Annotated in this window: 49 protein-coding genes and 1 CRISPR repeat array (1 of these 50 cut by a window edge); of the genes, 29 read left to right on the top strand and 20 right to left on the bottom strand. The window is 31.4% G+C overall.

What is annotated here, in order from left to right; genetic code table 11:
- The coding region (locus IEW41_RS11945) for a type II secretion system F family protein (RefSeq protein ID WP_188606598.1) at positions 1-469 on the top strand (469 nt) is incomplete at its 5' end.
- Here IEW41_RS11945 and IEW41_RS11940 read toward each other — a convergent pair.
- Positions 459-1,349 (bottom strand): hypothetical protein, encoded by an 891-nt coding sequence (locus IEW41_RS11940; protein ID WP_188606597.1) that lies wholly within the window; start codon positions 1,347-1,349, stop codon positions 459-461. The genes IEW41_RS11945 and IEW41_RS11940 overlap by 11 nt on opposite strands.
- Positions 1,350-1,691: 342 nt before the next feature.
- Here IEW41_RS11940 and IEW41_RS11935 point away from each other — a divergent pair, with 342 nt between their 5' ends.
- The 17 genes from IEW41_RS11935 to cas2 all read left to right on the top strand — a co-directional run bounded on the left by IEW41_RS11935 (position 1,692) and on the right by cas2 (position 16,248).
- Complete coding sequence (locus tag IEW41_RS11935) at positions 1,692-1,865, top strand: hypothetical protein (protein ID WP_188606596.1); 174 nt, start codon at positions 1,692-1,694, stop codon at positions 1,863-1,865.
- A gap of 39 nt (positions 1,866-1,904) precedes the next feature.
- Entirely contained in the window at positions 1,905-3,569 is a 1,665-nt protein-coding gene (locus IEW41_RS11930; protein ID WP_188606595.1) for an ATP-binding protein, read from the top strand.
- Entirely contained in the window at positions 3,569-4,237 is a 669-nt protein-coding gene (locus tag IEW41_RS11925; RefSeq protein WP_308419854.1) for a DNA-binding response regulator, read from the top strand. Before IEW41_RS11930 ends, IEW41_RS11925 begins: the two co-directional genes overlap by 1 nt.
- A gap of 197 nt (positions 4,238-4,434) precedes the next feature.
- Entirely contained in the window at positions 4,435-4,617 is a 183-nt protein-coding gene (locus IEW41_RS11920; protein ID WP_188606594.1) for a YegP family protein, read from the top strand.
- Positions 4,618-4,726: 109 nt separating this feature from the next.
- Positions 4,727-4,879 (top strand): hypothetical protein, encoded by a 153-nt coding sequence (locus IEW41_RS11915; protein WP_188606593.1) that lies wholly within the window; start codon positions 4,727-4,729, stop codon positions 4,877-4,879.
- Between the two features lie 2 nt (positions 4,880-4,881).
- Entirely contained in the window at positions 4,882-5,019 is a 138-nt protein-coding gene (locus IEW41_RS11910) for a hypothetical protein (RefSeq protein WP_188606592.1), read from the top strand.
- Positions 5,020-5,244: 225 nt separating this feature from the next.
- Complete coding sequence (locus IEW41_RS11905; RefSeq protein ID WP_188606591.1) at positions 5,245-5,619, top strand: DUF6804 family protein; 375 nt, start codon at positions 5,245-5,247, stop codon at positions 5,617-5,619.
- Positions 5,620-5,642: 23 nt separating this feature from the next.
- Positions 5,643-6,047, top strand: coding sequence for a hypothetical protein (locus tag IEW41_RS11900; RefSeq protein ID WP_188606590.1), 405 nt, complete (start codon positions 5,643-5,645; stop codon positions 6,045-6,047).
- A gap of 5 nt (positions 6,048-6,052) precedes the next feature.
- Positions 6,053-7,321 (top strand): MFS transporter, encoded by a 1,269-nt coding sequence (locus IEW41_RS11895; RefSeq protein WP_188606589.1) that lies wholly within the window; start codon positions 6,053-6,055, stop codon positions 7,319-7,321.
- 2 nt (positions 7,322-7,323) lie between these two features.
- Positions 7,324-8,262: a hypothetical protein gene (locus IEW41_RS11890; protein ID WP_188606588.1), complete on the top strand. Its 939-nt coding sequence runs from the start codon at positions 7,324-7,326 to the stop codon at positions 8,260-8,262.
- Positions 8,263-8,267: 5 nt separating this feature from the next.
- Entirely contained in the window at positions 8,268-8,678 is a 411-nt protein-coding gene (locus IEW41_RS11885; protein ID WP_188606587.1) for a DUF4236 domain-containing protein, read from the top strand.
- Positions 8,679-8,683: 5 nt separating this feature from the next.
- Positions 8,684-9,061: a PH domain-containing protein gene (locus IEW41_RS11880; RefSeq protein ID WP_188606586.1), complete on the top strand. Its 378-nt coding sequence runs from the start codon at positions 8,684-8,686 to the stop codon at positions 9,059-9,061.
- A gap of 2 nt (positions 9,062-9,063) precedes the next feature.
- Positions 9,064-9,552, top strand: coding sequence for a thermonuclease family protein (locus tag IEW41_RS11875; protein ID WP_188606585.1), 489 nt, complete (start codon positions 9,064-9,066; stop codon positions 9,550-9,552).
- Positions 9,553-9,559: 7 nt separating this feature from the next.
- On the top strand, positions 9,560-9,916 hold the full coding sequence (locus IEW41_RS11870; protein WP_188606584.1) for a hypothetical protein: 357 nt from the start codon (positions 9,560-9,562) through the stop codon (positions 9,914-9,916).
- Positions 9,917-10,391: 475 nt separating this feature from the next.
- Positions 10,392-14,858, top strand: coding sequence for a type II CRISPR RNA-guided endonuclease Cas9 (gene cas9, locus IEW41_RS11865; RefSeq protein WP_188606583.1), 4,467 nt, complete (start codon positions 10,392-10,394; stop codon positions 14,856-14,858).
- A complete protein-coding gene (gene cas1, locus IEW41_RS11860) occupies positions 14,851-15,747 on the top strand; it encodes a type II CRISPR-associated endonuclease Cas1 (protein WP_188606582.1) in 897 nt (298 codons plus the stop codon). The genes cas9 and cas1 overlap by 8 nt, the downstream gene beginning before the upstream one ends.
- Before the next feature lie 195 nt (positions 15,748-15,942).
- Positions 15,943-16,248 (top strand): CRISPR-associated endonuclease Cas2, encoded by a 306-nt coding sequence (gene cas2 / locus IEW41_RS11855; RefSeq protein ID WP_229660219.1) that lies wholly within the window; start codon positions 15,943-15,945, stop codon positions 16,246-16,248.
- 174 nt (positions 16,249-16,422) lie between these two features.
- Positions 16,423-19,274: a CRISPR direct-repeat array (repeat unit 46 nt; unit sequence ACTGCGAATGCTAAGTAAAAATACAATTCTGAAAGCAATTCACAAC).
- Positions 19,275-19,494: 220 nt separating this feature from the next.
- Here cas2 and IEW41_RS11845 read toward each other — a convergent pair.
- Together IEW41_RS11845 and IEW41_RS11840 are read right to left on the bottom strand one after the other, a co-directional pair.
- Positions 19,495-19,944: a LexA family protein gene (locus IEW41_RS11845; RefSeq protein ID WP_188606580.1), complete on the bottom strand. Its 450-nt coding sequence runs from the start codon at positions 19,942-19,944 to the stop codon at positions 19,495-19,497.
- Entirely contained in the window at positions 19,935-21,197 is a 1,263-nt protein-coding gene (locus tag IEW41_RS11840) for a Y-family DNA polymerase (RefSeq protein ID WP_188606579.1), read from the bottom strand. Before IEW41_RS11840 ends, IEW41_RS11845 begins: the two co-directional genes overlap by 10 nt.
- Positions 21,198-21,318: 121 nt before the next feature.
- Between IEW41_RS11840 and IEW41_RS11835 the strand changes: the two genes are divergently transcribed.
- The 3 genes from IEW41_RS11835 (at position 21,319) to IEW41_RS11825 (ending at position 24,123) form a co-directional block, all read left to right on the top strand.
- A complete protein-coding gene (locus IEW41_RS11835; protein WP_188606578.1) occupies positions 21,319-21,909 on the top strand; it encodes a HupE/UreJ family protein in 591 nt (196 codons plus the stop codon).
- A gap of 193 nt (positions 21,910-22,102) precedes the next feature.
- Entirely contained in the window at positions 22,103-22,534 is a 432-nt protein-coding gene (locus tag IEW41_RS11830; protein WP_188606577.1) for a deoxycytidylate deaminase, read from the top strand.
- Complete coding sequence (locus IEW41_RS11825) at positions 22,534-24,123, top strand: S41 family peptidase (protein ID WP_188606576.1); 1,590 nt, start codon at positions 22,534-22,536, stop codon at positions 24,121-24,123. The genes IEW41_RS11830 and IEW41_RS11825 overlap by 1 nt, the downstream gene beginning before the upstream one ends.
- A gap of 4 nt (positions 24,124-24,127) precedes the next feature.
- Here the strand turns inward: IEW41_RS11825 and IEW41_RS11820 are convergent, their stop codons facing one another.
- From IEW41_RS11820 to IEW41_RS11810, 3 genes are read right to left on the bottom strand one after another with little or no spacing between them, the layout of a single operon-like run.
- The gene (locus IEW41_RS11820; protein ID WP_188606575.1) at positions 24,128-24,730 is read right to left on the bottom strand and encodes an FAD-dependent oxidoreductase; all 603 of its coding nucleotides are present in this window, start codon (positions 24,728-24,730) and stop codon (positions 24,128-24,130) included.
- On the bottom strand, positions 24,730-24,936 hold the full coding sequence (locus tag IEW41_RS11815) for a hypothetical protein (protein WP_188606574.1): 207 nt from the start codon (positions 24,934-24,936) through the stop codon (positions 24,730-24,732). The genes IEW41_RS11820 and IEW41_RS11815 overlap by 1 nt, the downstream gene beginning before the upstream one ends.
- Before the next feature lie 15 nt (positions 24,937-24,951).
- Positions 24,952-25,539 carry a MarC family protein gene (locus tag IEW41_RS11810; protein ID WP_188606573.1) on the bottom strand — a complete coding sequence of 196 codons (588 nt, stop codon included), beginning with the start codon at positions 25,537-25,539 and terminating at the stop codon, positions 24,952-24,954.
- Between the two features lie 90 nt (positions 25,540-25,629).
- Between IEW41_RS11810 and IEW41_RS11805 the strand changes: the two genes are divergently transcribed.
- On the top strand, positions 25,630-26,199 hold the full coding sequence (locus tag IEW41_RS11805) for a DUF3109 family protein (RefSeq protein ID WP_188606572.1): 570 nt from the start codon (positions 25,630-25,632) through the stop codon (positions 26,197-26,199).
- Position 26,200: 1 nt separating this feature from the next.
- Here IEW41_RS11805 and IEW41_RS11800 read toward each other — a convergent pair whose 3' ends face one another.
- Complete coding sequence (locus IEW41_RS11800; RefSeq protein ID WP_229660218.1) at positions 26,201-28,096, bottom strand: tetratricopeptide repeat protein; 1,896 nt, start codon at positions 28,094-28,096, stop codon at positions 26,201-26,203.
- Positions 28,097-28,184: 88 nt separating this feature from the next.
- A complete protein-coding gene (locus IEW41_RS11795; RefSeq protein ID WP_188606570.1) occupies positions 28,185-28,919 on the bottom strand; it encodes a LytR/AlgR family response regulator transcription factor in 735 nt (244 codons plus the stop codon).
- A gap of 700 nt (positions 28,920-29,619) precedes the next feature.
- On the opposite strand from IEW41_RS11795, the gene IEW41_RS11790 reads away from it, so the two are divergent.
- The gene (locus IEW41_RS11790; RefSeq protein ID WP_188606569.1) at positions 29,620-30,600 is read left to right on the top strand and encodes a ribonucleotide-diphosphate reductase subunit beta; all 981 of its coding nucleotides are present in this window, start codon (positions 29,620-29,622) and stop codon (positions 30,598-30,600) included.
- A gap of 202 nt (positions 30,601-30,802) precedes the next feature.
- On the top strand, positions 30,803-33,280 hold the full coding sequence (locus IEW41_RS11785) for a ribonucleoside-diphosphate reductase subunit alpha (protein ID WP_188606568.1): 2,478 nt from the start codon (positions 30,803-30,805) through the stop codon (positions 33,278-33,280).
- Between the two features lie 69 nt (positions 33,281-33,349).
- On the opposite strand, the gene IEW41_RS11780 is transcribed toward IEW41_RS11785, so the two are convergent.
- From IEW41_RS11780 to IEW41_RS11750, 7 genes are all read right to left on the bottom strand, one after another.
- Positions 33,350-35,659, bottom strand: coding sequence for an inorganic phosphate transporter (locus tag IEW41_RS11780; RefSeq protein WP_188606567.1), 2,310 nt, complete (start codon positions 35,657-35,659; stop codon positions 33,350-33,352).
- A 119-nt stretch (positions 35,660-35,778) separates the two neighbouring features.
- A complete protein-coding gene (gene phoU / locus IEW41_RS11775) occupies positions 35,779-36,441 on the bottom strand; it encodes a phosphate signaling complex protein PhoU (RefSeq protein WP_188606566.1) in 663 nt (220 codons plus the stop codon).
- 11 nt (positions 36,442-36,452) lie between these two features.
- On the bottom strand, positions 36,453-37,244 hold the full coding sequence (gene pstB, locus IEW41_RS11770; protein WP_188606565.1) for a phosphate ABC transporter ATP-binding protein PstB: 792 nt from the start codon (positions 37,242-37,244) through the stop codon (positions 36,453-36,455).
- A gap of 25 nt (positions 37,245-37,269) precedes the next feature.
- A complete protein-coding gene (pstA, locus tag IEW41_RS11765) occupies positions 37,270-38,124 on the bottom strand; it encodes a phosphate ABC transporter permease PstA (protein ID WP_188606564.1) in 855 nt (284 codons plus the stop codon).
- Positions 38,117-38,995: a phosphate ABC transporter permease subunit PstC gene (gene pstC / locus IEW41_RS11760; protein WP_188606563.1), complete on the bottom strand. Its 879-nt coding sequence runs from the start codon at positions 38,993-38,995 to the stop codon at positions 38,117-38,119. Before pstC ends, pstA begins: the two co-directional genes overlap by 8 nt.
- Positions 38,996-39,066: 71 nt before the next feature.
- Positions 39,067-40,017, bottom strand: coding sequence for a PstS family phosphate ABC transporter substrate-binding protein (locus IEW41_RS11755; RefSeq protein ID WP_188606562.1), 951 nt, complete (start codon positions 40,015-40,017; stop codon positions 39,067-39,069).
- A 19-nt stretch (positions 40,018-40,036) separates the two neighbouring features.
- Entirely contained in the window at positions 40,037-41,221 is a 1,185-nt protein-coding gene (locus IEW41_RS11750) for a porin (protein WP_188606561.1), read from the bottom strand.
- Between the two features lie 371 nt (positions 41,222-41,592).
- Between IEW41_RS11750 and IEW41_RS11745 the strand changes: the two genes are divergently transcribed.
- Positions 41,593-41,952 carry a toxin-antitoxin system YwqK family antitoxin gene (locus tag IEW41_RS11745; protein ID WP_188606560.1) on the top strand — a complete coding sequence of 120 codons (360 nt, stop codon included), beginning with the start codon at positions 41,593-41,595 and terminating at the stop codon, positions 41,950-41,952.
- Between the two features lie 78 nt (positions 41,953-42,030).
- Here the strand turns inward: IEW41_RS11745 and IEW41_RS11740 are convergent, their stop codons facing one another.
- Positions 42,031-43,221, bottom strand: a complete 1,191-nt coding sequence (locus tag IEW41_RS11740) for a beta-helix domain-containing protein (RefSeq protein ID WP_188606559.1) — start codon at positions 43,219-43,221, stop codon at positions 42,031-42,033.
- A gap of 44 nt (positions 43,222-43,265) precedes the next feature.
- Positions 43,266-46,073: a TonB-dependent receptor gene (locus tag IEW41_RS11735; RefSeq protein ID WP_188606558.1), complete on the bottom strand. Its 2,808-nt coding sequence runs from the start codon at positions 46,071-46,073 to the stop codon at positions 43,266-43,268.
- Between the two features lie 181 nt (positions 46,074-46,254).
- On the opposite strand from IEW41_RS11735, the gene IEW41_RS11730 reads away from it, so the two are divergent.
- From IEW41_RS11730 to IEW41_RS11720, 3 genes are all read left to right on the top strand, one after another.
- Positions 46,255-47,598: a deoxyguanosinetriphosphate triphosphohydrolase gene (locus IEW41_RS11730; protein WP_188606557.1), complete on the top strand. Its 1,344-nt coding sequence runs from the start codon at positions 46,255-46,257 to the stop codon at positions 47,596-47,598.
- Between the two features lie 60 nt (positions 47,599-47,658).
- Positions 47,659-50,448, top strand: coding sequence for a T9SS type A sorting domain-containing protein (locus IEW41_RS11725; RefSeq protein WP_188606556.1), 2,790 nt, complete (start codon positions 47,659-47,661; stop codon positions 50,446-50,448).
- Positions 50,449-50,578: 130 nt separating this feature from the next.
- Positions 50,579-50,737, top strand: coding sequence for a hypothetical protein (locus IEW41_RS11720; protein WP_188606555.1), 159 nt, complete (start codon positions 50,579-50,581; stop codon positions 50,735-50,737).
- Here IEW41_RS11720 and IEW41_RS11715 read toward each other — a convergent pair.
- A complete protein-coding gene (locus IEW41_RS11715; RefSeq protein ID WP_188606554.1) occupies positions 50,734-52,497 on the bottom strand; it encodes a 1-deoxy-D-xylulose-5-phosphate synthase in 1,764 nt (587 codons plus the stop codon). The two genes, IEW41_RS11720 and IEW41_RS11715, sit on opposite strands and share 4 nt — an antisense overlap.
- A gap of 62 nt (positions 52,498-52,559) precedes the next feature.
- Here IEW41_RS11715 and IEW41_RS11710 point away from each other — a divergent pair, with 62 nt between their 5' ends.
- On the top strand, positions 52,560-53,009 hold the full coding sequence (locus IEW41_RS11710; RefSeq protein ID WP_188606553.1) for a nucleoside deaminase: 450 nt from the start codon (positions 52,560-52,562) through the stop codon (positions 53,007-53,009).
- On the opposite strand, the gene IEW41_RS11705 is transcribed toward IEW41_RS11710, so the two are convergent.
- Positions 53,006-53,242 (bottom strand): hypothetical protein, encoded by a 237-nt coding sequence (locus IEW41_RS11705; protein WP_188606552.1) that lies wholly within the window; start codon positions 53,240-53,242, stop codon positions 53,006-53,008. The two genes, IEW41_RS11710 and IEW41_RS11705, sit on opposite strands and share 4 nt — an antisense overlap.
- A 3-nt stretch (positions 53,243-53,245) precedes the next feature.
- A protein-coding gene (locus tag IEW41_RS11700) for a chloride channel protein (protein WP_188606551.1) crosses the window boundary here: on the bottom strand, positions 53,246-54,756 show its 3' portion. It continues 292 nt past the right edge of the window; only the last 1,511 of its 1,803 coding nucleotides appear in the window; its start codon lies off the right edge, out of view; its stop codon occupies positions 53,246-53,248.

Here is a 54,756-nt window from a genome sequence, read left to right as displayed (position 1 = left end):
AATTAAAGATAATTTTATTTTAAGACTTCCATTTATTGGCAATTTTGTAAAAACAGTGTATCTATCTCAATTTACACAAGCAGTATCATTACTTACAGCTTCAAAAGTTCCTGTAGTAAATAGTATACAATTGGTAAAACAAATGATAGATTTTTATCCTTTACAAAATGCTTTAGAGCAAGTAGAACAAGACATTTTAAAAGGGAAGTCATTAAGTCAAAGTTTATCACAACATCACTTTTTTGATGATAAGATGATTGCTTTAGTAAAAGTGTCTGAAGAAACTAATCAAACAGAATATATTTTTGACAGGCTAAATAAACAATACAACACTCAAGTGCAACAACAATCTAAAATGCTTTCTACACTTATGGAGCCATTCATTATTCTTTTTGTTGGTATATTGGTTGGTGTGATACTTATCGCTATGTATTTACCTATGTTTAAGTTGAGTAGTGTTATTGGTTAATCCTTTTTATTGAATCACATGGTTTGACATGTGAATTAATTATTCTTTGAGTTATAGGATTTAGGGTTTTGCCATTAACTGGATTAATCCTAGGGTAAGTAAAATAACTTAAAACATTATTAGTTTTATCATACCAAACGATTGGTTTGTCGTTTCTAAAAAATGTAGTAGTATCACAGACTTCAATTTTCTTAAAATTTAGCATCGTTATTTTGTCAAATGGAACCTCAAGGGGTTCACCCGAACAACTAACTCTTTCATAATGGTTATTTTTCCAAACCATACAATTTCCAAAATATCTGTTAGCAAAATCCAAATCATAAAAAAAGTATCCCGAAGTTGAAATGACTATTATCCCAATAAAAGGTATGATTTTTTTTAGGGGGAAGTTTTTTTTTTGCTCTTTGTTACTTTCTTTACCGTATGAATTGGTTTTTTTTTCTCCTTCTAAATTTGTTGAAATCTCCAACACACTTAAATCTCCTATTTTTTCTTTTCTATCTTCTTTTGTGGTGTAATCATACTCCTTAAGGAACTTAGTGTAAGGTCTGTTTTCATAACTAACTAAAGCAGCAACCAAATCCAATGCTACATGCGATTTAATATATTCAGATTCTCCTTTTAAGAATTTAGTAATTGATTTAAATTTTCCTATACCAAATCCCTCAATTTCTCTTATATAATTTCCATTTTCTTTAAAGTCAAAAAATCGCTTGGCAACTTCAAAATCTGACTTTTTTTGATCACTTATTAGTTCAATACATGCACGCTTCAACGAAGCAGCAGTAGGATTTGATAATAGATCACTAAATTGAGAATTACCTTGTAAGTACTTTCTTTTTATTTCCTTATTATATCTTTTTATTTTCTTGTCAATCATTAATAAACGTATAGGAACATTCTATAAAGCATGAATCTTTTGGAATGTTGTAGAATTTAAAGAACCTCCGGAATTTACAACTAATATAAGCAAAATTCACTCATAAATTCGCAATGGAATCAGGTCAAGTTGTGATTAGCTAAACATAACAAAAACAAGAAATTGATTCTTGCGGAAAACCGTAATGTAATAGATAAGTAGTTGCCTTGGGAAGTAATTATAGATCAATTGCAATACACTTTCCACTTCCCAAAAATGAAAGTTTTTTAACCCTTAAAAGGGATGTTGATTATCTGAATAGAAAAATTGGACGGTCACCCCTTTTTGAAAAATTTAGAAATTATGAGAAAATTTTTATATGTATTTGTAGCTCTATTGCTTGGAGCCAATTTCGTGTCATGTACACCAACATCAATAACAGAAAATTCTGATGTTCCTCAAGCATGTTGTGGTGAAGAAGGAGAAATCCTGCCTCCACCACCACCTCCACCACCTCCATTGCCAATTGGTGGATAATGTAATCAATAACTCATAAATAGTTATTATTTTAGAGGAATGAAAACTAACAGTACTTCATTCCTCTTTTTTTGTTTTATTGTCAAGGCTATTTTGTTTATTTGGGTTTCAAAAGCCTATTCTCAAAAAGCTGTTGATAGTTTATATTATTATCATAATGCTATAAATAGCCCTGAAGATGATCAAGACTTAATTTCAGCATACAATTTTTTTAAAAAATATAAAGAGCAAAGTTTAATTGAAAGAGACACTTTAAAAGCGATTTACGGTTTAAGATATATTGCAAGTATTGAAAGCACATTAGGATTTCCATATGAAAGTGAAACAACTGTATTAGAGGCTCTCAATCTTTTAAATGAAGTGAGTTCAAATGAAGCTACCATTGAAGCGAGAATTGGGCTTTATAATCATTTAGGGATTATATCCAAGGGCCTTTTGAACTATGATGATGCATTAAATTACTATAATAAGGTCTTAATGTTAGCACAAACACCTCAGCAAAAAAGTATAGTTCACAATAACAAATCCATTGTATATAAGGAGTTAAATCGATTTGATTTGGCTATTGATGAGCTAATTATGGCATATGAAAACATCGAGAAGCTTAATAATAAGGTAGAGTTAGCTAGGGCTTTAGATAATTTAGGTATTACACTATCCAAAATAAATGACCCAGATGGCTTAGTTAAAATGAATCAAGCACTTACGATTAGGATTGAAGAAAATGATACTAAAGGTCTTTATTCTAGCTATAAGCATTTGACTGAATACTATTTAGAGCGAAATAGTAAAAAGGAAGCTTCATATTTCGCTTCTAAAGCATATGATTTAGCAAAATCTATTAATAGTACATCTTATTTAGTAGATGCATTATCATACCAAATGCGATTAAATGATGACCCAAAAGTAGTTGAATACAAAAAACTAATTGATAGTATTAATTTGAGAAAACAATTGAGCGAAAATAAATTTGCTCTAAAAAAGTTTGACTTTGCACAGTATAAAAGACAAGCTCAAATAAGCGAATTAAATTCTCAAAAAGAAAAGGCAAATCGACAATTTTTTCAGGTCATTTTATGCCTAATTATTGCGTTAGCAGTAGTTGTTTATTTACTTCTAAAATCAAAATACAGAAAAGCCAAACTTCAAGACGTCTATGATACCGAAACCCGTATTTCAAAGAAAGTACATGATGAAGTTGCAAATGATATGTTTCAATTTATGACCAAACTACAAAGTGAAGAGCATTTAAATGATAATTATATAGATGATCTAGAGCGTATTTATAATAAAACAAGAGATATTTCTAAAGAGCATAGTTTATTGGATATGGAATGTGATTTTGAAGATGTTTTAAATGATTTGATTTTGAGTTACAGCAATTACGAAACTAATATTATGGTCAATGGTATAACCGAAATAAAATGGGAAAATGTTTCAGAAATAAAAAGAACAACTATTTATAAAGTGTTACAAGAACTATTGATAAATATGAGAAAACATAGTAAGTCATCTGTTGTTTTATTTATACTTAAAAAAGAGAGAAATAAGATTTTAATTAATTATAGTGATAATGGGGTTGGTTGTGAATTCAAAAAAGGGACAGGCTTACAAAATGTGGAAAACCGTATCAAAGCAATTAATGGAACTATTATTTTTGTGTCTGAAGCCAGTAAAGGATTTAAAGTAAAAATGGTGGTATAATGATGTTCAAAAAAGTTTTAATTGTTGATGATCATGATGATATTAATAATGGTGTTTTAAATGTCTTACATGATTTTGAAATAAAAAACATATATATGGCTCAATATTGTGACGATGCCTTTTTAAAAGTAAAAAAAGCCAATTTAGAGAATGAAAACTTTGATTTAATCATTACAGATTTGTCATTTAAAAAAGATTATCGAGAATGCAAAATTGAATCTGGAGAAGGATTAATCGCAATTATTAAAGAAGAATATCCTGAAACACCTATTATTGTTTATTCAATGGATAATCGCTTGCAGAAAGTACGTAGTTTAATCAATAAGTACCAAATCGATGCTTATGTGTGTAAAGACAGAAATGGCTCAGTAGAATTATCTCAAGCTATTAAATCGGTATTTGAAAAGAAGCAATTTCTTTCACCCCAAGTTTCTAAGGCCTTAAGTCCAAAAAGTGATTTAGAAATTGAAGAGTATGATATTGAGCTTATTAAGCAACTGGCAAATGGGTTGTCACAAGACGAAATCAGTGGACTTTTTAAAAACAATAATACCACTCCAAATAGCTTAAGCTCTATAGAAAAGCGCCTTAATAGATTGCGAATACAGTTTAAGGCCAATAATGCTATACATCTTGTGGCAATTGTTAAAGATTTGGGATTAATTTAAAATAGTAAGGGAAACAGTAAGGAAATAATAAACCATAATAATAATATTGCTCAAAGTATGTTATTTGTTAGTTACTGTTATGGGAAAGTTGAAATACACACTATTTTAGTGTGTATTTTGTGCTTATGGTTTTCCGTAAGGAAATGGTTTAGGATAGTTTTAAGTTTGGATAATATTAATCTTATAAATTTGAAACGATGGGACAAGCAAAATTTGTAATAAAAAAAAGAATTAACGGAGAATTCATGTTCAATTTAAAAGCGGGCAATGGAGAAACCATAGCCACAAGTGAAGGTTATTCTTCTAAACAAGGATGTAAAGATGGAATAGAATCGGTTAGAATAAATGCTCCAAATGCAGATATTGATGATCAATCTTAACAATCATTAGTTATTTATAAGTCAGACAAAAATGCCTTACGGAATCCCGTAAGGTTTTGTTTTTTAATAGGGTTAGGTTTGAATAGTTTTAATTTAAAAAGAAAATATTATGGCAGTAAAACATTTGCAAACAGGAGAGGTTCATAAAGGGCAAAAAGGAGGAACTACAGGTTGTGGTTTTGATACTAATGAAAATCCAAGCCATTGGACAGATACAAGTGAAGCAATAAATTGTGATAAAAATGGATGTAAAAATCAATAACTATGACGAAACAAAGAAAAACAAGTAAAAGTGTTGCATCAGCAGCTTCAAAAGTTTTAAAAGATAAAAGAACAAGTAAAGATAGTAAAAGAGCAGCAGGTAGTGCTTTGTCTCAAGCGGCCCCTAAAAAGAAGAAATAATGCATAATTTTAAAATGAAAAAAAAGCTTACATATTGATTTTTCTATGTTGCCTCCTGTACATCGCATCATGTGATTCAAGTAGTGATGATTCAGATTTTGAATGTGGAACACATAATGGCAACACACTTTATTTAGGACCTCAAGGAGGTTGCTATTATTATAACAGTAGTGGTAATAAAACCTATGTTGAAAGATCTGAATGCAGTTGTTAAGTATTTGTTATATGAAAACATCAACATTTACATACAAAACCAAACCAATTTCGATTATATGTGCCAGTTTGCTTTTCATCGCAATCTTCAAACTTCCAATAGAGTTTTATATGATTTTAAGAATTGTTGTTTTTATAGGTGCTTTGTTGGTGCTTAACTCGTTTATAGATAAAAGCGTGAGTTGGACTATTGTTTTTGGACTTATAGCAATTTTATTCAATCCAATTGTTCCAATATATCTATATGTAAAAGACTATTGGATTCCAATAGATATTGTATCAGGAATAGTGTTTCTAATGTCTTTAATTTCTAACAAAACTAATGAGAAGGATGAAGTGAAAAAAGATAATAAAACCAAAGAATTTCAAAGAGATAAAATTTACTAAATGTAATAGAACAAATTTAGAATATGGAAATAATAAATATTAATACTGAATTAAAAAGTCATTTTTTGAGGTTATATCAAATTGCCCTTTCAGATGAAAATTTTAGTCATTTAGAAATGCAATTATTGTACAAATTTGCTGAAGAACGGGCTATTTCAAAAATAGAGCTTGATGCTATTTTAACGGGGTACGCAGGAGATGTTATAGTCCCACAAACTTTAGAAATGAAAATAGAATATTTATATGATTTTGCATTGATGATATGGGCAGACGAAGTGGTAAGTATAGACGAAGAGATAACACTTAAAAAATATATCAAAGTTTTTGGTTTTATAGAAGAAAATATTGATGAATTATCGGCATATCTTTTAAGAAGTGCAAAAGAGCACAAGCCTAAAAATGAAATTCTTGCGGAACTTAAAGAATAATGATTATGGGACTATTAAAACGACTTACTGAAATGACATCTCAAAATGGGAAAGTTAACACTTTAGATCCTCCACAGATAATTGAGAAAGCTAAGAAAACATATCATGAGGATGGATTTATAACCTCTAAAGCCTGTCAGGGCCTTGCTCAAAATTTAGAGGCCTCCTTGGATAACATTTATCAAAAATTTGAAAATGATTGCAAAATTAATTTTAACGAACAAGAAAAGTTAAAGCAGCCATATATCTCTGAACAAAAAGGGAAAAGGACTGCTTTGTTGAATAAAACAGAAGAATTAGAAAAAATAGAAAAGAAAATTGAAAAGATTGATGAAGATATAGAAAAGTTGAATCAGGATTGTAGGAAAGTCCGAACCAACCCAGAAGACTATTTGATTGATGTGGACAAAAGAGCTTCAGCCAAATTTTGGATTGGGATAAGTTTTCTAATTCCTTTGGCTATTTACATTTTTATTTTCTACATATCAACTTCGTATTCAGCTTTTTTTAGAGAATTTAACCTTGGTAATGGTTTTGTTGAAGGGATGTTTTATCCACAAGCTTTAACAAACGCTTATTCTGATGGAATTCTTGAGCTTGGCTTTATCTTATTCATTCCGTTTGTGTTTTTTGGACTAGGGTATCTTGTGCATATGTTTCAGGAAAAAAAGGGAATTACTAACAAATTTAAAATAGCAATGCTCTACTTAATTACATTTCTGTTTGATGCTATTTTGGCTTATCTCATTGATGAGAAATTATACAATCTCAATAAAACCTTTGATAGCGAACCATTCAATATTGCAATTGCATCTCAAAGTGTAAGCTTTTGGGTCATCATTTTTGCAGGGTTCGTATCCTACATTGTTTGGGGATTGGTGTTTGATTTTGTAATGAAAGAACATGCTGATAGAGACAAAGTCAAATCGTTTATTCAATCCAAAAAAGAAGAGATTCTTTCAAAAGAAAAGACGTTGCAAAAAATCAATGAGACTATTGATAAAATTGAAGAAGAGATGTCAAATTTAAAAGTGCGTATTTCTGTACTTCAAAATATAATAGATGGTTTTATACTTCCGGTAATGAACTACAAAGCTTTGTCTACAGAATATTTTCAAGGTTGGCAGCAATATATTGCCGCAGAATTACGACTAGGAAGAGAGGAACAAGATAAAGCTCTATTAGAATGTCGTGAGGTTTACAACAAACACATTAAGAGTTTAGAATTAGATACCGATTCTTACCAAAACAAGGTATATACCAAAACATTGTAATTATGGAAGCTACTAAACGTATTTCTTTAAGCATTTTTACCATTGTTTTTATCTTAATTATGAGTTGTAAAGAGGATAAGAAAGAGGCTGAAATTTTAATTGAAGAGCCAATACATTCATCTGAACAGTCAGAGGGGTGCCCATCATATATATTAAAAGAAAAAAAGAACAATCTCAATATAAGTGTATTGCTAGACTTGTCAGATAGAATTGAAAAGCTTAAAACTAGAGAAAAAGATTCTTCTTATTTAGCAAGTTTATCCCAAACATTTGTAGAGCATGTGAAAAAGAAAAAGCTGATTCTTTTAGAGGATAAAATGCAATTATTTTTTAATCCTGAACCTTCTGATGAAAAGATTAATAAAATTGCCGAAAAATTAAAAATCTCATTTACAAAAGACACACCAAAACCATACATAGAACAAACACTAGGTCTTTATGCTGAAAAACCTTCAGAATTGTATGAATTAGCAATTGATGATGCAGAAATAGCTAAAAACTACCCTGGCTCTGATATTTGGCGATTTTTTAAAGATAATGTTAAAGATTATTGTATTGATGAATGTCATCGGAACATATTGGTCATTTTAACCGATGGATATATGTATTATGAAGGTTCAATTATGAATGATAAAAACAGAACTTCGTATTTAACACCCAAGAGTTTAGATCAATTGAAATTGAATACGGCAAATTGGGAAGATGAATTGAGAAAAAGAGATTTAGGTTTTATTCCAGCAACTGCTGACTTATCAGATTTGGAGGTGTTGGTTATAGGAATTTCAAATCAAAATGAAAACAATCCGTATTCACAAGACATTATTGAAACTTATTGGAGTAATTGGCTTGAGGAAATGGGCGTGAAAAGATACAAAGTCAAAAACGCTGATCTTCCATCAAGTATAGAAAAAGTGATATCAGACTTCATACTTAAAATTTAGTAGATATGGGATTAAGATTCAATAAGCGTATTAATTTAGGTAAAGGATTGGGAGTGAATGTGAGTAAGTCGGGCATCACGCCAAGTTACAGAACTAAAAGAGGCTCTTTAAGTTCAAAAGGATATTCAGTTAGAACTGGAATTCCGGGTATTACCTATAGGAGAACATATAGTAAATCGAAAAACAAGGGTTGCTTGCTAATTTTAATATTCTTTGTGCTTATAAGCTCAATTTTGACAATTACTTCTTGTAAAAGTGAAACATTAAAGTCCGTAAATCAACGGTATCAAGGAGGTGTTTTACATAAGTCTAAAATTACTGATTGGAAAAATGCCACGGAAGAAAATAAGTTAGCTACCTGTGGAGGTTATTGTGCAAGTATCTATAAGGATGATTCTTATATTGAAAAACATTAAAAACTATGAGTTTATTCAATAAATTATTAGGAAATGCTAGTGAAGTTTCTACTGAAAAGTTAAAAGAAAAATATGGAAGACTTCTCATATCGAATGAACAAATTGAGCTTGGGTTTGCCTTATTTAGAGATGTATTTATGTTTACTAATAAACGTTTAATCCTTATCGATGTCCAAGGGCTTACTGGTTCAAAAATTGAGTATAAGTCAATGCCATATAAAAGTATATCAAGATTTTCACTTGAGACTTCTGGAACTTTTGATCTGGATGCAGAGTTGAAGATTTGGATTTCAAGTGAAAACATTCCTACGGTTAGCAAAAAGTTTAATAAAAGCATTAATGTTTACGAAGTCCAACAATATTTAGCTGAAAAAGTAATGTAAGAATGAAGTATTTCAGAAAAACCATTTGTTGCTTTACTTTATTAATCACATTTCTTTCCAATTCCCAAACACTTACGGGAAAAGTAGTTGGCATCATGGATGGTGACACCTTTAAACTATTAAAAAGTGATTCAACTACTGTGAATGTGAGATTAGCAAACATAGACTGCCCAGAAAAAAAACAGCCATTCTCCGAAAAGGCCAAGCAGTTTACCTCTGATGCAATTTTTGGAAAAACAGTGACTATAAAAATTTTAAAAACAGATCGATATAATCGTTATATTAGTAATGTCATCTATAACGACTCTTTGAGTTTATGTCATGAATTAGTAAAATATGGTTTGGCCTGGCATTATTTAAAATATTCTAAAGATGAAACATTACAAACATTAGAAGATGAGGCAAAACGAAAAAAGATTGGACTCTGGCAAGAGCCGAGCCCTATCGCCCCATGGGATTGGCGTAGTTCAAAAAAGAAGAGAAAACAGTAATCCAAAAATGAACTTTATAAAAGTTGTCATATTCATTTTTTGTCTTTCGTATGCTTGTGATATGCCTGCGCAGAATGTTTATGTCACAAAAACAGGCACAAAATATCATAAAGAAACTTGTCATTTTTTAAAAAACTCAAAAAAAGAAATCACCTACGAGAAAGCTATTGAACGTGGTTTTGATGCTTGTTCAGTTTGTAAACCCAGAAAAGAAGTTAGTGATTCTCAATCAATATCATCGGAAAACTCACTAACAACCACAAACAGAAACACAACTTCTACTCAATGTTTGGGTAAAACAAAATCAGGGGCACGTTGTAAGCGAATGGCAAAGAGTACTAGCGGTAAATGCTACCAGCATTAGTGGTATAAAATAAACGGCTTAAGTTATAAATTCTATAGTTATGGATAAGGTTTTTGATTATTATGTCTATTTATACCATTCAAGTATAATGAAGCGTAATGATGATACACAATTTTGAGTTTGGTTTTATTTATATAATATTGAGTACTTAAATTGTCAGAGCATTTTTAGCTTCAGTTGTTTTAGGAATTCGATTAGATTATTTAATATTGCTTTATATGAATTTTACATCGACTGAGTTATTTTAAAAAATTGATTTTCTGTATTAAACACAAAAATCCGTTTAAAGTTTTTAAATAAAAATGCCCCGAATTAGAAGTCGAGGCGGCTTAAATGTTTTCACAACGGAATAATCCTTATTGTGAATTGCTTTCAAAATTGTATAGCTAATATATAATAAAATAATTAAAAGAGGTTACGGTTTACCATAAAGAAATTGTAAATCATCATTATATATTGTGAAATATTTAAAAATATGAAAAAAATATTAGGACTGGATTTAGGGACAAACAGTATTGGTTGGGCATTGGTTGAAAATGATTTTTCAAAAAAAGAAGGCTTAATAAAAGGTTTAGGCAGTCGCATAATACCAATGAGTCAAGATGTACTAGGGAAATTTGATTCTGGAGTTTCAATATCTCAAACGGCTGAACGTACAGGTTATAGGGGAGTTCGAAGATTAATTCAGCGAAATTTGTTACGCAGAGAACGCTTGCATAGAGTTTTAAATATTTTAGATTTTTTGCCAAGACATTATGCGAATTCCATTGATTTTGAAAAGAGATTAGGTCAGTTTAAAGGTGATTCAGAAGTGAAACTTAACTATCGTAAAAATAAAAAAGGAAAACATGAGTTTGTTTTTATGGATTCATTTAACGAAATGGTTGAAGAATTTAAGTTGAGCCAACCATATATATTTTATAATAAAAAAAATGGAGAGGAAACTAAAATTCCTTATGACTGGACAATTTATTATCTACGAAAAAAAGCACTATCCCAAAAAATACAGAAAGAAGAGTTAGCGTGGATTATTATCAACTTTAATCAAAAAAGAGGATATTATCAATTAAGAGGAGAAGAAGAGGAGTTGTCTTCAGATAAAACAAAAGAATACTTTTCGTTAAATGTAGAAAAGGTTATTGACTCAGGGGAAACAATTAAAAAAGGTGGAGAGAAGTTATATGATGTTTTTTTCTCTAATGGGTGGAAGTACGATAAACAAGTTGTGAAAACTGAAAAATGGATAGGAAAAAGCAAAGAATTTATAGTAACAACATCTACAATGAAAGATGGTAGTATTAAAAGGACATATAAAGCTGTAAATTCAGAAGAGGATTGGATTGCCATTAAAAAGAAAACAGAACAAGATATAGATAATTCAAACAAAACGGTTGGGCAATATATTTATGGAGCCCTTTTGCAAAGTCCAAAACAGAAAATACGGGGAAAACTTGTAAAAACAATTGAAAGAAAGTTTTATAAAGAAGAATTTAAGAAAATAATAAAAGAACAAATAAAACACCATCCAGAATTACAAAATGAAGTGTTGTACGACTTGTGTGTTCAAGAGCTATATCCAAGAAACGAAGCACATCAACAGAATATTAAAAACAAAGATTTTGAGTATTTGTTTACAGATGATATTATTTTTTACCAAAGACCTTTGAAAAGTAAAAAATCTACTATTTCTGGATGTCAATACGAAACAAGGTCATTTAAGAAAAAGATAATTGATAAGGTTACTAATGAAGAAAAGGAAATTTGGCACAAAGAACCTTTAAAAGGTATTTCAAAATCACATCCTCTATTTCAGGAATTTAGATTATGGCAATTTCTAAAAAACCTAAAAATCTATCAAAAAGAAGATGAAAACGGAAATTTGATAGATCAAGAAATTACAACCGACCTTTTGCAGACCCAAGAAGATTGGGTAGAGTTGTTCGATTTTTTAAATACAAAAAAGGAGGTCGAGCAAAAACAAATCATTCAGTTTTTTGTCGATAAAAAATTAATAGATAAAAAACAGAAAGACAATTATCGTTGGAATTATGTAGAAGATAAAAAATACCCTTGCAATGAGACTAAAGCTCAATTTATATCGAGATTAAAAAAAGTTAAAAATATTGATGTTGATACATTTTTAACTATAGAAAGCGAACTCAAACTTTGGCATATTATCTATTCGGTAAAAGATAAAAATGAATATGAGCAAGCTATTAGGAATTTTTCAATCAAAAACAGTATAGATGTAGAATCATTTGTTGAAAATTTTAAAAGATTTCCGCCATTTAAAAATGATTATGCAGCGTATTCAGAAAAAGCCATTAAAAAGATATTGCCTTTAATGCGTATGGGTAAATATTGGAATGAATTTGCAATAAAGCAAGAAGTTAAAAATAGAATTTTCGATATAATAGAACGATTAAAAACCATTGATTTTGATATAAATAAAATTGATAAAAGTGTTGCAGATGATGATATACCAAAACAATTATTAAAAAGTTTTATAGATTTTAAAGATAAAAACCCTTTACAAGGCCTTAATACATATCAAGCGTGTTATTTAGTATATAACCGTCATTCCGAAGCAAATAACATAACACGTTGGAAAACGCTAGAGGATATAAACAAGTATTTGAATGCGTTTAAACAACATAGTTTGCGTAATCCAATTGTAGAACAAGTGGTTACAGAAACCTTAAGGACAGTAAGGGATATTTGGCAACATTATGGAAAAGGCGAAGAAAATTTCTTTGATGAAATTCATGTGGAATTAGGACGGGAAATGAAAAACCCTGCCAAAGCAAGAGAGTCATTGACTAAAAGAGTTACCGAAAATGAAAACACCAACCATAGAATCAAAGAAATACTAAAGGAATTACAAAACGAAGGTGTTGCAGAAGTAAAACCATATTCACCAAGTCAGCAAGAAATTTTAAAAATTTACGAAGAAGGCATTTATCAAAGTTTAGAAACGGTTGATGATACCATTGAAAAAATAAGAAAAAACAATTCTCCAACAAAAAGAGACATCACAAAATATAAATTGTGGTTAGAACAAGGTTATATTTCTCCTTACACGGGAAAAACCATCCCTATGAGTAGATTGTTTACTACAGACTACCAAATTGAACATGTTATTCCTCAATCCCGTTATTTTGATGATTCTTTAAGCAATAAAATAATTTGCGAAAGTGAGGTAAATCAATTAAAAGACAACCAAACTGCCTATGAGTTTATTAGAAACCATGGAACAGAAAAAGTTGATTTAGGAGCAGGTAAAACGGTTGAGGTCTTTACATTAGAGCAATATGAAAACCATTGTAATCAATATTTTAAAAAGAATAAACCCAAACTTAAAAAATTATTAAGTGAGGACATTCCCGAAGGGTTTATACAACGACAATTAAATGATAGTAGGTACATAAGCAAATTAATCAAAGGTTTATTGGGTAATTTGGTAAGAGAAGAGAACGAACAGGAAGCGACGTCTAAACACATAGTGCCGGTAACAGGTGCTATTACTTCAAAATTAAGGCAAGATTGGGGATTGAATGATAAATGGAATGAGTTGGTCGCACCAAGATTCCAGCGTTTAAATGCAATAACTAATTCTGATGGCTTTGGATATTGGGATGAGAAAATAAATGCATTTAGAACCCAAGTACCAGACGAAATCTCAAAAGGATTTAGTAAAAAGCGAATAGACCATAGGCATCATGCTTTAGATGCATTAGTCATTGCATGTTGCACGAAGAAACATACCAATTATTTGAATGCTTTAAATGCTGAAAATAAGAATTATGGATTACGGGATTCGCTATTAATAAAGAATGAGAATGGGCATTATACAAAATATTTTCAACTTCCTTGGAACAACTTCCCGACTGAAGCTAAATCTGTATTAGAAAAAACCATTATTAGTTTTAAACAGAATACTAGAGTCATCAATAAGACAAATAACAAAACATGGCAATGGATTGAAAAGGATGGACAACTTAAAAAAATATTGGTAAAACAAACCAAAGGCAATAATTGGGCGATTAGAAAGCCAATGCACGAAGAAACAGTATCTGGGATTGTAAACTTAGCTTGGGTAGGAACTAAAAAGGGAAACATTACCACAGCTACACGTAAAACTGTTGATAAAACTTTTACCTTAAGTAAAATCGAAAAAATTACTGATACTGGCATTCAAAAAATCCTCAGTAATTACTTAAAACAAGAAAAATTTAAAGAATTGAATAGCAAAGGTGAAATGTCATATAATTCCGATTTGGCATTTTCGCCTGAAGGAATAGAGTATTTGAACAAAAATATAAAAAAATTCAATGAAGGAAAATCACATCAACCAATTTTTAAAGTTCGAATTTATGAAAATGGAAGTGGTAGATTTAAATTAGGAGAAGGGGGTGATAAAAAAGGTAAGTATGTTCAGGGAGCTCCTAACTTATTTTTCGCTATTTATTGGGATGAAAACAATAAAAAGCGAATCTATGAAACCATTCCACTAAATGAGATTATTGAACATCAAAAGCAAATAGCCAATTTGCCTAAAAATGAACGTACCTCTGTTCCAATTAACCATACTAAAGGACAGTTCTTGTTTTCGTTATCACCTAATGATTTGGTATATGTGCCGTCAGATGAAGAAATTGATAATCCTACATTAGTTGATTTTAATAACTTAACTAATGAACAGGTAGAATCTTTGTATAATGTAAATGATTTTTCTTCTACAACATGCTATTTCACTCCAAATCCCTTAGCAAAAGCAATAAGAGAGAAAGAAGTTGATATGAGTTTTAATGAAAAGAAAAGAAAAATCACAGGCTCATTCGATACTAAAACAGCAAGTTTAAATGGTGTACAGATAAAAGATATTTGCATCAAGCTTGAAGTTGATAGATTAGGGAATATCATAAATATCAAAAATGATTAAACGCACCTTATTTTTCAGTAACCCTGCCTATTTAAGCACCAAGAACCAACAGTTGGTAATCAATTATCCAGAAGCGGATACGCCAACTAAAACGATACCTATTGAAGATATTGGCATGGTAGTACTGGAAAATCAACAAATAACCATAAGTAATGGTTTGCTATCAAGACTGATACAAAACAATGCGGCTGTTATAAGTTGTGATGGATATCATTTACCAATTAGTCTGTTACAGCCTTTGGTGGGGCATAGTGAACAGACCGAACGGATGCGCCATCAATTAAATGCCAGTATGCCGTTAAAGAAAAATTTGTGGCAGCAAACCATTAGTGCCAAAATACAGAACCAAGCCAATTTTATGGATAATCAAGGCATTCCCGCACGAAAAATGCACAAATGGGTAAATGAAGTTAAAAGTGGGGATACCGAAAACCACGAAAGTAGGGCAGCAGTATATTATTGGCAACACATTTTTGGTATAGAAAACTTTACCAGAGGGCAAAAAGAAGCACCTCCCAATAACTTATTGAATTATGGTTATGCCATATTACGGGGCATTACAGCACGCGCCTTAGTAAGTAGTGGCATGCTGCCATCGGTAGGAGTTTTTCATAGAAACAAATACAATGCATTTTGTTTGGCAGATGATATTATGGAACCTTATCGGGTATATGTAGATGTGTTGGTGAATGATATGGTGCAATTAAATAAAGATTATGAAACGTTAACAACAGATTTAAAAACCCATTTATTGCAACTCCCAGTTATAGATGTGGTAATAGATGGAAACAAAAGCCCCTTAATGGTAGCTATGAGTAGAACCACCAATAGTTTGTATGAGTGTTTTGCAGGGATTAGTAGAAAGGTGTTGTATCCTGTTTTTGAATGATGTTATAATAAGCGAAAATACAACTGAAACAACTTTAAAATAGTAACGTCACTACGAGCGACATTTAATGAAGCGAGGCCTGGCAGTCTTATTAATTGAAATTCTTATTCATGAGATTGCCGCGACCTTAGGGTCTCACAATGACATACCGTAATTATGAGCAATCATTTTTCAAGATTAAACCAGTATAGAAGCATGTGGGTACTTGTATTTTTTGATTTGCCAACAGAAACGGCTACCGATAGACAGCGAGCCACCAAGTTTAGAAAAAATTTGTTGGACGATGGGTTTACTATGTTTCAGTTTAGTATCTACATGCGGTTTTGTGCCAGTAGTGAAAATGCCGAAGTCCATGCCAAGCGTGTTAAAAAAAGTTTACCAGAATATGGGAAAGTAGGTGTGATGCAAATCACCGATAAACAATTTGGAATGATGCAGCTCTTTTATGGGCAGAAACCTGCCGAACTGGAAACGCCATCCCAACAACTTGAATTGTTTTAAGCCTAATCTGTCTGCTGTCCAGTCAAGATAGTAATCCGGGTTGTTCCAGAATTTATTCATCTTAGAAACGAAAATGTCAGGTCGAGCGTAGTCGCGACCTCATTTAAAGGTATAGATTTTAAATTCTAACAAATCACTTAACATGCAGTATATCAATTTAATAAGTATTGATATACTGCGAATGCTAAGTAAAAATACAATTCTGAAAGCAATTCACAACAGGTCTAGTATTTGGCTTTCCTTTGTTTTTACTGCGAATGCTAAGTAAAAATACAATTCTGAAAGCAATTCACAACCAAACGGCAATCCAACACTTATTGAGCATACTGCGAATGCTAAGTAAAAATACAATTCTGAAAGCAATTCACAACTCAATCATGACTATTGTTTTTTTAGGTTTAACTGCGAATGCTAAGTAAAAATACAATTCTGAAAGCAATTCACAACACTTAGGGAGTGTGTCTGGGAAGGGCTCAAACTGCGAATGCTAAGTAAAAATACAATTCTGAAAGCAATTCACAACTACAATATGTTTCTTATTCCAAAACTCAAAACTGCGAATGCTAAGTAAAAATACAATTCTGAAAGCAATTCACAACAACAACTATCTTTTTGAAATTTGTATGAAGACTGCGAATGCTAAGTAAAAATACAATTCTGAAAGCAATTCACAACACAACCATAAACATTAAGTTGTTACCGTTTACTGCGAATGCTAAGTAAAAATACAATTCTGAAAGCAATTCACAACACATTATAGTTCACTTATCAGAATATCGTCACTGCGAATGCTAAGTAAAAATACAATTCTGAAAGCAATTCACAACGGAGGTAATAATGTGCATAATTTAATCCTTACTGCGAATGCTAAGTAAAAATACAATTCTGAAAGCAATTCACAACTACTTGTTTCTTTATAATGTTGAACAATTGACTGCGAATGCTAAGTAAAAATACAATTCTGAAAGCAATTCACAACAAAATCTTTGTCACGTCCAGTTACTGTAACACTGCGAATGCTAAGTAAAAATACAATTCTGAAAGCAATTCACAACACAGTAGGTAAGTTCCAAAACTGACCATGTACTGCGAATGCTAAGTAAAAATACAATTCTGAAAGCAATTCACAACAGTTGGTCTTGTCTCTCTTTTTCCTCCTTACTGCGAATGCTAAGTAAAAATACAATTCTGAAAGCAATTCACAACCAATAGAAACAGAAACAGAAAGATTTTAAAACTGCGAATGCTAAGTAAAAATACAATTCTGAAAGCAATTCACAACTAATAGAATCTACATATACAGCAAATTTTTACTGCGAATGCTAAGTAAAAATACAATTCTGAAAGCAATTCACAACGACTTGATCAACTTTTATAACTGTGAGGTACTGCGAATGCTAAGTAAAAATACAATTCTGAAAGCAATTCACAACTGGTTTAGGGAAATTATGATTTGGGTTTTGACTGCGAATGCTAAGTAAAAATACAATTCTGAAAGCAATTCACAACCCGGTCGTCGTACTTCTTCCACTTTAGCGGACTGCGAATGCTAAGTAAAAATACAATTCTGAAAGCAATTCACAACTAAAATATTCTGCTATGTTTTCAGCAGTAGACTGCGAATGCTAAGTAAAAATACAATTCTGAAAGCAATTCACAACTTACCTCCTAAAGTTCTTGTTTTTATTAGTACTGCGAATGCTAAGTAAAAATACAATTCTGAAAGCAATTCACAACGAAAGTGTTACTGTTCCTTCTGGTGCAAAACTGCGAATGCTAAGTAAAAATACAATTCTGAAAGCAATTCACAACTTAGGGATTAATGCAGCACCTAACAATAAACTGCGAATGCTAAGTAAAAATACAATTCTGAAAGCAATTCACAACATATCCTCAACAGATAGCGACCAAGCGCATACTGCGAATGCTAAGTAAAAATACAATTCTGAAAGCAATTCACAACTTCCACTACTTGCAAGGGTCTGTTAATGTAACTGCGAATGCTAAGTAAAAATACAATTCTGAAAGCAATTCACAACAAGTGTGTACAATAGGTCGATAACATACAGACTGCGAATGCTAAGTAAAAATACAATTCTGAAAGCAATTCACAACACTTTGGAGCGTTCACTCAAAGCATCTTTTACTGCGAATGCTAAGTAAAAATACAATTCTGAAAGCAATTCACAACACGCAATGCGTTACTTGTATTTGATTTTGACTGCGAATGCTAAGTAAAAATACAATTCTGAAAGCAATTCACAACGGCATCCAGAGTTAAGCGCCAATAACTTTAACTGCGAATGCTAAGTAAAAATACAATTCTGAAAGCAATTCACAACAGATATGAGCTCGCCAAAAGGAACGTATCGACTGCGAATGCTAAGTAAAAATACAATTCTGAAAGCAATTCACAACTGGCTTCAGCTGCTGTTAATTGTTTTTCCAACTGCGAATGCTAAGTAAAAATACAATTCTGAAAGCAATTCACAACATCTAAAACATCATAGTTGCTATTTTTAAGACTGCGAATGCTAAGTAAAAATACAATTCTGAAAGCAATTCACAACCTGGGTACGAACTTCAGTTAGATAAAAAAAACTGCGAATGCTAAGTAAAAATACAATTCTGAAAGCAATTCACAACACCTCTCCAACTTGAATTGGATCGTCTTTAACTGCGAATGCTAAGTAAAAATACAATTCTGAAAGCAATTCACAACTTACCTATTTCTACGGCTATTTTTGGTAAGACTGCGAATGCTAAGTAAAAATACAATTCTGAAAGCAATTCACAACCCATTTTGCCATTTCGTTAATAGCTACTTTACTGCGAATGCTAAGTAAAAATACAATTCTGAAAGCAATTCACAACTCAAGCTCTGAAATGTGTGTTTGATTGTTAACTGCGAATGCTAAGTAAAAATACAATTCTGAAAGCAATTCACAACCTGTTTCTTTTTTGTGTTATTTTGTTACAAACTGCGAATGCTAAGTAAAAATACAATTCTGAAAGCAATTCACAACTGTGACTCGAATATATATACATCATATTCTACTGCGAATGCCAAGTAAAAATATAATTTCGTTTAAAATTTCAATAAAGTTAAATATTAGTTTGTTGCGTAGAGATGATTGAAGTTATTAATGTTATAAAAGATTTTTGAAAAAATCTAAATTCTGGTTCAAGAATAGGTCAATGTTGTGTACAAGGCCTGTTAATTTAATGATTAGCAGGTTTTTTTATTTACATCCTCTTAATCACGTGAGTTACAATACCCCAAATTTGAAAATTATTATCTTCAGTAACCTGTATTGGCTCATAAGCAGGATTTGCTGGTAGTAAAAACACTCCTTCTTTAGTAACCTGTAAGCGTTTTACTGTAAATTCGCCATCAATAAAACAAACAGCAATCTTGTTGTGCTCTGGTTCTAAACTTTTATCTACAACTAATAAATCACCATCGTCTAAACCAGCACCAATCATTGATTGCCCACTTACCTTGGCATAAAAAGTAGCTTCTTTATTTTTTACTAAAACTCTATCTAAACTTATTTTATTATCTCTAAAGTCGTCAGCTGGAGAAGGAAAACCAGCCGAAATACCAGTTTGCGCTAAAACAATGTCTAAACTTTGAGTTTCGTCTGGAGTATAAAACTCTAAAGCATGTTTTGGAGTGAAAAATTTTAATGACATTTTACAGTAAGTATTTCGTTAATATTGGTTGTATATTTTAAAGATAGGCGTTCTTGACGCATTTTCCAAGTGCGTTCTAAATCTTGATTTCCTAATTTTATTTTTGCTGCTTCGTATTTATGATTTATAGCGTCAATACGTTGCATTAATGGTTTGTGTTTTGGGTTTTCATGCTGAAACAAATTGAGTTGATGATTGTCGGTTGGCACCAAACCTGTAACAATAACTCCAGCACGTTTATATTTAATACCTTCTTTAAATATTGAAGCTACTGCTTTTACTGCACAATCGCTTATAATTAATGATGAGTCTGTGGCATAAGGGAGACTTATGGTCCTGCTGGTTTTATGTTGAGGTAAATCTTTTTTATGTCTATCGCTACTTAATAGCACTATAATAACATGGCAGCTAGAGCCTTGCTTTCTTAATTTTTCGGCACAGCTAGTAGCAAAGGTAGATACGCGCTCTTTAATATTTTCTAAATCGGAATACGTGTACTCAAAACTACGTGTTGTTGCAATAGAACGCTTAGGTTCTTTATAGTCTAGTTCTAAAGTTGGGATACCTTCAAGATCTTTTTTAAGTTTCCACTCTGTGATTGAAAAATTATTACGAATCCAATCATCAGAAAGCTGAATAAAATCGTAAGCTGTTTTACAATTTTTGGCTTTCAGCCGTTTTTGTAAACCATAGCCAATTCCCCAAACATCTTCAACTTTTAACCACTTTAAAGCTTTTATTCGTTTTTCTTCAGAATCTATAACATACACACCATTAGTTTGTTTCGGAAATTTGCGAGCTATTTTATTAGCCACTTTAGATAGCGCTTTGGTTGGCGCAATACCAACACAAGTAGGTATTCCTGTCCACTTGAGAATGCGTTGTCGCATTTGAAGACCATAATCGTTTAAGTTATAATTTTCAAATCCTTTAAATTGTAAAAAAGCTTCGTCTATACTATAAACCTCAACATCTGGAGTAAACTGATTTAGAATAGTCATTACACGTTCGCTCATATCGCCATATAGCGAGTAGTTAGACGAAAACACACTAATATTATGCTGTTTAAAAAACGCTTCGTACTTAAAAGCAGGCGCTCCCATAGGCAAGCCTAAAGCTTTAGCTTCATCACTACGCGAAATAACACAACCATCATTATTAGACAAAACAGCAATAGGCTTATTGTTTAATTGTGGCTGAAAAACGCGCTCGCAAGACGCATAAAAATTATTACAATCTACTAGTGCAAACATGTGTATAAAATTAGCCTAAAAGCATTAATAATTATAATTTTTAGCCATAATGAATGTGTTAAAATTTATTTTGACAAATGGTTATAAATCGTAACTTTGACTCAACCCAAATAATAAACTTATGTTCGATACTTTTTTGCCTCACATACAACATGGCATGTATCACGTGCTTAACGTAAATGCCTACGACCACATTTTATTTTTAATTGTGCTATGCCTTCCTTATTTGTTTAAGGACTGGAAGAGAGTATTACTACTAGTTACTGTTTTTACTATAGGTCATTCATTATCATTGCTTTTAGCAACGTTTAATATTATAAGAGTTAATATTCAGTTGGTAGAGTTATTAATACCAATTACAATTTTAATTATAGCCTTATACAATGTGTTTACAGCAGGAAAAAAGGCACAAAACGAAAAGGCTGGTATTTTGTTTTTTACCACATTGTTTTTCGGGTTAGTACATGGTTTAGGTTATTTATCTGCATTTGAATCGTTATTAACTAAAACGGATAATAAATTTATAACCCTTTTAGAAATATCGTTAGGTATTGAGATTGGTCAGCTTATTGTTGCTTTTATTGTCATTTTTATAGGATTTATTTGCCAGACTCTTTTTAGATTTTCTAAACGTGATTGGGTAATGATAATTTCGGCAGTTGTTGTTGGATTACTAATACCAATGCTTATTAACAGTAGGTTATTTTCTTGAATACTGTATTTTTGATAAAATTTTAACTCATAATTGTAAAAATTAAAATACTAACCTACTATATTCGTTATATAGTTCTGCGTTAAAGATTGAGGTATTGTTGAAGCTCATTTATTTTAAAAATAAATAGCGACTACCGAAAGCTTGTTTTATTTTTATTAAAAAATAAAAACGCCCAAAACATTAAATTTTAATGCCAAAAAAGAAACAATTACGATACGACAAAGCCTATTTAAGAATGGCAGAGGAATGGGGAAAATTATCTCATTGTAAGCGCAAACAAGTAGGTGCTATTATTGTTAAAGATAGAATGATTATTTCTGATGGATATAATGGCACTCCAACAGGTTTTGAAAACTATTGTGAAGATGATGAAGGTTACACAAAATGGTATGTATTACATGCCGAAGCTAATGCTATTTTAAAAGTTGCAGCATCAACACAATCGTGTAAAGGTGCTACGCTATATATTACATTATCACCTTGTAAAGAGTGTAGTAAATTAATACATCAAGCTGGAATTATAAGAGTTGTTTATAGAGAAGGTTATAAAGACAATTCTGGATTACAATTTTTAGAGAAAGCAGGAATAGATTTGCAATTAATTGAAGATTTAGACTCATAATGGGTTTTCAAAAAAAATACATACCACTAATTACTGGAGTTGCAGTTGCGGCAGGTGTTTTTATTGGTGGAAAACTAAATTTTACAGATACTTCAGACAGGCTTTTTACCTCAAATAGTAAAAAGGATAAACTTAACAGACTTATAGATTATATTGATTATGAGTATGTTGATGATGTTAATACAGATAGCATTGTCGATGTTACCGTGAATGGTATTTTAAGTAATCTTGATCCTCATTCCACTTATATACCTAAAAGTGAATTGCAACGTGTTACAGAAAACATGAAAGGTGATTTTGTAGGTATAGGCGTTAGCTTTTATACGTATAGAGATACAATTACTGTAATTAGACCAACTGAAGGTGGTCCAAGCGAAAAAGCAGGAATAAAAAGTGGCGACAGAATTATTGTAGCCGATGGCGATTCAATTTTTGGAAGACAATGGAGTAACGAGGCAATTATTAAGAAACTTAAAGGGGAAAAAGACTCTAAAATTAACCTAAAAGTATATCGAAAAGGACAAAAAAAACTGCTCGATTTTACTGTAAAACGATCAGATATACCAATAAAAAGTGTGATTGCTGCTTATATGCTTACGTCAGATCTTGGATATATTAAGATTAATCGTTTTGCAGAATCTACCTATAAAGAATTTAAAAAGGCGTTAGACCAACTTCAAAATCAAGGTGCAACAAAACTGGCTTTAGACTTAAGAGACAATCCAGGTGGTTTTTTAGGGATTGCAGAGCAAATAGTTGATGAATTTTTAGAAGACGATAAGCTTATTTTGTTTACAAAAAACAAATCTGGTAAAGTCGAAAAAAGCTTTGCAACACGCAAAGGTGATTTTGAAGAAGGTGAAGTTTTTATACTTATAAATGAAAATTCTGCATCAGCGAGCGAGATTGTTGCTGGAGCATTGCAAGATAATGACAAAGGCACTATTGTTGGCAGACGTAGTTATGGTAAAGGTCTTGTACAACGAGAAATGGCTTTGGGTGATGGGAGTGCTGTTAGATTAACAGTGTCTCGTTACTATACACCAACAGGACGATCTATACAAAGACCATATAGTAATGGAGATAATGACAATTATTATAAAGATTATTATAAGCGCGAACGTAATGGCGAATTAAACGATTATAACAGTATAAAGGTTGCAGATTCATTAAGATTTACTACGCCAAAAGGGAAGGTTGTATATGGAGGAGGAGGTATTATTCCTGATATTTTTGTGCCTTTAGACACTAGTATACAAAATGAAACTTTAAGCTACATTCAACGTAGTGGCTATATTAGTTATTTTGTTTTTGAAGAGTTAGATAAAGACAGAAAAGTATATGAGAATGTCACTCAAAAAGACTTTATAAATAATTTTATAATTAGTGACGATGTTGTTATTAAGTTTCAGGATTATTTAAACCTTAAAGAAAATGCAAATGTCACATTTGTAGCTTACCATGATGAAATGAAAAAGTTAATAAAAGCAGCTTTGGCAGATCAGTTATATGGCAGAAATGTTTACGAAGAAATTATAAATTCCAATGATGATATGATTGAAGAAGTAATAAAGTTAAGCCAGGAATGATAATTTAAACTTTATCGTGTACTTGAGCATCTTTTCCATCATTCCACAGCGTTAAAATATCTGTAGCAACTTGTGCTCCGCTACCAGAAGCAATAGCAAACTGGCTTCGCCAACCAGCTAAAGTGCCAGCAACATACAATCCGTTTTCAATTAAATGATTGTTGTTTTTTAGCCAAATACGTTCTTTTTCTGCAACTGCTCTAGGATGAGATTCTATATGTTTTTCTAGTCCTTTTATTGTTAGCAAATTAGTATAACCTACTGCAATTACAACAAGTTTTGAGGTGTGAGTTGTTTTATTAGTAACCACTTTAAAACCTTCGGTAGTTTTAATTATTTCAGAAACCTTTTCATCATTTATTTGCTCAACATGAGGATACAAATCTGTGAGCTGTTTTATACCACTTTCTAAAATAGATTGTCCTGTAGTGCCAGGAGCCAACCCTAAAACATTATTAAACAAAGCGCTTTGTAAATGAGATGTTCGCTGATGTGCAATAATGCCAATATGCTTATGTTCTGCATAAGGTTTATTTTTAGCAGAACCTAGTACTAATGCACAAGACATGCCAGCTGCACCACCACCAATTATTAGCGCATCAAACATTAGTTATTATTACGTTTTGATAGTTGCTCTATACGTTTAGAGGTTCTTAAAATTTGCATTAAAATAATAACACAAAGTGAAGCTACAATAGTTATAATTGCAATAATGCTTTCGCCTTCAAAAAGGGCATCAAAATTTAATTTTGTAGCATTAAAAGCAATTAATCCTAATGCAATTACTGATAAAAGAATAGTAAAAAGTTTCATTTTAGTATTAAATTTTTAAGCTAGCTCAAAAAGCTCTTTAATATTATGAGCAAATAGTTTTACAGCAATAGCTAGCAATATTACACCAAATATTTTACGAATAATATCAATGCCATTTGGACCTAATACACGTTCTATTTTAGCCGATGTTTTTAGTACAATAAATATAATAATTACATTTAAAACTACAGCAACGATAATGTTCTCAATTCTAAACTCTGCGCGTAATGATAATAAAGTTGTTAAACTTCCTGGACCAGCAATTAACGGGAAAGCTAAAGGAAATACCGAAGCAGTCATTGCAGTATGCTCATCTTGTTTATATAATGTAATACCTAAAATCATTTCTAAAGCAATAAAGAAAAGAATAAAAGCACCAGCCACAGCAAACGAGTTAACACCAATACCAATTAACGATAATATGTTTTGCCCTAAAAACAAAAATAAAATCATAATAACACCAGAAATAATTGATGCTTTTTCGCTTTGAATATGCCCAACCTTTTTTCGTAAATCAATTACAATAGGAATGTTACCTATAATATCTATAACGGCAAAAAGAACCATAAAGGCTGTAAATATTTCTTTAATATTAAGTTCCATTACTTATATCTTTAAGATTTTTTGCAAAAGTAGAGCATTAATCCTTATTCTTAACGTTAAAAAACTATAAAGTTTAAGTATTTTTGCGTCATGTTTCAATTAGGAAAAACCATAGTTTCAGAGGACATTATCGAAAAAGATTTTGTGTGTAATTTATCTGCATGTAAAGGTGCCTGTTGTATTGATGGTGATGCTGGAGCCCCTTTAGAGTTAGCAGAGACCAAAATCATGGAAGATATTTACCCAAAAGTAAAGCCGTTTTTACGAAAAGAGGGTATTGCAGCTATCGAGGAGCAAGGTGTTTTTATAACAACAGAAAATGGTGAGTTTGAAACACCTTTAATAAACGGAGCCGATTGTGCGTATGTTATTTTTGATAAAAAAGGAACAGCACTTTGCGCTATTGAGGAAGCGCATAATCAAGGTGAAATAAACTGGAAAAAACCAGTATCTTGCCATTTATATCCAGTTAGAGTAAAAGATTACACTGAGTTTTCTGCAGTTAATTATCATAAATGGGAAATTTGCGATGATGCCTGTACTTTAGGTAAAGAATTACAAGTGCCAGTTTACAAGTTTGTAAAACAAGCACTAATTAGAAAATTTGGTGAAGACTGGTATATGCAACTAGAAAAAGTAGCTGAAACTTATAAGCGTTAATTTATGCAGTTTTTAAAGCATTAGATCGCGTAGGTATATTAACAATAACTTTTGTTCCGATAGGTTTTTTTGTGTCGTTATATAAATCTTCAATTGTAATTTTATAATCGGTTGTATATCGTTTTGAAAAATTAGCCAAACGTGCTTTTGTAATGTTTATTCCAACAGATTTTCGTTTAAGCACTTTGTCTTTATTTATGCGTTCAGCTTCTTTTCGTCCTATACCATTGTCTGTAATTGAGATAGTAACAAAATCATCAGACGTTTTGTAAACATTTAATACAATATTTTTTTCATCATTTTTTGATGAAAGGCCATGCCATAGTGCGTTTTCCAAAAAGGGTTGTAGTATTAAAGAAGGTACTTTTATACTAGCTGTATTTATGCTTTCTTCAACATTTATTTTAAAATCTATTGCGTTAGAAAAACGAATGTTTTCAATATTCATATAGAGTTGCATAGTTTCTAACTCATCTTCTAAAGACATTTCTTTTTCTGTTGACGCAATTAAAATTTTTCTGATAAACTTTGAGAATTTATTTAAGTAGTAAACAGCATTTTCCTTTTCATTATTTATAATATAAAGCTTAATAGAGTTTAAAGAATTAAAAATGAAGTGAGGATTCATTTGGCTTCTTAACATATCTTGTTCTAATGTGAGAATCTGTTTTTCGTTATTTAGTTGCCTAGTCCTATTTACAGAAAATAATATTATTGCCAAGATGATTAATCCTAATAGAGTAAACCAGAATATTTTCTGATTCCTGTTGAGCTTTAGTTTTACCAATTCATTTTCTTCAGCAAGGGCTTTTATTTGATTATTTTTTACTTCGTCTTCATACTGTAAAATAATATCATTGGCATATTGAATATTAATTTTACTTGTCAATGTTTTTTCAAAATCTATAGCCGATTTATAATGAAACAAGGCTTTTTCGAACTGCTTAGTATTGTTGTATAAATTTGATAAGGCCTCATGAGATTCTATAATAAATGACTTAAGGCCATATTGATTTGAAATTTCTAGGGCTTTCAATAAATAATTCTCTGAAGCTTTATATTGTTTTAACTCATTTAAGTTAGAACCAAAATTGATGTATGAGGTTGCTATATAATATTTATCGTTAATTATTAATGATTTTTGCAGTGCTTTTTCTAGTATAATTTCAGCTTCTTTGAGCCTGTTTTGTTTTGTGTATATTTTTCCAATACTGTTATAACAAATTACCAATCCAATGTCTGAGTTAATTTGGGTGTTATAATCTAGAGACAATTCAAAATGCTTTAGAGCTATATCTAAATTACCCATAGCTTCTTGAGCGTAGCCAATATTCTGATTATTAATAGCAAGCCCTAAAATGTTATTAGACTCTTCTTCAATTTTTAGAGATTTGGTAAAAAGAGAAATGGCTAAATCATATTGTTCTAAGGTTAAATAAATATTTCCTAAGCTATTTTGTGAAACAGCAACACTATGTTTAAGTTCGGCTGATGGGTTTTTAAAAGAGCTAGCAATATCTAGTGCTCTTTTGTGATAGTCTAGTGCAGGTCTAATTAAATCTATACGTCTATATACAACACCTAACATATTTAAACTAACAACCTTTAGTTCTACATTATTAATACTATCTGCTATTTTTTCTGCTTTTTTAAGAATATTAATAGATGTTTCATAATTAGAAACATTTCTATAAATATTTCCAACAGATATTAAAGCATAACACTCTACTTCAGGATATTTGTTTTCAGAAGCTCTAGATGCTAGTGTTTTCATTTTAATACTATCATTCTTAAAACTCGAAAACACAGAGTCTATACTTGAGTAGTTTTTCAGCTTAATTAAACGACTATGCATTATGCTCTCATTAAAGATTGAATCTTTATTAGTTTGCGCCATTAAAACTATTGAGTTGAAAAACACTATAAAACAAAGGCATAGTTTTAATTTGGCTAATAATATGTTTTTAGGGAGGATTTTTTGCATACTATAGCTTTTCTAAAAAATCAGATTTTCGTTGTCTGGCAACAGGAATTTTATGATTAGATTCCATGATAACATAACCATCATTTTTTATAAACTCTTTTATTTTATTAAGGTTAATAATAAATGAGTTGTGGATTCTAAAAAAACAAGTTTCAGGCAAAATTAAACTCACCTCTTTAAGTTTTTTTGTAATTACTATTTTTTGACCGTCTTCAATAAAAATGGTGCTATAGTTACCATCAGATTCAACAAACTCTATACTTTCGGCGTCTATAAAAATTAATTTTCCGTCTGTATTTATGGTAATTTTCTTTTTATCGTGTTTAGCATTAAAATTTAGCAATACTTCTTCAATTTTTGAAGAGTTTACTAGCCTACTATTATGTTTTTTTATTTTTAATATGGTGTCACTTAAATCATCAGAATCTATGGGCTTTAACAAATAGTCTATAGCTTCATGTTTTAATGCTTTTATAGCATATTCGTTATAGGCAGTAGTAATAACAACAGCAAAATCTCTATTGGTAAGCTTATCTAAAAACTGAAAGCCATCCATTGTTGGCATTTGAATATCTAAAAACAAGCAGTCTAAAACATTGTTATCTAGGTAGTCAATAGCTTCTTCAGGGTTAGAAAATGTTTTAATAATTTCTATCTCATCACTAAAAGAAGTTAACTCCCAAGACAAGCTTTGGATTGCTTTAGGTTCGTCATCTACAATTACTGCTTTTATCATAACTTCAAATATAATAATATATGAGGTTGATGCATGTAACATATGTATGATTAGTAGTTTTTTTTGTGTAAAAAGACAATAAATTACAAATCATTATAGAATGATTAATAAAATTTCACCCTAATTACCAACTATACAAATTTTGCTACCAACTATACATATGTCATTTACTTTGTGATTTTATATATGCATATTTACTTCAAATTTATATTAGTTAGATACTAAATTATTACAATATAAAGTGAGTGGGGATTCGCTTTGTGATTAAATGCTATTAATCAACAAAAAGTCAGGAAAGTTCCTGACTTTTTTATCACCACAAAATATTTTTAAAAATAACTATATTAGTTTTAGTTAGTTTAGTTAATTATTGGGAAAAAAAGAGAGCTTTATATAAGCTCTCTTTTTTATTTGTGTTTTTTGAGCGACTTAAGGATTAAAAAACACATTTTTTTTAAATTTAACTATCCTTATTCCATAAGGGTTTCAAGCCTTTCGTTTTTTTAATTGTCTGAAAATCAAATTCATATCTTTTCATGCGCAAAAACCTCTGTCACAAGCGATAAACACTGCGTTGTTAAAAACTTGTTAACATTGTTTATAAAATTACCTTTCATTTTCGACCACATTTTTGAATCTTTGTTAGTCCCAAATCACATCATTTTTTATCTAAATTTTCCAACTAAAAAAACAAATAGAAATGTCTCAATTTACAGAACCAATATTGCAAGAAAACAAAGATCGTTTTGTTATTTTTCCTATTCAACATCATGATATTTGGGAATGGTATAAAAAGTCCGAAGCTAGTTTTTGGACAGCTGAAGAAATTGATTTACACCAAGATCTTACAGATTGGAAAAATAAGTTAAATGATGACGAGCGTTATTTTATAAAGCACATTTTGGCATTTTTTGCTGCAAGTGATGGTATTGTAAATGAAAATTTAGCGGAAAATTTTGTAAATGAAGTGCAATATAGCGAAGCAAAATTCTTTTATGGGTTTCAGATTATGATGGAAAACATACATAGTGAAACCTATTCATTATTGATTGATACTTATGTAAAAGATGAGACAGAAAAAAATCAATTATTTAATGCTATTGAGACTTTTCCTGCGATTAAGAAAAAAGCAGACTGGGCTTTAAAATGGATTGAATCTCCAAGTTTTGCTGAGCGTTTAATTGCTTTTGCAGCTGTTGAAGGTATTTTCTTTTCAGGAGCATTTTGCTCAATATTTTGGCTTAAAAAACGTGGGTTAATGCCAGGTTTAACATTTTCTAACGAGCTAATATCACGTGATGAAGGTGTGCATTGCGATTTTGCTGTGCATTTACATAATAAACACTTAGTAAATAAAGTGCCAAAAGAACGTATTAGAGAAATTTTGGTTGATGCTTTAAATATTGAAAGAGAGTTTATTACTGAGTCTTTACCAGCAAGTTTAATTGGGATGAATGCTAATTTAATGTCTCAATATTTAGAGTTTGTAACTGACAGACTATTAACAGAGCTTGACTGTGAAAAAGAATACAACACAGCAAATCCGTTCGATTTTATGGATATGATTTCTTTACAAGGAAAAACAAATTTCTTTGAAAAGCGTGTATCAGAATACCAAAAAGCTGGTGTTCTAAATAAAGAAGAAGAGAAAGATAAATTCAGCTTTGATGCTGATTTCTAATAAGAGTGTTCTTGTAAATGGCTGATTTTTTTCAGTAAAAACAAGAATCAAATTAATTAATCTAAACAGTTTGGTTTTAAGTGTTTAAAGAATTCCGAATTTTCGGAACAGCCTTTTTTACCCAAAAAATCAAAATAAAACAACTAACTAATTAATCCCGTTTTCTGAAAGGTGTACAGAAAACATAAAAAAGTGTAGCAATATGTATGTAGTAAAAAGAGATGGCCACAGAGAGCCAATGATGTTCGACAAAATCACTGCGAGAGTGAGAAAATTGTGTTATGGACTTAACGAACTTGTAGACCCAGTAAAAGTAGCAATGCGTGTTATTGAAGGTTTGTATGATGGTGTTACAACAAGTGAGTTAGACAACCTAGCGGCCGAAATCGCAGCAACTATGACTACTGCACACCCAGATTACGCACGATTAGCAGCACGTATCTCTGTATCTAACTTACATAAAAACACTAAAAAATCTTTTAGTGAAGTAATGGAAGATTTATACACTTACGTTAACCCTAGAACAGGAAAAAAAGCACCTCTTTTAGCTGATGATGTGTATAAGGTTATTATGGAAAACAAAGAGGTTTTAGACTCTACAATTATATATAATCGCGATTTTGGTTACGATTATTTTGGGTTTAAAACTTTAGAACGTTCTTACTTATTAAAATTAAATGGTGAAATAGCTGAACGCCCTCAACATATGTTAATGCGTGTGTCAATAGGTATACATTTAAACGATTTAGATGCAGCAATTGAGACATACGAGTTAATGTCTAAAAAATATTTTACTCACGCTACGCCAACACTATTTAATGCAGGTACACCAAAACCTCAAATGTCATCTTGTTTCTTATTAACAATGAAAGATGATAGTATAGAAGGTATTTATGATACACTAAAACAAACTGCAAAAATATCGCAATCTGCAGGAGGTATAGGTTTATCTATTCATAATATTAGAGCTACAGGTAGTTATATTGCTGGAACAAACGGAACAAGTAATGGTATTGTACCAATGCTACAGGTATTTAATGATACTGCTCGTTATGTAGACCAAGGAGGAGGAAAGCGTAAAGGAAGTTTTGCTATTTATATGGAAACGTGGCATGCTGATATTTTTGATTTCTTGGATTTGAAGAAAAATCACGGAAAAGAAGAAATGCGTGCTCGTGACTTGTTTTACGCAATGTGGATTTCTGATTTATTCATGGAGCGTGTACAAGAAGATGGCATGTGGACATTAATGTGTCCTAACGAGTGTCCAGAATTATGCGATGTTCATAGCGAAGAGTTTGAAGCATTATATACTAAATATGAAAAAGCAGGTAAAGGTCGCAAAACAATAAAAGCACGCGAACTTTGGGAGAAAATTTTAGAATCTCAAATTGAAACAGGCACACCTTACATGCTATATAAAGATGCTGCCAACCGTAAATCTAACCAGAAAAATTTAGGAACTATTCGTTCTTCAAATTTATGTACTGAGATTATGGAGTATACATCTCCAGACGAAGTTGCTGTATGTAATTTAGCTTCTATTGCATTACCTATGTTTGTTAAAAATGGTGAGTTTGATCATAAAGAACTGTTCAAAATCACGAAACGAGTTACCAAAAACTTAAACAAAGTTATTGATAGAAATTATTACCCAGTTAAAGAGGCTGAAAACTCTAATTTTCGTCATCGTCCAATTGGGTTAGGAGTACAAGGTTTAGCAGATACATTTATCATGTTAAGAATGCCTTTTACAAGTGATGAAGCTAAAAAACTAAACCAAGATATTTTTGAAACACTTTACTTTGCTGCAGTTACAGCAAGTATGGAAGAGGCTCAAAAAGATGGACCATACGAAACTTATAAAGGTTCTCCAATAAGTAATGGAGAGTTTCAATATAACCTTTGGGGAATTAAAGATGAAGAGTTAAGTGGTCTTTGGGATTGGAGTAAACTACGTAAAGAAGTTAAAAAACATGGTGTTCGCAACTCATTATTAGTTGCACCAATGCCAACGGCAAGTACATCTCAAATATTAGGAAACAACGAATGTTTTGAACCATATACATCTAACATTTATACACGTCGTGTATTATCTGGTGAGTTTATTGTGGTTAACAAGCATTTACTTGAAGACTTAGTAGAATTAGGACTTTGGAATGAAGGGCTAAAACAAGAAATAATGAGAGCTAACGGTTCTATTCAAAACATAGATAATATACCTCAAGATATAAAAGAGTTATATAAAACTGTTTGGGAATTGAGTATGAAAGATATTATAGATATGTCTCGTCACAGAGGATATTTTATAGATCAATCACAATCACTTAACTTATTTATGGAAGGTGCTACAATGGCTAAATTAACATCTATGCATTTTTATGCTTGGAAGAGCGGCTTAAAAACAGGTATGTATTATTTACGTACTAAGAGTGCTGTTGATGCTATTAAATTTACTTTAGATTCTGTTAAAAAAGAAGAGCCAGTTGCAGAAGAATCTGAAATTGTTGAAGTAGATGAAACTGTAGTGAATAAACAAAAACAACAAGCTGCAAAAACAGCTGCAAAGTTTGCACAAGAAACAACCGAAGTAAAACCAATGACTGCCGAAGAGATGAAAGCATTAATTGCTCAAGCTAAAGAAGCAGAAGGAGACGATTGTTTAATGTGCGGTTCTTAATAAACCAATTTTAAGTGTAAAAAAAAGCACCTCGAAAGAGGTGCTTTTTTTATATAACATTAATTTATTTTACTTGTTTTCTTCTTCAGAAGGATTAATAGTTGCAGGTTTTACTGAACTATCATGAGCATTATGATACTCTTCTAAAAGATTCATGGTAGCATTTAATAAATCTTTAGTTTCTAACAATAAACTAAAGTAAAGCGTTGTGTTTTTAGGACTAGATTCTTCAGTACGTGTACGTTCTACTTGCTTTTGTATCTTATCAGTAACTAAGCCCATAATCTCTTTTTTACGACCTAAAATAGTTCCGATTTCTTCAAATGACATTGAGTCAAATGCGTTTTTAGTATTGTTGAAGAAAAGCTCAAAACGCTCATCAACTTCTTTTAGCTCTTTTATTTGGCTAAACTTAAGTTTTTTATGATTGTTGTTAATGTGCTTATGGCTCACTTTAGTAATATATTCTAACGATTGAGTCATATCTTGTAAATACCCTAAAACATTTATATAAAAATTACTTGCAGCAACACTAGAGTCGTCAAGATTTTTAATGAAATAAAAGATGTTGTCTCTTAACTCATCAATTTCTTCAGATAATTTTACAACTTGTTTTTTATTCTTTTTAAGTAAAGACAAGTCTTGTTTAGCTAAACCATTTATAGCATTAGTGTAAATTCTGTTTCCACGTTTAACAACGTTAGCAATATTTTTTGCACTTTCATGAATTACACCTTGCACAGAACTACTTTCAGTTTTGTTTAAACGGTCTTCAGCTTTTAGCTCTTTTCCTTTTTTATTGTGTGCAATATAGTTTCTTACCAATAATAAAATAGCTATAAGTAATAACACTCCAACCATAGATGGTACATGTATATTAATTAAGACTACAATAGTGGCAGCAGCAACAAATGCAATGATAGCTGTGAAAAACCATCCACCAATAACGTTTAGTACTCCAGCAACTCTATATACAGCGCTTTCTGCTCCCCAAGCTCTATCAGCAAGAGAAGAACCCATAGCAACCATAAAAGTTACATAAGTTGTAGATAATGGCAATTTCATAGATGTTGCTAAAGAAATAAGAACACTCGCAACCATAAGGTTTACTGCTGCTCTTACCATATCAAAAGCTGGCATCTCGTATGTTTTAGACTTATTTAAGGCTATAACAGGTTTTTCAAATTTCTTATCTATTTTTTCATTCCAAGAATTTGGAAGGATGTATGACATCATTTGAGAACTAGCAATAGCAAATCTTACAAGGCCTCTAGATAAAAAGTTTGGTTGAAAACGCTCTTTACCATCTCCTTCTCTAGATAAATTTATTTCTGTTTCTGTTACAGATTTTGCTTTTTCAGAAAACCATAGAGTTAATACCATAACCAGACCAGAAATTACCAATAAAATAGTTGGTGTTGGTACTTTGTCAGCAAGGAAGCCCATACTAAAAGATTCTGCTGCAACTCCAGATGCAACCCAAGCTTCGTATGATTGCCATGCCGCAATAGGAACACCAATAAAGTTAACTAAGTCATTTCCTGCAAACGCTAATGCTAATGCAAATGTTCCAACAACAATAATGAGTTTATAAATATTGGTTTTAAAGAAGTTGATTAAAATTACAGATAAAAGTGTCCAAAACACTATACTAACACCTATTATTGGTAATACTTGAACTTCTAAAAAGTTCTTAATTTTCATACCACCTATTATGTCATAACTTTCGTCTGCAAATGCAGTACCTTTTATACCTTTTAAAAATATAAAATAAGTAATCGCTGATAGTGCTAAACCACCAAATACAGCACCAACCCATTTTGCTTTTTTCTCAAAATTATATGATAGTAACAAACGAGAAAACCATTGCACAAGAGCACCTACTGAAAAGGCGACGACCACAGAGAGTAAAATACCAAATATAATTTCGGTTGCTTTAGTAGTATTTATATAATTAACAACATCTACTAAACCTCCACCAGCATGACCAATTTTAATTAATGCCATTGCAACTGAAGCTCCTAATAATTCGAAAACAATAGAAACTGTTGTTGATGTTGGCATACCAACGGTGTTAAAAAAGTCAAGAAGTAAGATGTCTGTAATCATTACTGCCATGAAAATAATCATGATTTCATTGAACATAAACTCATGTGGATTAAAAATCCCTTTACGAGCAACTTCCATCATCCCACTTGAAAATACAGCTCCAATTGCTACACCTAAACTAGCAACAATCATTATTGTTTTAAAAGAAACTGCTTTTGAGCCTATTGCAGAGTTTAAGAAGTTTACTGCATCGTTGCTCACACCAACAACCAAATCAGCTACTGCTAAAACGGCTAAGGCAATTATCATTATTAAGTAAATATTATCCATAAAAAATTTATTGAAAGTAACGCGGCAAAATTACTTCAATTATAAATTCTTAATGTTACCAAAAGGTTAACAAATATATTACCAATTGATGCTAATTACTTAATTTGATATATTAGAGGTTATTTTTTTCGCTTATGTTTTACTACTTCAGCATCGATATAGAAAATAATTTCTTCAGCAACGTTTTTTATTAGATCGCCAACACGTTCTAATTTTTTAACAACCGAAAATAATATTAAAGCTTCTGCTATTATTGTATTATCTTTTTTGATTTCTTCTTCAATAATATTAAATGAGTTAACATTTATAACATCAACAATTTTGTCTTTTTTGAATACTTTTCTAGCTGTTTTTACATTTTTGTTTTCAAAAGCTTCTATGATGTTATCAAACATTGAAGAAATGGTTTCATACATTTTTTCGAACTCCACTGCTTTAATTAAGTGCTTAGGAATGCTTTTATCAACATCAACAACATATCTTGATATTCCATAAGCGTGATCAGCAATACGCTCTAAATCAAAATTTATTTTACGAATTGCCATAATAAAACGAAGGTCTATAGCAACAGGGTTATAAAGTGCTATGAATTTTTCGCAGTCTTTTTCTATTTTAATATCTAAAGCATTTACACGATTTTCTGTGTTTATAACTTCTTCGGCAAGGTCACTGTCATGCGTTAAAAAGGCTTCTTTAGCTTTCTCTAATTGAGACAGACTTAAGTTTAGCATGTCTAAACCTGCATGATTTATTATTTCTCTTTGGTATGAAGCGTTATCCATAATATTATTTTTTATCCGAAACGACCAGTAATGTAGTTTTCGGTTTGTTGTTTTTCTGGATTAGTAAATATTTTTTTAGTCTTGTCGAACTCAATCAATTCACCAAGATAAAAGAAAGCAGTATAATCACTTATTCTACTAGCTTGTTGCATATTATGAGTAACAATAATAATTGTGTACTTTTCTTTTAGTTCAAAAATTAATTCTTCAATTTTTGCAGTAGATATAGGGTCTAACGCAGAGGTAGGCTCATCCATTAAAATTATAGATGGTTCAACAGCTAATGTTCTTGCAATACATAAACGTTGTTGCTGACCTCCAGATAAAGATAGTGCAGATTTTTTTAAATCGTCTTTAACTTCATTCCATAAATCTGCTTGTTTTAAAGCTTTTTCTACACGCTCTGCAATAAATTTTTTGTCATTTATGCCTTGAATTTTTAAGCCATAAGCAACATTGTCAAATATAGATTTTGGAAATGGGTTAGGTTTTTGAAATACCATTCCAATTTCTTTGCGAAGTTCTTCTATATTTATTTTTTTCTTGTAGATGTTATCGCCATTGATTTTTATTTTACCATCTAATTTGAACCCATCAATATAATCGTTCATTCGATTAAATAAACGTAAAAAAGTAGATTTACCACAACCTGAAGGCCCAATAAAAGCTGTAACTGTATTAGGCTTAATGTCCATACTAATACCTTTTATAGCATTAAAATCGCTATACCAGACCTTTACATCTTTAACCTCTATTTTTGGTACTTTTTTTAAAGCAGGATCTATAATTTTATCTAAAGTCATTTTGTTTTCTATAAGTGTATCTATGTTATTTTAACTTCTTTTGCCATTTATTTCTGAAATAAACCGCAATTCCATTCATAACAAACGTTATTAATAATAGTATGATGATTGCTGCTGCTGCATTTTCTATAAAGCCATGTTGAGGTCTAGAAATCCAGTTAAAAATTTGAATTGGTAATACTGAAAATTCATCCATTGGAGTTGAAGGTGCAAAAGGCACATAAGCTAAAGCTCCTATTACAATTAAAGGTGCGGTTTCACCAACAGCTCTGGAGAGAGCAAGTATAACTCCAGTTAAAATTCCACCACTAGAAGCTGGAAGTATTTGATACCAAATGGTTTGCCATTTTGAGGCTCCTAAAGCATATGATGCATCTTTTATAGATGTTGGTACAGCTTTTATTGCTTCTCTTGTTGCAACAATAATTATAGGCAGAATTAAAAGAGACAATGTTAAACTTCCTGCTAAAACACTTGCGCCTAAACTCATTATTCTCACAAATACTTCAAGCCCTAATAACCCATAAATGATAGATGGTACACCAGCTAAATTTGAAATATTTATTTCTAATAAAGCAGATAGTTTCCCCTTTTTGCTATACTCTTCAAGGTAAATACCTGCAGCAATACCAATTGGTAGTGCTATTACAGTTGTTAAACATAAAATCCAGATACTTCCCATTAAGGCAGTATATATCCCAGATTTTTCAGCTTTTCTTGAAGGTAAGTCTGTTATAAAACTCCAATCGATTCGTTGAATACCATCAATTAAAATATCTCCTATAAAAAAGAATAAAATCACTAATCCAAAAAGGGTACAGCCTATTCCCCATATTTTGAAAATTTGATCTTTAAGTCTGTTTTTTTGAATATTATTCATACTTTTCTTGATATTTTTTTCTTATTCTATAACTAATTGTATTTAATAAGAAAGTAAATGCAAACAATGTAATACCAGCAGCAAATATGGTTCTGTATTCTAATGAACCATGTTGTACATCACCTAAACTTACCTGAACAATGTATGCAGTAATAGTTTCAACAGGGACTGTTGGATCTAATGTTAAACGTGGTTGTTGTCCTGCTGCAATTGCCACAATCATAGTTTCGCCAATTGCTCTAGATATTGCTAAAATGACTGACACAATAATACCTGATGAAGCGGCTGGCACAATAACTTTAAAAGCCGTTTGAAGTTTTGTTGCTCCCATTCCAAATGAGGCTTCTCTTAAGGAACTTGGTACAGCATGTAAAGCGTCTTCACTTATAGATGACACAAATGGAATTATCATTATTCCCATGACGATTCCAGCTGAAAGAGAATTAAAACCAGACAAACCAGGAATGAAGTCTTGAAGAATAGGTGTTACAACTATTAATGCAAAAAAACCATAAACTACAGTTGGTACAGCAGCTAAAAGCTCTAAAAGAGGTTTTATAGTTTTTCTAAAACTTTTTGGAGCATATTCGCTTAAGTATATACTTATTGTAAGCCCAATAGGTAATGCAACAATAATAGCAATTAATGATGTTAATAAGGTTCCACTCAACAAAGGTAAAATTCCAAAATGCTTTTCAGTGAATAATGGAGTCCATTGAGTGTCAGTAAAAAAATCGACAATTGATACTTCGCTAAAAAAGTTTATAGCTTCAATAGAAAGAACTAAAATAATACCAACTGTAACAGCAATAGTAATTAAAGCGCTAGTTAATAGCGACCTTTCAATTATCAGTTCTTTAATTCGTCTCATTAAATTATTTGTATTAAATATGTAAAAATCAGGCACAAAAAGTACCTGATTCTCTCAATAGAAACTTTTGCTTATTTGTTACTTTCAACAAAAGTTTTGAAGTTTTCTATCTGTTTTTTGTAAATATCAGCAGGCAAAGGAATGTATCCTACGTCTTCAGCTAATTCTCCAGCATTGTTTAAATAGAAGTTTACAAAATCTACTACTTCAGGAGATTTTACTGATGTACTATTTACATAAATAAATAAAGGTCTAGATAATGGTTTATATGTTCCGTTACTTACAGTTTCTAAAGTTGGTTTAACCACCTCAGTTCCATTATGCACGCCAATTAATGTTAATTTATCAGCATTTTCTGTATAATAAGCCAATCCGAAAAAGCCTAAAGAATATTTGTCTCCAGCTATACCTTGAACTAATACATGATCATCTTCACTAGCAGTAAAATCACCTCTACTTGAGCCACTTTTACCAACAATAGCTTCTGTGAAATAGTCATAAGTACCAGATGCTACGCCAGGACCAAATAAATGAATTTCTTCGTTTGGCCATTCTGGTCTAATTTGGTTCCATTTCATGATTTTACCTTGTGCAGCTGGTTCCCAAATTTTCTTTAATTCTTCAATAGTAAAACTATCAACCCAAGTGTTTTCTGGGTTTACTAAAACCGCAAGACCATCATAAGCGACTTCTAACTCAACATAAGTAATATTGTTTTCCTTACATGCCTCTATTTCTATATCTTTTATTGGGCGAGATGCATTAGAAATATTTGTTTCCCCTCTAGAGAATTTTTTAAAACCACCTCCAGTTCCAGAAACACCAATAGTTACTTTAACATCTGGTTGTTCTGTTCTGTATTCTTCTGCAACTGCTTCTGTTACTGGAAAAACTGTGCTAGACCCATCTACTTGAATAGTGCCTGATAACATTTCAGAGTTTGAAGATTCTGAAGATTTTTTATTTTCTCCACAGCTTAATGCTATAACAGCAACTAGTATAATTAATATTTGTTTTTTCATGATTTTTTAGATTTTTTTATTAGAAATGAATATCAAATTGTAATCTGTACATTAATTCGTTAGTCCCATTAGCTACTTCTAAGTGACTAATATCAGTTTGTACTTTTAATTTATGACCTACTATATATTTTGAAACACCTAATGTGTATTGATTTTCGGTATCCTTGCCTGTAATGGTTTTGTCTAAAGCAATGTTTGTGTAACGACCAGAGACTTCCCAATTAGATTTAAAAAGATATCCTGCTTGTAAATTTAATCCGCTTCCAACCTGTACTTCATCACCAGTTAAAGTACCATCGCTATTTTTTGCATAAGGATCTTTTGCGTCTCTGTTTGAGTATTCAGCCATTAAAGAAAAACCATCATATTTAAACATAGCATCTACAAAAACAGTAGAAATATTAGTTTCATAAAAACCAACATCATTTGTCATATAAGACCCTTGGTTACTTCTGTTTTTAACAGCGTTATTATTAAAATCATAAGTTGCACCAATTGCTAATTTTGGTGTTTTTTCTCTTTTTAAATCACTTCCTGAATAATCTCCATCACTTGCAAACTCTCCAAAAGGTAATATCTCTAATCGAGATGTATACTGATGTCCTCCTAAATTCCCAGTAGTTATATTTCTACCTTCACCTTGTGATATTGCGAATATTTCTTTCACAACAAACTTTTCACTTAAGTTAAATTTATGACGTAATTGAATACCCATATCACGATCGATATTAAATCTACTATTAAGAAGTGATCGATCTACCATTTGCATGTTACCAGATGAAATTACACGTTCTCTATTTCCTGGTAGTTTAGTTTGGCCAAACCAAAACTCGAAATTAGGAGCAAAATGCCATTTTATAACAGCATCAAGAATATATCTAGGCGCATCACTTGTAAATTCTGAAGCACCAGAAATATCTCTGTTTGATAAACCTAATTCTAATTTATACTCTAGTTTTGGACTAAAAGCGTATCCATCAAATTTTAAACGCGCTCTACGCACTAAAAACTCCGATTCGTTACTTTGTCCTTCAGGCCAAGTTGATACAGCTAAAAACTGCATTCTTGCAGCGATTTTCATTGTCCAAGTACTATCTTGACCCACAAGATTAAAAATTCCTTTACCAAATTTTGGAGCATTAATTTCTTGGGCGTTCATAATAAATAGCGTAAAAAAAGCTATTACAAATAGTCTAAGTTTCATATTTTGTTTTATTAGTTTTTGTCGCTGCAAAGAACCAATTTAAATGTTAACTAAATGTTTCTTGTATGTTAAGTTTAGAACATAAAAAAACTGCCTTGGCCAAAGGCAGTTACTAGTGTTCATGATAATGTAGTCGACAAAAACTAATAGATTATATGAAACTAATTTGTATTTTAAAATACACTCAAATATCAAGTATTTAAGCAATGTTTATGTAACCATAATATTAACTAATTATTAAACTTAACATTGCTTTAATTATTGATAATCAGATTGTTAAAACTTTAATGTAAACTTAATGTTAAGCAAATGTTGCGTTAATGTTAATTAATGTTTATATTTGATTATTAAATAATGTAAAACCCATAATTATGAAGAAAAACATTTTATTTTTATTCGTCTTATTAATTACTGTGGTTTCTTTTGGTCAACAAAAGAGAGATTTAAAACTTAATAAAAAAGCCAATGTTATTGAAGTTGTTTATTATCATGACAACGGAGTTGTAAGCCAAACAGGGTATTACACTTTAGATGGTAAACTTCAAGGAGAATGGTTAAGTTTTGACACAGAAGGCAATAAAGTAGTTTCTGCTAGTTATGATAATGGGAAGAAAGTCGGCAAATGGTTTTATTGGAATGATAAAACTTTAAAAGAAGTAGATTATACAAATAATGCTATAGCAAGTGTTAGTGAATGGACTAACACATCGTCATTAGCAGTAAGAAATTAAATATTTTTAGATTTGATTTTAAAATAAAAAAGCATCCAATTTCTGGATGCTTTTTTATTATTTTATTTATTGTGTTAATTAGTTTCCTACAGTCCAACCTGCTCCCCAAGTTGCGTAATTAGTACCTGTTCCATTACCATCTCCAGAGATAATAAAATCTCCATTAACGTTAAACGCTACTCCTGTATCATTTTTTACTTTAAGTGTAACATCTGTAAAGGTTACGTTAGTTACATTTAAATGTCCATTTGTTACTCCTGCACCAGTTGGATTATCACCAGCGTCACCATCTAAATCAAAACCTTCTTCAAAACCTTGGATAACTAAATTTGTAAAAATTCCTTGAGTACCAGCTCTTAAACGTATAGCTTCAGTACCAACAGTATTTCCAACACCAATAATTGTTAGGTTAGTAATATTTGGTTTAGAGAAATATCCAGCAGCATTACTAAAATCTGTATTGTAACCATCAGCTTCAATTGCTTTGTCATGCTCTGCACCATGTTTTACGTATGCGTTTGTTATTGTTCCTGTATATCCTTCAGTCCAATCGATAGAATCGTCTTGAGCATTGATTACTGAAACATAGCTAGCATTAACAGTTCCGCCAAAAAACTCTATACCATCATCTTTACCTTCATAAGCTTGGATATACTCTACATTTGTTCCGTTACCAACACCATAAAAAGAGAATCCGTTATTTTCAGACTGTCCATCAGCAGCACCTCCTGAATATTCAACACGTACATAACGTAATGAACCAGAATCATCATTTGCATTCGTTCCTCCATAAGGTAAACTAGCAATTTCTGAAGTAGATGTTGCGCTGCCAGTAACAGAGTTTATTGGTGCACGACCTAAAATGATTAATCCTCCCCAATCTCCAGCAGCTGGTGAAGAAGCATCAGATGTCAAAACAATTGGATTATCAGCAGTACCATTTGCAATAATTTTTGCTCCTTGAGCTATAGCAATATACACATTAGCTCCTGAAGCTAAAGCTTTAATAGTCATACCTGCAGGAATTGTTAAAGTTGTTCCTGAAGCCATAATTAAAGACCCATTAACTTTATAAGTGTTATTAGCATTTAAAGTTAAATTTTCTGTATAAGTACCTGATAAAAATATGGTTTGCGGATCTGTATTTCCATTACCATTATTGTTATTTGTAACGCTGTTATCATTGATGATAATATCTGAAGTACCATCTGTTGTGCACGAGAATAACATTGTTATTAATGCTAATCCTAATAATAAATTATTTTTCATTTTTTTTGAGTTTAATTAAATTTTTATTTTGCGATTATTTATGTTTAAAATTTGTATTTAAGTTGTAATCCTAAATCCATTCCTCTTTTATAGTCTGAGACTCCTTTTCCATTAGCAGAGTTAACAACTACATTGCCTAGAGTTGTTTCTCTTATATATTTTACTGAAGGATTAAGCAGATTTTTAGCACTGAAATTGATTTCGAACTTGTCATTAATATTATTTTTCCAAATGAAATCTAAAGTGGAAACACTTTTTTCTATCACATTTCCTAATTGACCAGAGCCTAATGCATCAATTCTGTCAGAGAAGTAAGAATATATTAAGTTTGCAGTTGGTTTGTACTTACCAAAAATTGGTGAATAGCTAACATCTGCATTAATAAGCAAAGGTGAAGCGCCTTGTAAATCTTCTTTGTCTTTATTAAAACTTACGTCATAAGTCTCACCATCTATTTGAGTGTATAAGTCTTGCTCTGTGTGCATATAAGTTGCATTTACACCAAAAGATAATTTAGACTTATCGTTCTCGTCTGTGATTAAATTTTTTCTAAGCTCAACCTCAAAACCATAAACTGTTGCTTTATCACCAGTTCTGAAATAACGTTGTGTACCTGTTGCGTCAGCACCAACTACTAAGTTAACAGGGTCTTTAATTTGTTTTCCAAAAGCAGCTAATGATAATAATTCATTTTTGCTGAAAAACCATTCGTATTTTAAATCAACATTGATTATTTCAGAGAATCCTTTTTCTAACAAATCTGGGTTACCTCCAATACGTGTTGTAACATCTTCGTAAACAAACGGAGCAATTTCTTTAAACTCTGGTATTGATACTGTTTGACTTGCGGTGAAACGTAAATTTTGCTCGTCGGTTAAGCTATATTTTATATTTAAACTAGGTAGGTAAAAGTTTTTGTAAAACCTTTTTTCATCTTCACCACTATTGCCAAGGTTAATAACGTCATAAGCTATTTTTTGGTCTAATGATTCTATTCTGATACCAGGAACAATTAACCATTTTTCACTAGCTTTTATTTCTTTATCAATATAAGCTGAATGTATATTTAGGCTTCCTTTATAAGTGTTTTCTGGTAAGCCTGGTCTATTAGTATTTGATAAAGTTGGGATTGTATTAATAACTTTAATTTCATAAATGCCATTGCTGTCACTTGATATATTGAGATTTTCTAAATTGAAAATACTATTGAAATCATTAACATTTGTTACAGGGAATGTAGTATTGACAATATCGTAACCATATCTAATGTTTTCGAAATTTCTTTCTTTTTTACGACCATTATATCCAAAGTTGAGTTTTATATTTTCAGAAGCATTGTAAGCAAAGTTAATTCTGCTATTTAATTCTTCGTCTTCGATACTTTGAAAGTAACGCTGATTATCAAACACCACATTGCTGTAGAACGTTGGATTTGTATTTGGGTCATTATCTAATGCATACTGGTAGTTTTCTAATGAGATACGTTTTCTATCTGGTTGTTTAGAGTAAACTACATTGTAACCAATTCCCCAATCTAAATTTAGTTTGCCAGACTTATGCTCTCCTTGTAATTGATTTACAAACATTCTAGTTTGGTCAAACTGAACATTCATTTGATAAAAACCTTGCTCTGTATCTAAAATAGCATCTCTACTACGACCATTACCATCTACACCGAAATACCCAACAACATCTGAAGAGTTATTAATAAATAGCGAATTATATTTTAAAGTATTATTATCATCAATTCTATAATTTGCATTTGCCATTGCAGTAGTTGTAGTAGAATACTCATATTCTTCAGCTTCATCAAATGCCTTTTTTTCAACTAGCGTATAATCAATAGCAGCTCCTTTTCTGTATTCATAATTGTTTTCAAAAGAACCAGTAGCAAAAAGGCTTAAACGAGAACCATTTTTAAAATTAAATGACTTACCTGCAGAAGCACCATATACAATATTTATTGGTGTTCCAGCATCTTCAGGGTCAATACCATGAGATAGTATAATGGCAAATGGGTTATGTGCATAACGACCATAATAACCAAAGTAACCAGTACCTTCGCTTCTAACAAAATTTTTATTTACTGCATTACTGTTAAAACCTGAACCAGTAAAGGCTTCAAAAAATCCTGTTCCTTTATAATCTTTAGAAACTATATCTACATTACCAGCAGAGAAATCTCCATAAAATTTTGATGAATAAGCCTTGCTTATTGATACACTTTCAATAACATCTGAAGAAAATAAATCTAAGTTTATATTTTTCTTATTAACATCGTTTGAAGGTAGTGAAAGGCTATTCATAGTTGTGTTTAAGTACCTGTCACCAAGACCTCTTACATATACATTGCTCGAACCTTCTTGTTTTGATACACCAGAAATTTTTGCTACAGCAGAAGCAGCATTACTAACACCTTTTCTAGAAAGTTCTTCGGCACCTATACTTTGTTTAATCTCTACTGCTTTTTTCTGATCTAATAATAAAGCAGCCTCACTTTCTTTTCTTGTAGTTGTAGTAATTACTACCTCATCTAATGAAGCAGCACTTGCTCCCATAGTTAAATTAACAGTAGTTACTTTTCCAGCAACAACTTTAACTAAAACGTCCTGAGTTTCATAACCAACAAAACTAAAACTTAAAGTATAATCGCCAGGGCTTAGATTTTCAAAAATATAAAGACCATCTATATCAGACGTTGTGCCTGTTGTAGTACCTTTTATTAATACATTAGCAAAAGGCAAAGGCTCATTGTTGTATTCTTTATCTAATAATTTCCCTGCAATCGAACCAGTTTGACCTATTAAAAATGAAGTCGTAAAAAGTGTAAATACTATTATAAGTTGTTTCATTTATTTAATCATAATTATTTGCTGCAAAGAAACCTATTGAGTGTAAAGATGAGGTTAACTCAAGGTTAAACGTACTTCATAAAAAAGTTACCTAAACGTTATCTAATGTTCAATAAATTGCAATTAGGATATGTTAATTTAACATTGAAAAATGTATCTTGCATGCGCTTAAAGAATTGCTATGAACTGGGAACAATTACTGTCACTAAAACGTTTTGGAGATAAAAACAAACGCATACGTAAAGAACAAGACGAAACTCGTTTAGGGTTTGAAGTTGATTATGATCGTGTTATATTCTCTTCAGAGTTTAGAAGCCTTCAAGACAAAACACAAGTGATTCCATTATCGCAAACAGATTTTGTTCATACGCGATTAACCCATAGTTTAGAAGTTAGTGTGGTTGGTAGATCTCTTGGCAGAAAAGTAGGTCAAAAGCTATTAGAAAAGCATCCTCACCTTCAAAACGTTCATGGATATCAAGCTAACGATTTTGGAGCTATTGTAGCTGCTGCAGCTTTAGCACACGATATTGGAAATCCGCCTTTTGGTCATTCTGGAGAAAAGGCTATTGGAGAGTTTTTTAAAACAGGAAAAGGAAAAGAATTCAAAAAACACTTAACAGAAAAAGAGTATCAAGATTTATGTGATTTTGAAGGTAATGCCAATGGATTTAAAATATTAACTGAAAGTAGGCAAGGAAGAGAAGGAGGTCTGAGATTAAGCTATGCAACACTTGGGGCTTTTATGAAATACCCAAAAGAGTCTCTACCTAAAAAACCAACAGCTCATATAGCAGATAAAAAATACGGATTTTTTCAAAGCGAGAAAGAAGCTTTTTTAGATGTTGTAAATGAGTTAGGTCTTTTAAGTAGAAGTTCAACTAACGATATAAGCTATTCTAGACATCCATTAACGTTTTTAGTTGAAGCAGCAGATGATATTTGCTATACAATTATTGATTTTGAAGATGGGATTAATTTAGGCTTAATACAAGAAGAGTACGCATTAGAATATTTAATAAATTTAGTAAAAGAGACTATAAATATTAATAATTATAACGCACTTACAAATACTGAAGATAGAATAAGCTATTTGAGAGCTCTTGCAATAAACACCTTAATAAATGAGGCTGTTGAATTGTTTATGCATAATGAAGCAGATATATTAGAAGGGCAATTTTCTAAAGCACTATTAGATGTCAGCAAGTATAAAGCTCAAATTAATGATATCATTAAAATTAGTGTTCAAAACGTATACAATTCTAAAGATGTCCTAAATAAAGAGATTGCAGGATATGAGGTAATTAATGAACTTTTAAATATATTTACAACGACAATTTATAATAAGCAGCTAGGAAGTTTATCTAACTATAATCATTTAATTCTGAAAGTTTTTCCTAAAACACTAGACTTAAATAAAGATAGTCTTTATGATAATTTACTATCAATTTGCAATTATGTGTCAAAGCTGTCTGACAGTAATGCAATATTAACATACAGAAAGTTAAAAGGAAATCATTTATAAAAGCACAACGCAGTTTTAGCTAATATAACTGTGTATTATATTAAAACAAAAAAAACAAACATGAAAAAAGGATTACTACTAATGTTAGCTGCGTCGGTTTTAGCGATAATAGTTATAACGACATTTAAGCTTACTAACAACAAGGAAAATGAAGCACAAACGGTTGAAGCTTTAAAGGCAAAACATGCAGAATTTTTAAAAAACAGCCCGTTTGCCAAAACAAGAGGTCTTTCTAAATCAGAAAGAAAGGATTTAGGTTTACCACCAAATGCTTATTATGAGCAAATGTGGGAACTTACAATGGACCCAAATACTGGACGACCAATGCCAGAGCGAGTATTAGAGCTTCAAGCTCAATTAAGAGAAGACAGATTAGCAGGAAGAGGTGTTAGTGGAACTACTTCTACTCCTTGGATTGACAGAGGACCTAATAATCAAGGAGGTCGTACAAGAGGTATAATGTTTGACCCGAACGATGTTGGAAATGCAAACCCAGCTGATGATTATACTCGTGTTTTTGCAGGAGGAGTTTCAGGAGGCTTATGGGTTAATAATGATATAACAAGTTCAAGCTCTTCTTGGACTCAACTAAACGTTCAAGCAAATATATCTGTTACAACAATTATTTCTGACCCAAATAATTCAAATACATTTTTTATAGGCTCGGGTGAATCTTTTACATCAGGTGATGCTGTTGGTAGAGGAATTTGGAGATCTACAGATGCAGGTATAACATGGCAAAATGTTTTAGGAGGAACTACAAATACATCTGGACAGTTTGTAAACGGTTTCTTTTATGTGAATGATATTGTAGCAAGAAACAATGGAGGTGTTACCGAATTATATGCTGCAGTTTCAAGTGCTGCATATGCAGATGCTGCTTCAGGAAATTTTAATGGCCTTAATGAAATGGGTTTATATAAATCTGTTGATAATGGTAATACATGGACACGATTTGCAATACAACATACAAGTGGAGTTTTTAAAAACCCTTGTGATATAGAGTTAGATATAAATAATAACATTTGGTTTACAACAACAGGCGATTCTTTTGGTAATCCTGGAGGAGATATATATAGATCTACTGATGGTGTTACATTTAGTTTAATTACTAATATACCTGGAGCTTTAAGAACTGAACTTGAACCTTCTCAAACTTCTGCAAACATTTTTTGGGTAGCAGCAAGAGTAGGTAATGGTGCAGATTTATTTTTTACTGCTAATGCATTTAGTACTGTAAGTCCGATGCCAACAGAGCCGAATGATGCTGATACAGGTATCCCTGATACTGATTTTACAAGAGGTCAAGCTTTTTACGATTTAGTTATTGAGGCAGACCAAAGTGACGTGCTTTATGTTGGTGGTATTGATTTGTTTAGAACAACAGATTTTGGTATCAACTGGAGACAAATTTCAAAATGGTCAAACAATAATAATTTAGCAGCTTTACAAGTGCCTTTAGTACATGCAGATCATCATGCAATTGTATTTAGACCAGGAAGTAATGGAAACCAAGCTGCATTTGGTAATGATGGAGGTGTGTTTTATGGAAGTAATATATCGTCTATAGTTACTTCAAATAGCACTACAGCAATTCAAGCTAGAAATAAAGACTACAATACTACACATTTTTATTATGGAGATATTAACCAAGTTGATATTGCAAATGGAGATGACTTAGTTGGAGGATTACAAGATAATGGGACTCAGATTTCACTTAATTCTAATGCAGGAGCAAATGCTTATGTAGATCCAAGAACAGGAGATGGTGCTTATACTGAGATTAGTAAAAATGGTGATTATTTGATTACTTCATATACAGGAGAGACGCATATATTTTCTAACTTTCCAAGCTATAATAGTGGAAGATATACAATAGCAAATAACAATAGAGGTAGCTTTATAAACGAAGCTGAGTTAGATGATAATAGACATGTATTATATACTAATTCTTCTTCAGGAGGAACAAACCGTATTTCTCGATATATAAATGTAAATATTCAATCAATAATGAGTGCTTCAGATTTAACGAATGCACTATTAAATGCCAGACCAACAGCGTTTAAAATTAATCCACATTCAACAAACGGAACTCCTCCAACAAGTACAGCGACTCTATTAGTAGGACTTGCAAATGGAAGACTTCTTAAATTAACAAATGCCGATAACGTTCCAGTTTGGAGTAATATTGGGTTTAATGGATTTGTTGGAAGTATTTCTGATATTGAATTTGGACAAAATGAAAATGAAATTTTTGTAACAATGTTTAATTATGGAGTAAATAGTGTATGGTATACATCAAATGGAGGAACTTCTTGGCAAAACAAAGAAGGGAATTTACCAGATATGCCTGTTAAATGTATTTTACAAAACCCATTAATACCTCAAGAGGTTATAATAGGTACAGAACTAGGTGTTTGGGCAACAGCAGATATTACTGTTGCAAGCCCTGTTTGGGTTCCTGTTTATAATGGAATGAGTGATGTTACTGTTATTGATTTAGATTTAAGAGCTACAGATAATGTAATTTTAGCATCTACTCATGGTAGAGGATTGTTTACAGGGCAGTTTACAGCAACACCACTGAGTATTAATGATAACACAATCAATAAAAATACTTTAAGAATATATCCTACAGTTTCTAATGGAAATATAACTATCTCATCTACTTTAAATATAGGTAAAGTTAATTTAGATGTATTTAGTATTACAGGGAAGAAAGTTTATAATACAGATATTGATTTAAATGGTAGTTCTAAATCATTAAAACTTAATTTGTCTTCAGGTGTTTATCTTGTTAAATTCACTAAAGGAACATTTACCGAAACAAAGAAGATTGTAATAAAATAATAACAATAAATAAATATTTTGAAAGGGAGCCCATAAGCTCCCTTTTTACTTTTGTGTATTTCATCGAAAAAATTTGCTTATTAACGATAAATCATTACTTTTGATAACATCAACCCTTAGCTCTACCAAAATGAAAAAAAATATTCTAAGTGCTATAGTAGTGTTTTTTGTAACATTAGCGTTTTTGTTAGTAATCGATGATATTTCTAAAGAAACAAATAAGAACACAAAAGAGAGTGTTAAAACTTATAATGCAAATCAGCAATCAGATATCGTTGTAAACGATTAAGAGTAGCTTTCTAAAATTGTAGTAATGTTGTAAGCATCTAACGATGTTAACTTTTGAAGTTCGTCAATTGTTCCTTGTTCTACAAACTCATCAGGAATTCCTAAACATTTTATAGAATTCTTGTAATTATTATGTGCAGCAAATTCTAAAACAGCACTACCAAAGCCTCCTTTAATAGTTCCGTCTTCAATAGTAATAATAGTTTTATAATTTTTAAAAACTTGATGAAGCAAATCTTCATCTAAAGGCTTTATAAATCGCATATCGTAGTGACCAATAGTTGTATTGTTCTTTACATTTTTTATGGCAGTTGATACATTTTTAGAAATAAACCCAATACTCAAAACAGCTAGTGAAGCCCCTTTTTTTAATTCAATTCCTTTCCCAATTTCTATATTAGAAAAAGGTTGTTTCCAATCTATTGTAACACCTTTTCCTCTAGGGTATCTTATAGCAATAGGATTGTCTAAACCTAATTGAGCAGTATACATTATATTACGTAATTCAATCTCATTTCGAGGCGCAAAAATGATGAGGTTAGGGATGCAGCGTAAGTAAGCTAAATCAAAAACACCATGATGTGTAGCTCCATCTTCACCAACCAAACCAGCTCTATCTAAACAAAAAATCACAGGTAAATTCTGTAAAGCAACATCATGTATAACTTGGTCATAAGCTCTCTGTAGAAACGTTGAATAAATATTACAAAATACAACCAAGCCTTGAGAAACCATACCAGCAGAAAGCGTTACAGCATGTTGCTCTGCAATACCAACATCAAAAGCACGATTTGGCATTTCATCCATCATGTATTTTAAAGAACTACCAGTTGGCATCGCTGGTGTAATACCCACTATTTTATCGTTTTGCTTAGCTAATTCTACAATGGTATACCCAAAAACATCTTGAAACTTTGGTGCTTCATCTGTTTTTGTTTTTGGAAATAAGTCGCCAGTAATGGCGTCGAATTTTCCTGGAGCATGATATTTAACCTGATTTTCTTCAGCTTGCTTTAACCCTTTGCCTTTTGTAGTTATGATATGCAAAAATTTAGGACCTTTTACATTTTTTAAGCGCTGTAATTCCGAAATAATTTTATCAATATCATGACCATCAATAGGTCCAGAATAATTAAAATTTAAAGCTTCAAAAATATTATCTTGCTTTTCAGTACCTTTTTTAACATTGGTTAAATATTGTTTTAAAGCACCAACACTTGGGTCAATACCTATGGCATTATCATTAAGAATAACTAATAAATTGGCATCAGTAACACCAGCATGATTTAAACCTTCAAATGCCATTCCACTAGCTATAGATGCATCTCCTATAACAGCAATGTGGTGTTTGTTTTCTCCTTTTAGCTGTGAGGCAATTGCCATTCCTAAAGCAGCAGAAATAGATGTAGAGGAGTGACCAACACCAAAAGCATCATAAACACTTTCACTTCGTTTTGGAAAACCACTAATTCCATTGAGTTGTCTATTAGTATGAAAATTATCTTTTCGTCCTGTTAATAGCTTGTGACCATAGGCCTGATGCCCAACATCCCAAATAAGCAAGTCGTTAGGTGTGTCAAAAACATAATGTAGTGCAATGGTTAACTCTACCACACCAAGACTAGCGCCAAGATGTCCTTCTTTTGTAGCAACAATATTAATGATGAACTTACGCAACTCTTTAGCGAGTTGAGGTAAGTAATTCTGATTTAGTTTTCGTAAATCAGAAGGTGAATTAATATGGTCTAAAAATTTGCTCATCAGTTTACAAATGTAGTATTTGAAAATCGTATTTTTGAATTCCGACCTTTTAAATTTTAATAATGGAAAATCCTTTTGATGACACTTACTTTATGAAAAAAGCACTTCAGGAAGCTGAAACTGCTTATGAAAAAGGTGAAATTCCTGTAGGAGCTGTTATTGTTATTGAAAATAGAATTATTGCTAGAGCGCACAACCTAACAGAATTATTGGTTGATGTTACTGCGCATGCCGAAATGCAAGCCATTACTGCTGCGTCTAATTTTTTGGGTGGGAAGTATCTTCAAAATTGTACACTATATGTCACTTTAGAACCTTGCCAAATGTGCGCTGGTGCTTTGTATTGGAGTCAAATTAGCAAGATTGTGTATGGAGCTAAAGATGAAGAGCGAGGTTGCACAACTTTAAATACTAAATTACATCCTAAAACAGAAATTATTGGCGGTATTATGGCTGAAGAAGCATCACAATTATTGAAACGCTTTTTTATCGAAAAACGAAATTTAAATTAACTACGTTTGTCACCTTCTCGTTTACGCATTTTTTCAAGATTTTCTTTGGTAAGCATATAGTCTTCTACTTTTTTATCTTTCCATCTGTAATAAGAAAATAGAGGAAAAACAACAAAGAATAACCCAACAACACCAAAGCCTATAAATTTTTCAGAATAGTCAGTGTCCCAAATAAATCCGTAGAAAATACAAGCAAAAACGATTAGTGTTAAAGTTCCAATTAAATATTTCATCTGTTACTTTGTAAAGCTAATTAAATGCCTTCTGTAGGCGGTTAATAATTTAGATTTTGAAACAAAGCCATAATATTTTCCGTTATTAATTACTGGCAGATTCCAAGCTCCAGAGCTTTGAAATTTATCCATAACCGTTTGCATGGTATCGGTTTCAAATACAATAATATCTGGAGGATTGTGCATATACAATTCAACTTTTGTAGAGTCGTATAAATCTCGATCAAACATAAACTCTCTAATATCATCTAACAAAATAATACCTAAAAACTCATCTTCAGTATTCGTTACTGGGAATAAATTTCGCTGTGATTTTGCAACACCATTATGAAGCATTTCACCTAAAGTCATTTCTGGTTTTAGTTTAATAAAATCTTGCTCTACAACATTATCAAGCTTCATTAATGTTAAAACATTTTGGTCTTTGTCGTGAGTTAACAAATCACCTCTTTCAGCCAATTCACGAGTATATATAGTATGCGGCATATAATGTTTTGTAATCATATAAGATATGGCTACAGTAATCATTAGAGGTAAAAACAGCACGTATCCACCAGTAATTTCAGCAATTAAAAAAATAGCAGTTAATGGTGCATGTATAACTCCTGCTATTAATCCAGCCATACCAACCAATGTAAAATTAGCTTCAGATACCTGAAAGCCAAGACCAATATTATTAATTATTTTTGCAACAACATTTCCTAAAGCACTACCCATAACCATTGTTGGTACAACAATTCCTCCAACACCACCTGCTGCAAAAGTTGTTGTCATGGCAATAACTTTAAAAAAAGTGAACCCAATTAATAGAGCTATAACAACCCAAATATTATCTATGTACGAATCAAAAGGATTTGAGCCAAGTGCATGTAAATAATTACCATTAAATAGGTCTTTGGTGAAACTTAGACCCTCACCATAAAGTGGCGGAATGAAATACAACATAATCCCTATTGCAAAACCTCCAACAACGAGTTTTAAAAATCGAGTTTTAAAATTCTCGAAAAAGGCATAAATGGCGAAATATATTTTTGTAAAATATAAAGAAGCAATTCCTGTTCCGATACCTAAAATGATAAAGAAAACAGTATCATTAATGGTAAATTTCTCAGTTAGATTAAAATTGAAAAGTAAATCATCTCCCAAAAAAAAGTACGATGTTAATACAGATGAAATTGATGCAATTAATAATGGTAATAACGATGCAAAAGTTAAATCTAAACTAAACACTTCCACAGCAAAAACAATAGCCGCAATTGGCGATTTAAACATAGATGCCATAGCTCCAGCAGATGCACATGCTATAAGAAGAGTTCTTGTTTTTCGGTCTATATGTAACAATCTACTTAAATTAGAGCTTATAGCAGAACCAGAAGTTATTGCAGGACCTAATAAACCAACAGAACCACCAAAACCTACTGTTAATGGTGCAGCAATTAATGGATAGTAAATCTGTTTATAATGTAAAAAACCTTTTTGTCTTAATAATGAATATAAAACAGATGGGATTGCTC

The sequence above is a fragment of the Aquaticitalea lipolytica genome (assembly GCF_014641635.1).
Taxonomy (GTDB): domain Bacteria; phylum Bacteroidota; class Bacteroidia; order Flavobacteriales; family Flavobacteriaceae; genus Aquaticitalea; species Aquaticitalea lipolytica.
This window is presented reverse-complemented; position numbering and strand designations above follow the sequence as displayed.

Bases quoted from the DNA above. Each gene is read 5' to 3' on its own strand.
- IEW41_RS11940 (WP_188606597.1), bottom strand. From the start codon at position 1,349: ATGATTGACAAGAAAATAAAAAGATATAATAAGGAAATAAAAAGAAAG.
- IEW41_RS11935 (WP_188606596.1), top strand. From the start codon at position 1,692: ATGAGAAAATTTTTATATGTATTTGTAGCTCTATTGCTTGGAGCCAAT.
- IEW41_RS11930 (WP_188606595.1), top strand. From the start codon at position 1,905: ATGAAAACTAACAGTACTTCATTCCTCTTTTTTTGTTTTATTGTCAAG.
- IEW41_RS11925 (WP_308419854.1), top strand. From the start codon at position 3,569: ATGATGTTCAAAAAAGTTTTAATTGTTGATGATCATGATGATATTAAT.
- IEW41_RS11920 (WP_188606594.1), top strand. From the start codon at position 4,435: ATGGGACAAGCAAAATTTGTAATAAAAAAAAGAATTAACGGAGAATTC.
- IEW41_RS11915 (WP_188606593.1), top strand. From the start codon at position 4,727: ATGGCAGTAAAACATTTGCAAACAGGAGAGGTTCATAAAGGGCAAAAA.
- IEW41_RS11910 (WP_188606592.1), top strand. From the start codon at position 4,882: ATGACGAAACAAAGAAAAACAAGTAAAAGTGTTGCATCAGCAGCTTCA.
- IEW41_RS11905 (WP_188606591.1), top strand. From the start codon at position 5,245: ATGAAAACATCAACATTTACATACAAAACCAAACCAATTTCGATTATA.
- IEW41_RS11900 (WP_188606590.1), top strand. From the start codon at position 5,643: ATGGAAATAATAAATATTAATACTGAATTAAAAAGTCATTTTTTGAGG.
- IEW41_RS11895 (WP_188606589.1), top strand. From the start codon at position 6,053: ATGGGACTATTAAAACGACTTACTGAAATGACATCTCAAAATGGGAAA.
- IEW41_RS11890 (WP_188606588.1), top strand. From the start codon at position 7,324: ATGGAAGCTACTAAACGTATTTCTTTAAGCATTTTTACCATTGTTTTT.
- IEW41_RS11885 (WP_188606587.1), top strand. From the start codon at position 8,268: ATGGGATTAAGATTCAATAAGCGTATTAATTTAGGTAAAGGATTGGGA.
- IEW41_RS11880 (WP_188606586.1), top strand. From the start codon at position 8,684: ATGAGTTTATTCAATAAATTATTAGGAAATGCTAGTGAAGTTTCTACT.
- IEW41_RS11875 (WP_188606585.1), top strand. From the start codon at position 9,064: ATGAAGTATTTCAGAAAAACCATTTGTTGCTTTACTTTATTAATCACA.
- IEW41_RS11870 (WP_188606584.1), top strand. From the start codon at position 9,560: ATGAACTTTATAAAAGTTGTCATATTCATTTTTTGTCTTTCGTATGCT.
- cas9 (WP_188606583.1), top strand. From the start codon at position 10,392: ATGAAAAAAATATTAGGACTGGATTTAGGGACAAACAGTATTGGTTGG.
- cas1 (WP_188606582.1), top strand. From the start codon at position 14,851: ATGATTAAACGCACCTTATTTTTCAGTAACCCTGCCTATTTAAGCACC.
- cas2 (WP_229660219.1), top strand. From the start codon at position 15,943: ATGTGGGTACTTGTATTTTTTGATTTGCCAACAGAAACGGCTACCGAT.
- IEW41_RS11845 (WP_188606580.1), bottom strand. From the start codon at position 19,944: ATGTCATTAAAATTTTTCACTCCAAAACATGCTTTAGAGTTTTATACT.
- IEW41_RS11840 (WP_188606579.1), bottom strand. From the start codon at position 21,197: ATGTTTGCACTAGTAGATTGTAATAATTTTTATGCGTCTTGCGAGCGC.
- IEW41_RS11835 (WP_188606578.1), top strand. From the start codon at position 21,319: ATGTTCGATACTTTTTTGCCTCACATACAACATGGCATGTATCACGTG.
- IEW41_RS11830 (WP_188606577.1), top strand. From the start codon at position 22,103: ATGCCAAAAAAGAAACAATTACGATACGACAAAGCCTATTTAAGAATG.
- IEW41_RS11825 (WP_188606576.1), top strand. From the start codon at position 22,534: ATGGGTTTTCAAAAAAAATACATACCACTAATTACTGGAGTTGCAGTT.
- IEW41_RS11820 (WP_188606575.1), bottom strand. From the start codon at position 24,730: ATGTTTGATGCGCTAATAATTGGTGGTGGTGCAGCTGGCATGTCTTGT.
- IEW41_RS11815 (WP_188606574.1), bottom strand. From the start codon at position 24,936: ATGAAACTTTTTACTATTCTTTTATCAGTAATTGCATTAGGATTAATT.
- IEW41_RS11810 (WP_188606573.1), bottom strand. From the start codon at position 25,539: ATGGAACTTAATATTAAAGAAATATTTACAGCCTTTATGGTTCTTTTT.
- IEW41_RS11805 (WP_188606572.1), top strand. From the start codon at position 25,630: ATGTTTCAATTAGGAAAAACCATAGTTTCAGAGGACATTATCGAAAAA.
- IEW41_RS11800 (WP_229660218.1), bottom strand. From the start codon at position 28,096: ATGGCGCAAACTAATAAAGATTCAATCTTTAATGAGAGCATAATGCAT.
- IEW41_RS11795 (WP_188606570.1), bottom strand. From the start codon at position 28,919: ATGATAAAAGCAGTAATTGTAGATGACGAACCTAAAGCAATCCAAAGC.
- IEW41_RS11790 (WP_188606569.1), top strand. From the start codon at position 29,620: ATGTCTCAATTTACAGAACCAATATTGCAAGAAAACAAAGATCGTTTT.
- IEW41_RS11785 (WP_188606568.1), top strand. From the start codon at position 30,803: ATGTATGTAGTAAAAAGAGATGGCCACAGAGAGCCAATGATGTTCGAC.
- IEW41_RS11780 (WP_188606567.1), bottom strand. From the start codon at position 35,659: ATGGATAATATTTACTTAATAATGATAATTGCCTTAGCCGTTTTAGCA.
- phoU (WP_188606566.1), bottom strand. From the start codon at position 36,441: ATGGATAACGCTTCATACCAAAGAGAAATAATAAATCATGCAGGTTTA.
- pstB (WP_188606565.1), bottom strand. From the start codon at position 37,244: ATGACTTTAGATAAAATTATAGATCCTGCTTTAAAAAAAGTACCAAAA.
- pstA (WP_188606564.1), bottom strand. From the start codon at position 38,124: ATGAATAATATTCAAAAAAACAGACTTAAAGATCAAATTTTCAAAATA.
- pstC (WP_188606563.1), bottom strand. From the start codon at position 38,995: ATGAGACGAATTAAAGAACTGATAATTGAAAGGTCGCTATTAACTAGC.
- IEW41_RS11755 (WP_188606562.1), bottom strand. From the start codon at position 40,017: ATGAAAAAACAAATATTAATTATACTAGTTGCTGTTATAGCATTAAGC.
- IEW41_RS11750 (WP_188606561.1), bottom strand. From the start codon at position 41,221: ATGAAACTTAGACTATTTGTAATAGCTTTTTTTACGCTATTTATTATG.
- IEW41_RS11745 (WP_188606560.1), top strand. From the start codon at position 41,593: ATGAAGAAAAACATTTTATTTTTATTCGTCTTATTAATTACTGTGGTT.
- IEW41_RS11740 (WP_188606559.1), bottom strand. From the start codon at position 43,221: ATGAAAAATAATTTATTATTAGGATTAGCATTAATAACAATGTTATTC.
- IEW41_RS11735 (WP_188606558.1), bottom strand. From the start codon at position 46,073: ATGAAACAACTTATAATAGTATTTACACTTTTTACGACTTCATTTTTA.
- IEW41_RS11730 (WP_188606557.1), top strand. From the start codon at position 46,255: ATGAACTGGGAACAATTACTGTCACTAAAACGTTTTGGAGATAAAAAC.
- IEW41_RS11725 (WP_188606556.1), top strand. From the start codon at position 47,659: ATGAAAAAAGGATTACTACTAATGTTAGCTGCGTCGGTTTTAGCGATA.
- IEW41_RS11720 (WP_188606555.1), top strand. From the start codon at position 50,579: ATGAAAAAAAATATTCTAAGTGCTATAGTAGTGTTTTTTGTAACATTA.
- IEW41_RS11715 (WP_188606554.1), bottom strand. From the start codon at position 52,497: ATGAGCAAATTTTTAGACCATATTAATTCACCTTCTGATTTACGAAAA.
- IEW41_RS11710 (WP_188606553.1), top strand. From the start codon at position 52,560: ATGGAAAATCCTTTTGATGACACTTACTTTATGAAAAAAGCACTTCAG.
- IEW41_RS11705 (WP_188606552.1), bottom strand. From the start codon at position 53,242: ATGAAATATTTAATTGGAACTTTAACACTAATCGTTTTTGCTTGTATT.